This window comes from Neobacillus sp., from assembly GCF_031988165.1.
Classification (GTDB): Bacteria; Bacillota; Bacilli; order Bacillales; family Cytobacillaceae; genus Neobacillus; species Neobacillus rhizosphaerae.
The window spans coordinates 1-57,671 of sequence record NZ_DALZYO010000026.1 but is presented as its reverse complement, the minus strand read 5'-3'; the positions used below and the strand labels follow the sequence as shown (position 1 = coordinate 57,671).

Sequence of the window (57,671 nt, the reverse complement as noted above, 5' to 3'; positions counted from 1 at the left end):
CTTCTCCATATTTATAATATGTTCCGTTCGTACCAACAGTTAAGACGTCATCACCTAAAAATCGTTTAAAGTAGCTGGCAATATTAAAAGGTCTACCTGTTACTAAGGCAATTTTAACGCCCTTTTCCATAGCTTCCTTCAATGCCCTGATATTCTCATCTGGTATGGTGAATTTATTATTTAAAAGTGTACCATCCATATCAATGCAGATTAATTTATACTTCATAAATACCTCCAGAGAATAGTTAATAGGATGCTCTCATAATTTCTTGAAGCTTTTCTTTTGAACCAAATGGTAAAACTCCTAATATAGGATTGTTAATGATTTGCTCAAACTGATCATCTGAGATGTTGAAATCCTTCAGTTTCTTAGACAATCCAACCATGGATAAGAACTTAGTTATTTCATCGTATAAAGCAGTGGCTGCTTCCTTTTCGCTTACACTTTCTAATTCAACATTGAAAGTTCTAGCCACTATGGCAAACTTTTCTATATAGTCATCATTGAAAAATTTTATAAAACCTGGATATACAACTGCCAATGCTTCTCCATGTGGTATATGTGTAACTCCGCCAATAATCTCTGACAATGGATGTGGTGCAGCAGCACCTGCGTTTGCTAAACTAATGCCTCCAAAGGTATCGGCAACTGCTAATTGTTCTCTATAATTAATATTTGCTCCATCTTCCATGGCTTTCGGTAAATATTTCACTACCAACTCGATGGCTTTCAATGCTTGGATTTCCGTCATAATTGACGCTTTTGGATTAATGAAGCTCTCAAAAGCATGGGTGAATGCATCAAAACCTGTAGAAGCTGTAATTCTTGGTGGTAGAGTTATCATCAACTCGGGATCCACTATACACTCATTTGAAAAGTTATCATTGTGGAAAATTGTGTTCTTTTCCGTTCCTCTCGTAATAACAGCTGCTTGTGTAACTTGGCTTCCCGTTCCAGAAGTCGTTGATACAGCTATTAAAGGCAAGTTTTTATCCGTTAATTTATCATAATCCTCAAAAGGATTTGTATAGGTTGAGAATAAATAATCCCAATCTATTTTATCCAATCCATTTGTTAATGCTATTATTTTCGCAGTATCAATACTCGAACCCCCACCAACACTTAAGACGAAGTCCACTTTCTCACTTTTCGCTAGTTCAAAGCCTTCTGTGACCATTTCTATTGTTGGATTTGGTAAGACTTTATCAAAATGAATGACTTCGATCGCTACATTACCAAGAATTTCTTTTACTCTATCATACAATTTATCTAAAGGAGCGACATTTTCCGTAGTAACAAGCAAACACTTTTTCCCATATTTACTTGCTATATTGGATAGCTCCTTTAATCTACCTTTTCCGAAATGTATCTTAGATGGTTGATAGTAATTAAACATGGATTTTCCTCCTAATTTTTCAACTATTCGAGAACGCCTAAAACATTATTATAAAATCATTATAGGTTTTGTACTCTTGACTATTCAATAGAAGATCCATAACAAAAATTAGCTTAAACTTATGGTATTTTATAAACAATTATCGTCTATCTACGAATGAATAGAAGTAATCTTTTTTCCATATCATTAAGGCAAATATTATACATATTTTCCTTTATTGGTAACCTTCAATATAGTGTATAATCAAGGGTAAAGTTTTAAATAGAGGATAAAATATTAATTTAAGGAATGATCATACCTATGCAATACTTTATTGATACGGCTAACATACAAGAAATACAAGAAGCTTTAGCATTAGGTGTAAGCGGTGTTACAGCAAACCCATCCATGTATCTTAAAGAAGGTGTTAAATTCTATGATTTCTTGAAAGAAGTAAATGCATTGTCGCCAAAAATCCTGACTGCAGAAGTCATTGAGCCAACCTTGAAAGAAATGCTTGATTCCGCAGATAAAATATTAGCTATTAATCCTACTATTGTTATCAAGGTTAATTTTTCACCGTTAGGACTTAAATTGATTAACATCTTGAGCAAAAGAGGCATCAAGATAGCCACTACGCTCATATTTAATACAAATCAAGCAACGATAGCCATAGATGCAGGAACTGATTATATTTTTCCTTTCATCGGTAGAAATGATGAAATTGGCGTGAATGGCATTCAGACCATTACGGACATTTGCAGCATTATAAAAAACAAGAACTACCATACAAAAGTTGTAGCTGCATCTATCAAAAACGTTCATCATTTAGAACAAGCTGCAATAGCTGGTGCAGACTATGCAGCAGTTTCTTATAGTATTTTTGAAAAAGCCATGTCTCATCAATTAACAATCGATGGCGCCGAAACTTTTGAACAACATTGGCTGCAACTTCTAAAATAGAATTTGGGGTGAAAGCATGGTAAGTAAACGCTTGGCTACAATTACAGAACTCTTGCTGCGATCAAACGATTATATAACTGTCGATACCATCTCAAAATCATTAGCAGTTTCGAATAAAACAATAAGAAATGATTTGTTCTTGCTTGAAGATTGGATAAAAGAATTTCAACTAGTTTTGGATAAGAAAACTGGTGTAGGAGTAGCCATACTAGGTGAAGAAAATAAAAAACTAAGAGTTTTGCAGGAGATAAAGGAAAAAACACATGTGGTGGAATCCTATTCTCCACTAGACCGGAAGTGCATTATCCTCGAGAAATTACTCACGGGTGAAAATAAGATAAGAATTCATGAACTTTCTAGCCAACTATATGTGAGTCGGGCAACTATTCATAAAGATTTACTAGAAATACATCAATGGCTGAAGGAGTACAAAATTGAACTAATTCGTAAAACAAACCATGGTTTAGAAATCATCGGGAAAGAAAAGAACTTGCGAAAAGCCATTACATCACTGATTAGGTTGCAGAAGAGTCATTTAGAACTGGTTGGCTATTTTCAATCACATAAAGAAACTGAGGAAGATACTTTCTCAGTTTCTTTAAGGAGTATTTTAGATATTGATTTACCTACGCTTAAAAGATTAGTTTTTACTAAGAACTCATTAGGTGGATTTAGGTTTTCTGACGAATCACTTTTTTCACTTTTAATACTGATAGCCATATGTATTAAAAGGATTTCTGAAAATAAGAATATCATTCTTTCCGAAGAATTTTTAGAGGAACTAAAAAACGATCCAGAATTCTTTGAAGTCGAAACTATATTTAATGCAGTTGGTGAAGAATTTAATATCACATTTAACCAACATGAAATTGCTTATTTACTTGTGCATATTAAAGGTTCTAAGACTGATACGAGCAAAGATCAAGAAGAATCACAACAGAACGAATCGTATAAAATTGCAAAACAGGTTATTCTCTGCTGGGAAAAGGCATTGTCGATACCGTTATGTAAAGATAAGGAACTTCTTTCTTCTCTTACCATGCATCTAGCTCCAGCCATTGTCAGACTTAAGCATGGGTTAACACTAAACAATCCCATTCTAGAGGATATACAAAATGTCTATCCATACACATACGACGTAGCCAAACAGTCTACCTATATAATAAAAGAATCCTTGAATTGTAACGTTGATGAATCAGAAATTGGTTATTTGACTCTTCATTTAGTAACAGCCATTGACAGAGCCAAGAAACCTTTAAAAACAATTATCGTTTGTCATAGCAGTATTGGTACTTCTCAACTCTTAGTCAATAAACTGAAAATGGAATTCAATCAACTAGAAATTGTAGCATTAAAAACATCTACTTCTATATTCGATTATGATCTTCGAGGTATTGATTTGATCATCACAACTATTCCATTGACAATTACTAATTCGACTAGGATCCTTACCATCAGTCCTCTTTTAAAAGAACTTGATATACGACTGTTAAATTCAATTATCAAAAAAATCTATTCAGATAAAAATAGTTTGTCTAATTAAAGGGAAATCTAGTAGAAAATCGTAGAAGCACATGGTCAATAATGGAAATCCACTGCTTCTACGATACAATTTATATCACTTCTTCTTTTTATTAATCCAACCCTAACTGATCTTTTACTTTGCTTGCCAAGATAATGACATGTGCACCATATATTACTTGTATAGATTTAGTTTTTCTAACAACACCAATTGCTCCAAGTTCGTTTAACCAAACATTATCACTAACGGTTTTTTCGCTATCCTTTAATTCTACTCGAAGTCGGGTCGCACAGTTTGTAACGTTTTCAATATTTTCAGCACCGCCTAACCCCGCTATTATACCAGTGATTTGAGCCTCTTGATCCGTTTGTGCAACTGCAGCTGCAACTTCACTTTTTGCAACCTCACCTTTTTTCTCCTTGTAATCTTTTTTAGAGAAGAACTTTACCTCTTCATCATCCCCACGTCCTGGTGTCATAATGTTGAATTTTTTAATCAAGAACCTAAAGACAAAGAAAAATAGTGCAAAGTATAAAGGGATAAGGAATAGTAAAGGTAATGCACTCACTTTATCTGGTTGTAAAAAGTTTGGAAACATGTTTCTAAATGATTCTCCCATAATCGATACATGGAATGCTTCCGTTAATACATATGCAAGACCATTCATTGGAACATATACAAAGAAATATAATAACGGTGCTACGAATAAAAATGTATACTCGATTGGCTCTGTAACACCAACCAACATTGCTGTAAGTATGGCTGGAATTAAGATTGACAATACTCTTTTCCTATTCTCAGGCTTAGCGCAAACATAAATGGCCAATCCAATGCCAGGTAACGCTCCAAAGTGATTAAGAATACGACCTGTTGAGAAATTACGTGTGATATATTCAGTTGTATTCGGATCTCCCATTTGTGCTAATTTTATATTATTTACACCTTCAAATATCTTACCACCTATTTCCTTAACGCCCCCTATGCTTGTATATTCGATCGGGAATGCAATTAAGTGATGGATTCCAATTGGTAATAAAGCCTTGTCCAGTGCTCCGAAAGTAAATGTTCCAATTAGACCACTGCTTCCAATGAAACCGCCAACTGCGGCAAGACCATTTCCAATGTATGGCCATATAAAATACATAAGTAACCCTAGTGGAATTGAAAAGACAAACATCATCATCATCGAAAAACGTGGACCTGAAAAGAATGAGAGTGCATTTGGCAACTCTTGGTTGCAAAATTTATTATGAACGGTACTTGCTACAGCACCTGAAATGATTGAACCAAAAATACTAAAGTTATATGTAAAAATCCCTAAAAATGTTGTATATAGTGAACTTTTATTTAATGCATCCTGATCAGAGAATCCTGCTTTCATGAAAGCTTCTGCTGTTGTAGATTCTGCAGTCAATCCATTGATATTCAGTATAGTGCTGATAACAGTATTCAAAGCAATATACATGACTAAACCGCCAAAAGCTCCCCAACCTTTTTCTTTCTTGGATAGACCAAAAGCTATCCCTACCGCAAAGAATATTGGGAGGAATCTCATAACCATAAATCCTAAGTCATTTATGACCCTAAAGAATGAATGTAGAAATCCACCTTCCTTAATAATTCCAGCTAAACCGAGGGCCGCAACATTTTCCATATTAACAAATGCTGAACCTATTCCAATAAATACCCCCGCAACAACTAATAAAATAATAGGTATCATCATAGCGCCTGAAATAACCTGTATCTTATTCTTCAACATTATTCCCCCATTCTATTTACAGGCCAATAAATATATAGCCTCACAATAAATTTCAATTGCTTTAAATAAGGTTTGCAGTTTAATATTTTCATTTGCTTTATGTGTATTTGGCGTGTCACCAATGAACGTGGGTCCAAAGACTACACCTTCTTTTAATGTTCTCGCATATGAGGCACCGCCTTTAGAAAATAGTTCTGCATCTTCACCAGTTACATTTTTATAAGCCATTTGTAAGTTTTTGATCAGTACGCTTTCTGGGCTTACATAATGAACATCTAGTTCCTTCGTAATGGTTAGTTGTATTTGATTGTCCTCGGCTATTTTTTCAAAAGTATGTTTAATGTGATTTTTATTTGATGACTTTGGATATCTAAAATCGAAATGAATAACAATTTCTTCGTTTCTAAAGTTCACATTTTTTAAACAAAGGGTGGTAAAACCCATTACTTCATCTTCATCATAAAGGTTTACCTTTTCCCCTTTTACATCATCCAAAAAATATTGATTTAAAAGCCGTCTTAAATATTGACCTTTTGCATTTAATTCTATTAAATGGTTTAAGTCTTTACCTAGTTTAAAAAGTGCATTTATCCCTCTATGAGGGTTTCTAGAAAGCGCTCTCAAACCAGTGTAAATAACAATGACTTTCTCTTCATCAATAACAATTGATTCTGCCTCTTTTAGTAACTCTTTTAATTTATCAATATTAGAGGATTTAAAGGTAACTTTTGCATAATCACATACAAAGCCATCTTCATCTTTAGTCTCAATTTCAATAAGATTATGCATACTATCAACATCTGTAATCGCACTGTACGTATAAGTATAATTTATGATTCCTTTTTCTCCATTAACAATTGGAAAGTCTCCATCCGGTGAAAAACTGTAAATTGGCTGAGGATTATTGGAAAAATAGTGTTCCATACATTCCCAAGTTGTTTCTTCAGCACCACCTATAATCAACCTTACCCTTCTCTTAAATTCGACATTAGCCTCTTTTAAAATTTTCAAGGCATATAGTGCAGCAATCAAAGGAGCTTTATCATCATTAACGCCCCTACCATATAAATGCCCATCTATTTCAACGAGCTTAAAGGGATCTGTATTCCATTGATCGTCTTCGAATATCGGTACTATATCTAGATGTCCTAATATTCCGATAATTTCATCACCTTTACCGTATTCAGCATGTAGTGCAAAGCCTTCGAAATCTTCACATAGTAGCCCTTCTCTTGTTGCAATCTTTATGAACATATCAAATGCATCTCGTATATCTTTACCAAATGGTGCATTTTCATATTTATTCTCTACATGTCTTATGGAAGGTATTTCCACAAGAGAGGCAATGTCTCTTATGAGATTATCTTTCTCGTTTTTTATTTGCTCTTGTATATATGATCTGTCTAATATAGTCATTACCTCCATTGTAAATGAGATTTATAGAGAAGTTGATATTCTAATTCAGTTCACAAATAAATTATATGCGCCATGGTATGTAGTGACAAGGGTTCCAATATTGATAATAATTACCTTAATATTATGGCAATTAGTTGTGATTTTCATTTGAAGAAATGTTAAAAGCTTTCTCTGTGTGTGAGAGTAAACAGTCACAGAAAGAAAAGCTGTCTAAACAAATAAGAAGACTATTAAAATCTAAGTTTTAATAGTCTTCTTATTTTAAATCTAGAATATCTTGGTCTGATTTGGGTTATTTTAGTGCTGAACATTTGGAAACGTCCTTAGTTGTTTTTGAACATCCTCCATAAGGTATTTAAACTTTATATGAGATAGCGATTCCTTCGCCAGATTTGACAGATTGATTTAAATGAGGAGTAATCGATTTAGTTTTGTCGATATTCGTTATTAATAATGGCGTGTGTAAACAATAGTTTTTCTCCAAAAGAAACTCTCGATCAATTTTTATGATAGGCGTGCCTGCTTTAACATTTTGACCTGGTTCTATAAGTCGAGTAAATCCTTCCCCGCCTAATTCTACCGTGTCAACACCAATATGGACTAATACTTCCATTCCGCTGTCCATTCTCATTCCATATGCATGATTTGTTTCGAGAATAAGGGTAATTTCTCCATCAGCAGGAGCCACAAATATATCTCCCGATGTATTTATAGCCACCCCATCCCCTGCCATCTTTTGAGCAAATACTGGATCTGGCATAAGTGACAAATCAAATGTTTCTCCATCAACAGGTGATACCAATTGAAATTCCTTGTTAAAAAATTTTAACATTTTTTATCTTCCCTTCAGTTAAACTAACTAAATTATATTCACAACATTTTATTAATACAATAAAGCGATAGTGTATAATCATTTCCACAAAGAAACAGAAAAAAACAAACAATTGCTTTTTGAACAATTATAAAATTAAGTGAGAAAAACCTATACCACTATAATAAGGAACCCCCTACATTTTGGAAGAGACCATCGTGTAGGTCGACTGGTGCCACCTTCCTCGAAAAGTCCTTGCAATTAAAGGAAATATACTATTCATTACTTACAAGAGGCAACTGTGGTAAAACCTAGATGTATAATTCTTACCACTATTTAAAGGTAATTTTAAGAGTAGCTCACTCTATTGACGGTAAATAATAAAGAAATGTAAGATGAAATCATAGAGAAGCAAAATTCATCTCACAAAGGATTTTTACCTAGTTGACTACAATCAAACAATATTCTAAAGGAAGTTTGCTAGGTGAATTATTCAGTTCAACAAATGAAATAGATGTAACCAATATGGTGAAGCGAAAGAGGGATTGACTTATGAAACATATTAAAATAGCAGCAGGGTTAGCACATGTAAATTATGGTCACATTGCAGCAGTTGTAGAGGAAGCTTCCAATGCAGGGGTAGACTATATTCATAGTGATGCTGCAGACATGCACGACTTGAAGAACATGCAATTAATGGGTGGTCACCAAATTATCGAAGCTATCAGACCGATAACCGATAAACACATCGAATGCCATATATATACTAAAGATATGGACCGCTTGTTTATTGAAAAAATTGCAGCAGCAGGTTGTAATATGCTAATCATTCCTGCAGAAAACTTCTTGGGGGCTCCATTGGCATACATTATCAATTACTGTAGAGAGTTTGGTATGAAGGTTGGTTTAACAGTTGGATGTTACACGCCTTTATGCTTTGTGGATGAAGCAATTTATGATATTGATCGCTTGCAAATTGTCGTTCATGGTGTCGATGAAACCGATGGAAAAGACAATTGGGGTTGGAGAAAGAGCTCCCTAGATATGATTAGAAGGGCAAGAAAGATGATTGACGAAAAGAATCCAAAGTGTGAATTAGCTATCGACGGAGGATTACGCTTCGATAATATGGACCCTCTAATTGAGTGTAACCCTGATATTGTCATTCTTTCTTCAGCTATTTTTAAAGATAAAGAAGGAATTACAGCAGGAGTTAAGAAATGTAGAGCAGCTATTGATGCAGCATCAGAAAAATTCGGGTTAGAATAAATAAAAAAATCTCTCATTATGAAAATGAGAGGTTTTTTTTAAAAGCTAAGGAGTACATGATGAAAAAGGAAGTATTGATTAAAGATTATTTACTTATTACAATATCTGCTTTATTAATAGCATTAGCTGTTAATCTGTTTTTTAAGGAGCATACAATGGCACCCGGCGGTATAACTGGCATGTCTATTATCTTCAGCTCTTTTACAGGAATTCCCGTTGAATACATGTCCCCGCTGATTTCCATTCCATTATTGATATTGGGAGTCATTTTTCTCGGTAAGAGTTTCGGAGTGAAAACGTTATATATAACATTAATCGGACCTGTTTTTCTAAAATTAATACCGGATACCCACGTAACGGATAATTTATTAGTAGCAGGGATTGTTGGTGGATTATTGGTTGGAACAGCTATTGGTATTGCCATCGTTAGACAATGCGCGACTGGAGGAACAGATCTTGCCGCCTTGCTCATCAATAAAGTGTTTAAATCTTTAAAAATACCAAAGATTCTATTAGTTCTAGACGGTCTCGTTGTTATTAGTTCAGGCGTGATTAGTAAAAACTATAGCATATCAATCTATTCTTTTCTATCACTATTAGTAATAATCTATTCCATTAAATTTATTGTTGGAAAATTCTCATCTAGTGCTCTTGTATAGGTGCGGAAATTTAGGATTGACACGATGTTTATTAAAATACCAATTTGTAACTTATGAAGGAGTTTGATAGTAATGGTTGAAAAACAATTCAAGGTAATAGCTGTGGGAGGTCTACACGCTCGCCCAGTAACTTTGTTAGTACATGCTGCAAGTAAGTTTGATTCTGGTATTAATATCGAATACAAAGAGAAAAAAGCTAACTTAAAATCAATTATTGGTGTTATGTCACTAGGAATTGGACAAGGTGCTGAAATTAAAATCAGTGCAGAGGGTAAAGATGAGCAAGAGGCATTAACCTCTTTGCAAGATACTTTAAATAAGGAAGGGTTAGCAGAATAATGAGTTTTTTTTAAGGTATTGCTGCTTCTAGTGGCATTGCCATTGCTAAAGCTTACCGTTTAGTTGAGCCAAATCTCTCATTTAAAAAGAAAACAGTTAGGACTCATTGAATATCTCTATTAGAGTAGGATGACTTACTTCTAGAAAATCGAAACAGAAACAGCCTAAATTTTTGATTTAGGCTGTTTCTGTTGTGTATTAATGATAGTATTTCTCTTTTTAAGGTAACGGTTATTGAGAGAAGACATAAATCATATGGAAGCTTTAACATGTTTCCTACCATAATCGAAACAAAATCTCCCTTATGGTTTCCGCGAAACAGTAAGGGAGATTATATGGGCATGGTTCGTTACCCCGTCTTTAAGAATTTAGCAGGTATACTTGGAATCTATACCTTTTAAAAAAAGTTGGCGTCAATAAATTGTGAATTCTTTATTTCTCCTCCAACGATAACTAAAGAGTGAGTTAGCATTGCACCAGTTGCATTTTTTTGCACACCCCTCAATAACATTCCATCTGTGATCCCAGTTGCGACAAAGAAACAATCATCTGTTTTCACAATTTCATCGATTTTCAAAGCCTTTTCAGGATGTGTGATACCCATCGAGATACAACGTTTCATTTCCTCTTCATTTTGAGGAAGAAGTCTAGCTTGAAAGTCCCCACCTAAACACTTTAATGCAGTCGCTGCAATGACACCTTCTGGAGCGCCGCCTGTCCCTACTAGCATATCAACGTTTAAGTCATCAATCGCAGTTGCTATTGCACCAGTGATATCAACATCAGAAAAAAGTCTCACTTTAGCTCCAGATTTAATAACCTCATTAATTAATTCCTCATGACGAGGTCGATCCTGAATCATAATAGTTAATTCCTTAATATCTTTTTCAAGTGCATTAGCCACAGATTTAATATTTTCCGTTAGTGGTAAGTCAATATTGATACAGCCTTTAGCTTTTGGTCCAACGGCGATTTTTTTCATGTACATATCTGGAGCATGTAATAAACTTCCGCTTGTAGCGACAGCCAGAACAGATAGCGAGTTTTCCTGACCTTTTGCCATTAAGGTCGTTCCCTCAACAGGGTCAACTGCAATATCAACTAATGGGCCCTTTCCAGTGCCAAGTTTCTCATTAATGTATAGCATTGGAGCTTCATCCATTTCTCCTTCACCAATGACAACTACGCCACACATATCGATAAGGTTCATCCGTTTGCGCATCGCTCCCGTACCGGCCTCATCTGCTTCCATTTTATTCCCTCTACCTATCCAGGGATATGAGGCAACAGCTGCTTGTTGAGAAACGGCCAGGAAATCCATAACCAGAGTGTCCATGATTCTGTTTTTCATTTGCATGTAATTTCCCCCTCAAATAATGCAAAGACTGTAAAACCATTAATAATAGTTATACAGTCTTTAAATGAACTAATTAGCTTTCACGATAGAGTCAGAGATGATGGCTTTTGCCTGATTGACTACATTTTCAACTGTAAATCCATAGTGCTCCATTAACTGATCCCCAGGTGCAGAGGCGCCAAAGCTATCAATGCCAATGATTGCACCTTCACGGCCAACATATTTTTGCCAACCAAAGGTTGATCCCATTTCACAAGCCAATCTTCGTTGATTATTTGTTGGTAATACCGATTCTTTATACTCTTCATTTTGTTTTTCGAATAACTCCCAGCTTGGTATGCTGACAACAGAGGAATCGATACCTTGTTCAGCAAGTACTTTATGAGCGTTTAAGAGCAGTGATACTTCTGAACCTGTACCCATTAAAATGATAGCTGCTTGTTTTTCTTTAGATTCTATAAGGACATAGGCACCTTTTTCAATTCCCTCTTTAGCTTTATGGTAGCTACCTGGTAGAATCGGCAAGTTTTGACGACTAAGGACAAGCATGACTGGATTTTCCTTTTGCGCAAATGCATAGCGATAGGCTTCCACCGTTTCGTTCGCATCTGCCGGCCGAATTACGGTAAGTCCAGGCATTGCGCGGAAGGAGGCGAGCTGTTCAATTGGCTCATGTGTTGGTCCGTCTTCACCAACAGCAATCGAATCGTGTGTCATAACATAGGTAACTGGAATCCCCATTAATGCCGACGAACGTACTGCTGACCGTAAATAATCGGAGAATACAAAGAATGTCCCACCAAAAGGTTGAATCCCGTCATGTAGTGCCATGCCATTCAAAATGCCTCCCATGGCAAATTCTCGAACACCGAACCAAATATTTTTGCCTTCATAATTTGAAGGTTCAAAATCACCAAAGTTATTTAGCATCGTTTTATTCGAAGAAGATAAATCTGCTGATCCCCCCATAATGGTAGGTAATTTCTCAGAGATTTGATTGAGTGCTACTCCTGAAGCATCTCTAGTAGCAATGTCTTTACTGTCTTCTAAGTAAAGCTTTAATGCTTCATCCCAGTTTTCCGGTAGGCGACCATCTATCATGGCTTGAACTTCTGTTGCCAGTTCTGGATATTTCTGAAAATAGCTATTCAACTTTTGAAGCCATTCTTCTTCTAATTGAGTGCCCTTTTTTTGATAATATTCTTTTAATGCTTCGACTTCTTCCGGCAACGTAAAAGCAGGTAACTCCCAGTTATAATGTTTCTTTGTTAATTCAGCTTCTTCAGTTCCAAGTGGGGAACCATGTGCAGCTGATTTCCCACCTTTATTTGGGCTGCCATAACCAATAACAGTTTTTACTTCAATGATGGTTGGTTTATTTTTCTCAGTCTTAGCTAACTTAATAGCATGATTGATTGCCTGTAAGTCATTACCGTCTTCCACTACGAGTGTTTGCCAGCCGCATGAGCGAAATCTAGAATCAATATCATCTGTAAACGATTTATCTAAGTCTCCATCTAGTGAAATATTATTGGAGTCATATAATAAAATAAGTTTTCCGAGTTGTAAGTGGCCGGCAAGAGAAGCCGCCTCGTAGGAAATTCCCTCCATTAAACAACCATCACCACATAATAGGTAGGTATAGTGATCGACGATGGAATGATTAGGGCGATTATACATGGCTGCTAGATGGGCTTCCGTCATCGCCATCCCGACTCCCATGGCAATGCCTTGCCCAAGAGGTCCCGTTGTTCCGTCAACACCGACTGTATGTTTATATTCAGGATGACCAGGAGTTAAGCTTCCCATTTGTCTAAATTGCTGTAATTCAGACATTGGCAAATCATAGCCAAACACATGGAGTAAGCTGTAAAGAAGGGCAGATCCATGGCCAGCAGAAAGGATAAATCGATCACGGTCAAACCAGTTAGGATGATTTGGGTTGAATTTAAAATGATTTCTCCATAAGGCCGTTACAGCTGGTGCTGCTCCCATTGGTAAACCAGGGTGACCTGACTTAGATTTTTCAATCATATCAATAGAAAGTACGCGGAGAGATTGGACAATTTGATTATCTAACAGTTGCATATTATTCACCTGTCTCCATGAGTGATTTATTATAGGAATCCCAATCTTTCAAGAAACCTTCAATTCCCTTATCTGTTAATGGATGTCCCCATAGTTTAGGGAAAAGTGATCCTGGAATCGTGGCAATATGGGAACCAGCCTCTGCTGCTGCTTCCATATGACCAATATGACGAATACTTGCGGAAATAATCTCTGATTTTAATCCATAATTTTCAAGAACAACTTTTAATCGTTTGATAAGACCTAATCCATCTACACCAATATCATCGAGTCTTCCAAGGAATGGGCTGATGAAAGTAGCTCCTGCTTTTGCCGCCATCAGGCCTTGTGCAACAGAAAAAATCAACGTTACATTTGTTTTGATATTTTCTTTTGATAGAACATTGACTGCTTTCAATCCTTCTTCAGTCATTGGAAGTTTCACAACGACATTTGGTGCCCATTGTGCGATTACCCGTGCTTCTTTAATCATTTCCTCAGCCTGAAGACCAATGACCTCTGCACTAACAGGTCCATCTACAATACTACAAATCTCTTTAATTACTTCTTCGAACGGGCGACCCTCTTTAGCAATAATTGATGGGTTAGTTGTCACGCCGTCAACAAGTCCCAATGCACTAATTCTTTTTATTTCTTCCACATTTGCTGTATCTAAGAAAAATTTCATTTTGACCACTCCATTTCTTTTAGTAAGAAAGAAAATATGAATACCATTGAAATAAAAAAACTACTGTTTGATTGTAGTAAACAAGGTGAAAATCCTTTTGTGGGACTGAATTTAGCCTCTCTATAATTTCATCTTACATTTCTTTATTATTGACTTCAATAGAGTGAGCTACTCTTAAAATTACCTTTAAATAGTGGCAAGAATTATACATCTAGGTTTTACCACAGTTACTTCTTGTAAGTTATCAATACTTCTTTTTCACATTAAATAATAGAGTAAAGTAATCCCTCTTGTATCACCTTGCTTGGCACGGATCTTTTTGATTTGGTTCATCATAAACTGAATGGGCCGCCCATTCGCGCGGTTAGGGAAACAGGGAGATTCGTTCAGAAATTTGGTCATACAGCGTTAACAGGCATGCTTCTGTCATCATTTTAAAAAAGAAAATAAACAGGAAGAACCCAATTTAGATTCTTCCTGTTAGTCTATTAATCCAATGAAATTCCAACCACTTTATCGTAAAATGAGGTGACTTTATAGCCTTCAATTTCTATCCCCGCTGGTACATTATTCCCCCCTGAAAACTCGATATGGTGCTCAGTAGAGAACATTCGTAGATGATCAAGCTCATTTTGACGAAGCAAATAGTCACTTAGTTTATATTTGTCCCCCTTTTTATCGATGTAATATCCATTGAAACTAGCCCTCTCTCCGCCATGACCATCTTTATCATAAAAATGATAATCGAGCATTTCGTAGGCCCGCTTCGGGTTCAGCTCTTCCGTCATGACGATCTTCGTCGGAGTACCGATTTCCATTTGTTCAATCGTGAGTTTATTCCCTAAATACTCAACAGATATATAAAAGTTATGTATAGAATCTTGTATATAATCTGCAGTAAGTATTCTTCGAAAAAATCGGAAAGAAAAAATTCAGGACAAACTTTTGAAAACAGAATGAACCATTAAAAAAGCCTGCTTTAGTATATGAAAAGCAGGCTTACTTTTGCTTTGTAGCTCAAAATTGATAACTATTAAATACGCTCGAGTATACAACTTTTTTTCTGGTATACGACTCTATAACCCTTGACCTCTAAATATGTTGTAATTTATCTGGGTTCCGTACAAAGTAAAGGTTACCGATTGCATTGTTCACAACATGTATAAATAATACGGTCTCGATCACGCCATCCGTCCGAACGACCAACCCTGTTTGGCCGTTTAGAGGTGTCAGCTCGATTTGAACGTTTTCTCCGAGATTGGATGCCTTCTTGAACAACCCAAGTAGGAAACTGGCCACACGTTCGGGCGTTTCGATTGGATGAGTTGCAGCGGACCTTTTACCACCGCCGTCCGAAATCAGGACAACGTCTTCAGCAAGCAAAGCCAATACCGAATGAATGTTATTTTGTTCGAGGGCCGCCATAAACCGCTGTACCCATTCCTCTCCCGCCAATTCGCTACTCATTGACTCCTCTTCGGAAATCCCCATTTTTCCTCTGGCACGGCTCATCAGCTTACGGCAATTCGCCTCACTTTTGTCGACAAATTCGGAAATGGTAGGGTAGTCAAAACAAAGCGCTTCGCGAAGGACAAATATCGTTCGCTCTACTGGAGATAACCGCTCAAGCAGGACGAGCATAGCATACGATAACAAATCACTGCGGACGACCGATTCAAACGAATCGTCATCCGGAGTCGGTACCGGCTCCGGAAGCCACGGACCAAAATACTGTTCTCGCCTCCAACTGGCCGATTTAAGCAGATCGTAGCAGTGGTTGGTCATCATTTTGCACAAATATGCTTTCGGCTCTTTGAGATGATCAAGATTCAACTGGTAAAACTTCACAAATACATCTTGAACCGCATCTTCTGCATCGGCAGCCGAACCGGTCAACTGATAGGCAAGCGTAAACAACAGTTTTTTATATTTCTCGTAAAGTTCTGTCATTTCCATCATTTAATTCTCTCCTGTACTATCGTTCTTACCTTCTATTTTACTAGACTTGCAGAATCCCAAGTGAATTTTCGGATTTTCCAACCCAGTTTTCCTGTGAACAGGAAATCTAGTCCCCATTGATGAATCCATACCATTCCTCGTTCTGGCCCCAAGCTGATGCAGAAGAGATCCATATACGCCTGATGTGTTGGGGCAGGGCGATTGTTTATATCCGCTGCGATAACTTTTGCCAGCCGGACTGCTTGAGGAATAGCTTCCTTACATGTCATTCTGTCCCTTCGCCCACTTACCGGATCGGCAATATGTGCACAATCCCCGATACTGTAGACGCCCGGTGCCCCTTTGACACGATAACTGGCATCCACAATGACCTGGCCATCGGGCGTGAGTGGCAATCCCAAGCTACGGAGTGCCCGGCTCGGCATTAGACCAAGTGTCCAAACACATAAGCCGACAGGTATCGGCTTGCTACCGGTCATTCTCAGCAGACCGTCCTTCTCCTGTACTGCTTTGCTCCGATGAAGAACGGTTACTCCATTCTCTTTAAGGGCTCGTTCTAGTTTTCTTCCCACCTTAGCAGGCCCTTCTGGAAAAAGTCGATCCCGTGCATTAATGAGGAATATTCTGATCTCCGCAGGATCAATTCCTAAAGCCTCGGCTTCCTTCCGCAAAATATAAGCTAGTTCTGCGGAAGTTTCAATGCCACTAATACCCGCGCCTGCAACCGCGACGGTCAGCAATCTTTGGCGTTCAGACGTGTTTGTCTCCTCGGTGGCCTTCAGCAAATTAGCCTTCCAATGCTGGTGAATGGTAGCAGCAGCATTCAAGTCTGTTAAAGCAATTCCGCCTTGATCAGGGGCTGGCTTTCGGATATCACTACCGACTGCAACGACCAGAATATCGTAGTTTATATCATGAAAATTCCCTTTTGGATCTTCAAATTGTAGTCGTTTTTCCTCGCTTTTAATCCCCGTAACCATACCTTGAAGGAAAGAGATATCTTCAGTAAATATTTCTGACCAAGGAATAGTAATACTTGCACCTTCCGCAGCTGGTTTAAATAGCAGCACCTTTCTGAGATGATGAGGCTGTTTATCAATCAGAATAATCCGCAATGGGATCCCATTCATGTTTTTTTTAATGGCTTTTATAGCATTAATTCCGGCGTATCCGCCACCAATTATGATGCATATTCGTTCTTTCATACAAATCCACTCCTCCTAGCTGATTTGCACATATAACGAATTAAAAACTCATTTTGTGACAGGAACGAGAAACTTCAACTAAACTTTGCTTTCAATTGTGACATAGATGTGAACACTCAATTCAACCTTGCTTCCAACCCATTCCTTTCATTATTTTCTTAAAGGGAGTCCTGCCAACATCTTGACGTAATGCCCACACTAAGACAATATCTGGAACTAAAAAACCGATTTTTCCTACATTAAGAAAAATCGGTTTCACATTTTACTGAATAGCATTCAATTTTAATTGTTTGAAAGCTATATCATTATTTAACTATATCAATCTTTTCTAAATTTCTAATCACTAAATTTGAGAGACTTAAGCCAAGTACAGAGAATAGATTATCTACTAAGCTCTTATTATTCGATTAGATCCACCTTCTCGATATTTTTAATTGCCAAATAGGCAATTAACACACCAATGATGGCTAGGGTTATAGGGATGATAATAATATTATTTAATGACATTCCACCATTGTTAGAGCAAATGATGAAAACAATTATTATCGAGGAGATGATGGTTGTTGGAACTGAATATTTGCGCATACCAAAAAATAGAGGTATCAAGCTCATTCCGGTTGCAGCTAGAGCATTCATTAGAACCTTCAATACATGTTTTTTTACAACAATAAGTGAAAGCGTATCTGGGATGTATTGCATCTTTTCATTAAAAAAATAAAACAAAGTAGTGATAATCGTATTTGCAAAGATAATCGCCGTAAATGTAAAGATGACTATAAGTATTAGCTTTGCGATAATGATTTTCTTTCTATTGATCGGGTACATAAATAATATCGTTATCGTCTTATTTTTATATTCGTCAATAATAAGTTTAGCAATTAAAGTAGAAGCGAAGATAATAAAAACAGCTCTTACTAAAGTATCAATCGCACTAAAGGCAACTTCGTAATTTTCGAAAGCAAGTTCATGATCCAGTTTTGAGCCATATAGACCTAAAAGAATAACACCAAAAATAATACCAGTTGCAACCAGCGCCCCTTTAATAGAACTGCCGATTTTATATTTTTTCATTTCTAATCTAATAAGATTAAGCATGGATCCTACCCCCATTAATTAACTTTTAAAAAGTAGTCTTCTAAAGAATTCATTTTCTTACTTATCGATTCCACAGCAAATCATTTAGGACAAAGGCTTTGGAAATATCCATTTGAGTTATGCTGGAATCATATATTCGTATATTCAATAATGGATTCCATCCTTTTTAACACTTCATATTTTACTCCAAAAATTTTAATCTCTCCGCTTGTCGGTTTAATTAAATTGGCCATCATCTTCATTATAGTCGTTTTCCCCGCACCATTTGGACCAAGAACCTCTTAGATTTCTCTTTTTTTTACATTCATATTCACCTGAGAAATCACTTCTTTACCATGAAACACTTTTGTAAGAATGTTTGTTGTTAATAGATAAGACATGCTATATTCTCTCCTCAACAATTGATTACTCTTATTGTAAGATATGGAAATCTCTTTTTTCTTACTCATTTCTTACAAAAATCTTAAGTTCTTAAGAAATGCGCAAGCGACCGTTTAGCGGCGTATGAACTGGAGTGCTTCGACTGAGACAAAGGAAACTTACCGATTTACCCGTCATTTTGAATGATTTACCCGTCTAAAATTAGATTTTACCCGTCAATTTTTCTAGTCTACCCGTCACTTTCTCCATTTTACCCACTAACACCTTCAGTCCCCCTCCAAAAACAGCAAAAAGCCAGGCGTCATGCGCCTGGCTCAGGTAACTTTTCCTAGTGTGCTGATACAAATTCTAAATTTCAACCAGCATTGTAGGATAAATCCTTTAGTTTTCTTCTATTTCTTTACGGTTTTTCTTGAATAACCTAGACAATATTTCATAAACGATTGGTACAACAATTAGCGTTAATAACGTTGAACTTGTTAAACCACCGATTACGGTAATACCAAGACCTTTCGAGATTAAACCACCACCGCCTGAACCAAGGGCTAATGGGATTAACGCACCGATCGTAGCGATTGCTGTCATCAGGATTGGACGAAGACGCGTTGCCCCAGCTTCTAGTATCGCTTCACGCATACCCATTCCATCCCGTTCCATATGAATAATCCGGTCGACAAGGACGATCGCGTTCGTGACAACAATACCGATTAACATTAATAGACCCATCATGACAGAGACAGAGATGGTTTCACCGCCGATTAATAAACCAACAAATGAACCAATGACCGCAAATGGTAACGAGAAGAGGATCGCAAATGGTGCGACACCTTCACGGAATGTGACAACAAGGATGAAGTACACGATAGCAATTGCCGCAGCCATTGCTAAACCAAGTTTTGTAAATGTGTCATTCATGTCTGCCGTTACACCAGCAACATCAACTGTAACACCTTTAGGTAAATCTAATTTTTTTATATCTTTATCTACTTTAGATGTTACTTTTGAAATATCCGCACCTTTAATTTTCCCTGAAACGGTTGCGTAGTATTCACCTTTACTACGCGCAAGCGTATTTAAGGTTGTTCCTTTCTTCACAGTGACAAGTTCAGAAAGCGGCATTGTCGTACCAAGTGCTGTCGGTACTGGTGTTGCCAACATATCATCGATTGATTTTGGTTGGGCAGCTTGTTCTTGCTGAACGATGACATCCAATGTTTCACCATTTTTTTCAACCGTTGTTAACACATTTTGTGTTTTTGCTGGGCTTAACATCATGACGAGTTGCCCCGTTGTTAAACCATACTTCAGTAATTCATTTTGTTCTACTTTGAATGTATACTCAACGTAGGCATCCTCTGCACTTGAAGTAACATCTTTTAAGCCGTTATTTTTCTTCAAAACGCCTTCTACCATTTTTACAGATTTATTTAGTTTATCTAAATTTTCACTGTAGAATGAATAGCTGACTTCATTTGTAGACCCCGACATCGAACCGAAGTTCTGACTCTTCCATTTGCCTGTTTGACCAATGTTAGTCACATACTTTTCAATTTTATCACGGACTTCTGGGAAGTTATCCATTTTCGGGTCAAAAATAAGGTACATTAATGCACCGCCTGATCCGCCACCACCCATCATCGCTGCCGAGGTATCACCAGCTTTGGTTACGGATACTTGAACGATATTAATATCATCACGTTTGAGCATCTTCTCTTCGACTACTTTAATGTTTGCCTGTGTATCTTCCGGCAGCTCGCCTGCTTTTGGTGTGTACGATAAGTACATCACTTTATCTTCTTCACTACCCATGAAGCTAAAGCCGATTAAAGGCGTTAATGCCAAACTGCCTGCTAATAAAACAACAGCAAGGATTGAAGCAATTACTTTATGGTTAAGAACCTTTTCCAGGAACCATTTATACCATTTTGCTAATTCCCCAGCCTCTTTATGACTTTTCTTAGTCTTTTCACCATATAACTTTTTCTTAAATAAGAAGTGCGAAAGGGCCGGAACGATGGTAATCGCCACAAGTAACGAAGCCCCAAGCGCAAACGCCATCGTTAAGGCGAACGGCATGAACAGTTCACCGACCATTCCACCAACGAAGATCAGTGGTGCGAATACCGCAACCGTTACTAAGGTTGAGGACATGATTGGTTTGAACATTTCAATTGTCGCTTCACGTACAAGGGCGCGACCTGTTAATTTCTCTTCTTTTAAATGGAGTCGCCGATAAATATTTTCAACTACGACGATCGAGTCATCGATGACACGACCAATGGCAACCGTGATCGCACCAAGCGTCATAATATTCAGCGTAATATTCATCCAGTTTAGCAGCAGTAACGCCATGAAAATCGAAACGGGAATCGATACAATCGAAATAATCGTTGATTTGAAATCACGTAAGAATAGAAGGATAATTAATACGGCAATTAAACCACCAAATAACGCTTTTTCAATCATCGTTGATACGGAATCTTCAATTGGTTTCCCTTGATCAAGGGTTACATCAATGACAAGACCATCAACTTTTGCCTTTTCTTCTTTAACTAACTTCTTCACTTTGTTTACAACATCAACCGTGTTGGCTTGTTGACCTTTGACAATTTGAATCGCAATAGCGTCTTTACCGTTTGTACGGGAAATCGATTGTACTTTACCTACTACGTCAATTGTCGCAATATCGCTAAGCTTCACAAATGGTGACGGATTTGCGGCTGAAGGTGTGACAGGAATAAGCATATTCTTTAATTCATCAGCGGTCATGAACTTGCCGTCTATGGCTACAGCTTGTTCACCTTCTTTAAACTGGTAGAGTCCTAATGAAACAGCTAGGTTACTTGCTTGAATCATTTGTTTGACTTTATCTTCTGTTAAGCCAAATTGAGCCATTTTTGCTTTATTATACGTCAGGTCTACTTCTTCAATATGCTGACCTGTAATCGTTGCAGACGCAACACCATTGATTTTCTCGATTTTTGGTAATAAACTTTCCTGTACTGTTGACGTTAATCCAACAATATCCTCTTTTGAACTACTTACACTTAAGGCAACAACCGGCATCATGTTCATGCTAATGGCTGTAGTTGTAGGCTTTTGGGCTCCTTCTGGTAATTTCACTGCATCTAACGCAGATTGTAAGGCACGTTTCGCCTCATCCATATCTATACCATATTCGTATTCTACTTGAATACTGGACATGTTAGAATATGAATTTGAATAAACGGATTTCACATGGTCAAGGCCTTCTAACGCTTTTTCAATAGGCTTAGACACATCTTCCATTACTTTTTCAGGAGTGGCTCCAGGATATACGTCCATTACCATTAAGTAAGGAATCGAGATATTCGGAATCGTCTCCATATTCATCCTTGTACCTGAATAAATACCAGATACTGTAATGATGATGGTAAGCAGCCATACTGCTAGTTTATTTTTTAGGACAAAATTGACTAAACCCTTCACTATTACACCTACCCTAAATTGACTTATCAAGCTCATTTCCTTATAATAATGACTAATGAGTCATTTGTCAACGAATTGAGAGAAGCGCAAGCGCCTTGGTCGAGGGTGATATAGGGCGATTTAGCACTGGTAAGTGCTTAGTCGCCCTTAATGCGTACATAAAGCGTTAGCTTTTTGTAGCCAAGCACAAGACGAGCCTGCCGAAAGGTTGTTCTTTAACCTTTTGGACGGATTGGCTTGTGACCTCGAGCCCCTAAGCGCTGAAGCTGGACATCTTTGACCATAGGAGCGATCAAGTAATATGATAAAAAAACAACTAATTATGGAAAAAGCATTAGAACTTTTTGCAAAACAAGGTTTTGAAGCCACCTCAGTTCAGCAAATAACAGAGCATTGTGGTATTTCTAAAGGTGCTTTTTACTTATCTTTCAAGTCAAAGGACGAATTGATTTTAGCATTAATTGATCATTTTATGATGCAATTCATCTCTGAGATTGACTATATAGTCAGAAACACAAATGATGATAAAGAACTATTATATAAATTTTATTACGCAACGTTTGATTCTTTTCATAAGCAATCTGATTTCGCCAAAATTCTCATGAAAGAGCAAGGGCAAACAATTAATAAAGAATTAATTTTAAAAATGCATTACTACGACAGATTATTCGAGACAGTTATCTTATCAATGATTGAACGTTTATATGGCGAAGAGGTCAAACAAACAAAATATGATTTAATTTATTGTATTAAAGGCTTTATGAATACTTACTCTACGTTATTTTTATTCTATAATGCGCCGTTGGACGTGAACAAACTGTCTCAGTCGCTTGTGGAAAAAACAAATTTACTTGCGAGACATACAACTGTTCCCTTTATCTCACAAGAGCTTTTTCAAATGTTTAACCATCCAATGAATGAAGAAGGAACAAAGAAGGAACAGATCCTCGAAATCATGGAACAAAAAATAAAAGAAATGGTAGAACCGATTGAAAAAGAATCGTTAATCCTGCTAAAAGAGCAGTTACTTGAACCAACTTTAAGTCCTGCGATTGTAAAAGGGTTACTAGAAAACATTCGAAATCATCCTCATTGCAAATGGATCTCTTATTTACTTCGTGGTTATTTTGAGTTTTAAAAATTAAGAAAGACAGAACGCTTTTGCTTTTTAGCCTTCTGCCTTTCTTTTTAATATCTTTAGGACAAAACGTGACCATTTTCCCTTTCAATCAAACACTAATTTTAACAGTGGTATCTCACGGCGTTCTTATGTTATGGAAGAGTTGCTTATCTTTCGGGCAGATTTCTTCCTTAGTTCTCTTTTTAAAAGTTACCTGTTTGGGTGAATTATCCCCTTCCCCGTCTAAAAATAGAATTTACCCTTCTATTTTTTTATTTTCCCGTTGGTTTTTAACTAGAAGTTGCAATGCTAGAAGGTTAAGTAAGAAGATTCCCTGCTTACAGGGAACTGTTTACAAAACCTGCTCTTGCCCTTCGAAGTCCCTGCATCGGAAGCTGATTTAACGATGAAATTGGTGCTGGACGTACCTAGCTCCCCAATTAATCAATTGTTAGTAATTTATAAATATTTTTACTTTTAGACAAAATACTATTACTTTAAAATTTATTCCGATGCGCTAAAAACCTCCTCCAAAATAGAAATCGCTTAGTATCAAGGATTAAATAGAGATGGTTTATTATCCATTGATATATCAATATCATTTACCATTTTTTGCAATATTTGTTCTTTTCAAATCCGCGTTCACATAAAAATCCGACTGTGCTACTATCAATATCGGTTATGGAATTACATTCAAAGGCTCCTTCTTTAATAGGAACATATAAGTTCCTATCATCATGCTTTCCAAAATCATAGTTAAAAAAATTAATAATTCGAGGTGTATGATGAAGGCAAAGGAATATGTTGAAAAGGAAAATATAAAACTCTTAATGGAAATATTTCATCTTAAAAGTAATTTACATGAATTATATATTCAAAAAGGGTCTGCGAGCTCCGAATATATTTCACTATCAATTAAGCTAGATTTACTTATAAAAGAATACTTTGAAGAGAAAATAGTAAAACTCGTTAACATGCCAACATCTGAACTTATCGAGATTTGGAAACAAAATGAGTTTAATTATCTTGATACCATTAGAACAGTCCAAAAACTTGATGAAATAATATTTCAATAGCAAAGGCTGAGTAATGGTAGATAAAATTAGAACTACTTAAAAGTCGCTGATAAAAGTAGTAAAGTCGCTGATATATCATAAATGTCGCTGATAAAAGGAACATACTCGCTGATAAACCATTTTAATTCCAAGATAAACTGAATATAGCAAGACCTTTGAGCGAAAAATTGGTGGGATTAGCATTTAAAATCATGAAGTGAATAAAAATTTCCATCCTAATCAAAGGAATTAGGCAATTTTAGTAAGAAAAGCAACTGTATTTGCGAAAATCGCCAAATTTTTACAAAAAAATAAACCCCCTTAAAGGAGGTTTAACCATTTATATACCTATCCTGCCTCACTTGGCAGGTGTCATCTCAAAGATATGGTTTGCTCTTATTATGCTACCTGTATATTGATTTCAGTAATTATCAACGAAATCCATTCGTAACCTATTGTATGAAAATTAAAAAGCAGATTTTGCACCGAGATATCTAGTCTTCCAATACGATGATGTCATATCAGAGATGGTGACACCAGATGATGCAGCACTAATGAACTTGTTGTTTCCTAAGTAGATTCCAACATGTGATGGTCCTACTTTGTATGTTTCAAAAAAGACAAGATCCCCGACACTTGGCGAATTTACAGGTGTGGTTGCATCCCATTGTGACGCAGCTGTTCGTGGTAATGAAACGCCATGTTTATCAAATACATATTTGGTAAAACCACTACAATCAAATCCTGCAGGAGTATTTCCCCCCCAGCGATATGGTGAACCAATATATTTCTTAGCCTCATCAATAATTGTCTGTACTGTTGAAGTAGCAGTTGCCGGTGATTTTGCAACGGCTGCTGAATTGGACGGTGCCGCTGGTTTTTCAACCGCTGTTGAATCAGACGGTGCCGCTGGCTTTTCAACTGCTGTTGAGTCGGACGGTGTTGCTGGTTTTTCAACTGCTGTTGAATCAGACGGTGTTGCTGGTTTTTCAACTGCTGTTGAATCAGACGGTGTTGCTGGTTTTTCAACTGCTGCTGAATCAGACGGTGTTGCTGGTTTTTCAACTGCTGTTGAATCAGACTTCGCAATAGGTTTTTCGGTAGTCATAACTGCATTTGACCCCGCACTTCTCACAATTAGCTTTTGTCCTGCATAGATAGTATCAGTTGTTAATTGGTTCATTGATTTAAGTCGGGAAACCGATTGATTAAATCGAGCCCCTATCACAGAAAGGGAATCACCTTTCTGGACAATATATGACGTATTGTTAGAAGTTGTAGTAGATGTCAAAGCCGGAGTACTTGATATTTTCAATTGCTGACCGATCCGAATGAAATCAGATGTTAATCCATTTAAGTTCTTAAGGTCACTTACACTTGTACCATACGATTTTGCAATTACCCAAAGACTATCACCTGATTTAACTGTGTAGGTAAGTGATAGCTTTTGATTTACATAGATTGTATCACTTGAAAGATGATTCCAATCCTTTAATTGATTAATAGAAACATGGTTTACATTAGAGATTTTCCAAAGGCTATCTCCTGGATGAACTGTATATGTAGGTTCTTGTGCACTTGCAGAGGCTCCAAAAGCAGTAACTATAAGCCCAGCAGTTGCAGCTGCTGTTACTAGATTCTTTTTCAATTGTTGCACTTCCTTAAATGTCATTTATGTAATCTATAAATATAATAAATAAACTTAATACGAAAAACATCCACCAAATCTGGTTATTTATCAGTAATTTATAAATTAAATAACATAAATGGAAGTATATACGCTTAACATTACAAACAATAGAAGTACCACCGAATGCTAACCTATAAGGTGTTTAAACCCGATTTTCTCACCTTATTTAAAAGCTCTATGTAACCAATTTGTAATCTTTTTTTAATCTTTAATGAGATCATCTTCAACTATACTATTTAACTTATAATTAGGTTTTAACCCTACCCACTCATTATTCTACGATTCTCTAAAATATCATAATCTGTAATAAAAAACAGAATATTAAAAAAATACATTATAACCTTGAAAGAAAAGAGTATACATTGGTGTTTGACTTCATTATGTGATAGGTAAATTATTTTGTCTAATTCCTCGAAAAACGTTGACATATTTTATATAAAATTCTAAATTTATCATAGGGTGGTAAAAATACCCTATGATAATTTACATAATACCTATATTGGAAAGGAGTGAATGATATGAGTAATGAACAAACTCACACAATTATAGTGCAAAAGGCAGATGGAAATGGATTAGCCGTTGCCGGATTAGTATTGGGTATTATTGGCGTTGTTTTAAATATTATTCCATTTTTGCCTTATATCTTAGGAGTATTAGCAATCATTTTTGGTGCTGTTGGATTGAAAAAGACAGTAAAAAGAGGCATGTCTATAACTTCTATTATTTTAGGTGCTGTTACAATTTTAATGAAACTTTTATTCTGGATTGGCATAGCTTCATTGAGTTCTCTATAAGTAAGTTTTTTGCAATTATATTATTCTTTTTTAGGCGACTGGAATTCAGTCGCCTTTATTTATATCTGTTCATTTGAATAAAAACCATCTTAAAAGTCTTACTGCCAATTTGAATTTCCAATTTATCTACAAAAGAAAATATTATTTTCAGCATTAAAAAATGGTAGTAACCAATATGCATGGAAGGCTAAATTCGAGTAGCATCTGGTAGAATAATGATTGATACTAATATGGAGGAGTTCACATGACACCAGAACAAATTGTTAGAACATTTTTTGAGGAAGTACGCTCAGGTCATAATCCTGATTACGCAATAAACTTAATGGCAGAACAAGTAATAGCTCACCAAATGATTTCCGAAGAAGACGTTACCGTAATAAGAACCCCACATGATTATGCTGATCATGTCAGAGAGATGATCGAAGCCTACGGTACCTTTTCTGTAGACATTCAAGAAATGCTAGCTCATGGAAATAAGGTATATGTACGTTGGAAGCAAGTAGGCACACATGTAGGAGAAGTTGATGGGTATTCACCCACAGGACTCCCAGTTATTGAAATCGCCAGTGCAGTATATAGAATAGAAGAAGAAAAAATTAAAGAATATTGGATTCAAATTGATCGGTCTGGAATTCAAAAGCAATTAGAGCGCAATAAACTCAGGTAATATATTATTTTTCAAAAAAGCATTATCATCATCAAAGCAGCCGAATCATCGGCTTCTTTTGATGATTTATTTGACCTTACAATTCCTTTGAATTAAGGAAGTCCTTATCAGCGACTTTTCATGGTTTATCAGCGAGTCTGTCACTTTTATCAGCGACTTTTCATAGTTTATCAGCGAGTCTGTCACTTTTATCAGCGACTTTTCATGGTTTATCAGCGAGTCTGTCACTTTTATCAGCGACTCTAAAAAATGAGCGTAAACTCATTCCATGATCGAGAAATTCACTTCACTTTATCAACAATTGAAGCAATAAATTCGGAATTTGTTGGCTTTGGTATTGGCACGCTGCTTGTATATCCCAACAAAGAAGAAATGGCATCCATATTTCCGCGACGCCAACCCACTTCTATTGCATGACGACTGGCACGTTCAACACGGCTTGCAGTTGTGTTATATTTTTTAGCAATATACGGATATATGTTTTTAGTAATTGAATCAAGTAGAGTAGAATCATTACAAACCATACATATCGCTTCTCTTATATACAAATAGCCCTTTATATGTGCTGGAATACCCACTTGGTGTATGATGCTTGTTATGTCTTTTTCTCGGTTTCTTTCTAGTATTGCGTTATATTCCTTCTTTTCCTTTGATTTCGTTGCTGTATCTACGTCATCTCGTTCAATGATCTTTTGTTCTAATTGGATTATTTTCATCTGTTGTTCATGTAAAATCGTTTTTAACTCGTAAATTTCCCTTTGCATATTTTTAACATCACTTAATAATTCAATCAATATATCAGTAGTTTCTTTCATTTTACAATACCTTTCCTTTAACTAAACAAGTTTTACAAATATTATAACATTATCATTTGGTAATTATTATTTAAAAATATTTATCCTTTTCCTAGCCATTTGTGTTCAACGTTATCGGGATGGTGCCTGACACCGAGAGTTTTTTATAATGTACCTTTTTGAAAAAAACACCTCAATGATCGTTTAATTATCCAACCTATTCAATCGTTTATTAAATAGGTAATAAACCCTGTGATTGAGAGCTTTGGTTCATCTCGCAAGAAAAGATTTTGTCGAACAGCCGTTACGATTTCACAGAAAAAAGAACAATATTCCCCAGAAAATGATTCCATTCTAATGAACCTACAAGACTCAACGTATATCCCCATATTCCAACAACAATCATACCTTTGATTAAATCTATCCTTTTATCAGCGAATTTTATGATTTATCAGCGAAAATCAAGGTTTTATCAGCGAATCTCATCCTACCGTTTATTGTTACTTACCACTAATACAATTTTTACATCAACCACCATGATAGATTGAAATTACTAGGATGGCGCCTAGCACCAGATTTTGTTCACAAAATTCATGTAGTGACAGGTACCGAAAGCCATGGTAACCTAAAATATGAGAATACTGTTTCATATATGTAAAAATGGTTATTATATCGATTTTTTGTTTCATTATTTCCATCAAGTGAGAGGTAGTTGTAGGAATGAAAAGACTTTTTCGAACGACAATAGAACAATTAATTCACCCCATAGCTAGTATGGGAGCTATTCATCCTCAAATTTATGATCACTTGAATGCTGTTATCAAATTAGACACGGACGGAAACCTCGTTTCTTATAACCACGCATTTGCTAAACAATATGGGTATATTGATCAGGATTTCACAAAACCATTTTTAGATGTCTTCATTAAATATGAAACAATTGTAGAAAAACAATTTTTTGAAAAAGCGCTCTTAGGCATGAAGCAAAAATTTAATGCCATGGGGCGCTGTAAAAACGGAAAGACCATCGATATCAACGTCACACTTATTCCTATAAAAACGAATGCTGGCATGGATATCTATGTAATCGTAAAAAATATTACTGAATATAAAGCGCTGGAAGAAGAACTGCTTCGATTCAAAAAGCACCAGGATACCTTTAATGCGCTTGAAAATATTTGCAATTTCCACTACGATGCCATCAACGATCGCCATTATTTTTCTAAACAATTTCCGGTTATTTTCGGAATAAATGGGGGAAAAAAGGATTCCCCCACACTTAACCAACTTTTACAATATGTACATTCTGACGATCGCAATCGAGTAAAACATACAATTGAAAAGGCTTTAAGTGATAGGACTGGGTATCAAATAGAGTATAGATTACTTAGAAGAGATAAAACCGTTCGTTACCTTTATGAACATGGAGAAATTCTTCTCGATAAAAAGGGAAATCTTGATGGTTTGATTGGATTTATTCAAGATATCACAAGCAGCAAAATTTATGATCATGTATCCGAAAGAGAAAAACAGTTAAATCAGCTTTATAGCAACCCTGATATAGGAATTTGGTCGACGAATGTCCAATCTGGTCAATGCCTAAACAGTTCAAAGGGTAGCGAAAAGATAAGTGGTTATTCAACAGAAGAATTTAATAATGGAATCCTCTGGACCTCTATTATTCACCCAGAAGATTTACCCAATTATTTGGAAGGTCAGCGAAAATTAGAAGCTGGAAATACCCTACATCACCAATACCGCATTATTCATAAGAATGGTGACATTAGATGGGTGCAGGAGTATGCGATTCCAACCTTAGATGCTGACGGAAAACTTATTCAATTAAATGGCCTAAGTACAGATATTACAGAGCAAAAAGTATTAAATGAAAAAGTTAAGTATTTGTCTGATTATGATTACTTAACGAAACTGCCAAATCGACAAAAGTTCTACGAAAAGCTACAACAACTAACGGATGAGTATGCTAAAAGTAATCAAAAATTTGCGATTATGATTTTCGATATGGACCGTTTCAAATACGTTAACGATACGCTCGGACACCAAATTGGCGACGAATTGTTAATACAAATCTCTGAACGTCTTTCTACACACTTAACTTCCGATGATATGCTTTCCCGCCATGGCGGTGATGAATTTATCGTATTAATAGGAAAGATGGGTTCGATTGAGTCACTGAAAGAAAAGGCTGATCAAATGATTGAAAGTTTAAAAGAGCCTTTCTATATTAAAGACTTTCAATTGTATGTGACGGCAAGTGTTGGGATTAGTACATACCCTTATAATGGAGTAAGTAGTATCGAATTATTACGAAATGCTGATCTTGCGTTATACAATTCTCAAAAAAGTGGTAAAAACAATTATAAAATAATCTCTCACTCTAGTAGTATTCAGTCATATAAAGCCTTTAGCATTGGACGAGATTTAAAAAAAGCCATAAAAAATAATGAAATGACTCTTTTTTATCAACCTCGAGTCGATGCGCATTCCAATCAAATCATTAGTGCAGAAGCTCTGATCCGATGGAATCATCCAGAATGGGGGATTATTTCTCCCCACGAATTTCTCACGATAGCTGAAGAAATTGGTTTAATTACAGAAATAGATGATTGGGTCTTAAAAGAAGTATGTAATCAAATAAAAAGATGGAAAATAGAGCAACAACAAACTGTCCCAATTTCCATTAACATCTCTGCTGTTCATTTTATGAAACCAGATTGGCCTAGTACAGTCGCAAAAGTAATTCGAGAAGCAGGCATTCATCCTGATGATTTAGAATTTGAAATTACGGAAAGTTTGTTATTAAATAATAAAAAAATGGTAAAAAACACCATTGATTCATTAAAAGAATTGGGAATAAAAATTGCATTAGATGATTTTGGAACTGGCTATTCTTCCCTTGCCTATTTAACAAAATTTCCATTTGATGTGATTAAAATTGATAAATCATTCATACGGAACATGGACCAAAGCGATCGAGACTTGTTTATCGCAAAATCGATAATTTATATGGCCAAAGGATTACAAATAAAAGTCGTCGCAGAAGGTGTGGAAACGATTCAGCAATTAGAAATTCTGCAAAAAGAGCAATGCGATGAAATTCAGGGCTATTTATTTAGCCACCCAGTTCCAACAGATGAGTTTGAACCGATTTTACAAAAAAAGACATTGCCACCAATGGACCCTAAATTAAAAGCAAAACAAAACAAACGAAAACATGACCGACTTCATTTCCCCTATCCACTTGCGGCTGATATGCGGCTTATATCCATTGCAGGTCGTAGTATGCAATTAGGAAAATCAAATGTATTAATTGAAGATATGAGCATTGGCGGTCTTCGCTATGTTTCAAACCTAAGATTACCTGTTAGAGGGGATGTCCAGTTTGAGTTTAAAACGGAAATCCTTGGTAAGCCCCTTCAATTGAATGGAAGTATTGTTTGGAAAGAAGAAATTAACGAGGATCTTATAGAATACGGCATTAAGTTTATCATGGGTGAAGACGAACAGACTTCATTGGCTAGTCTGCTTGATACTTTTAATGAATTATTAAAAAACAGCACAAGCCTCCCCCCATATAAACTAGTAAAAGAAGATAAGTATCAGTACTTCAAACAGTTAAATAGTAACCAATCTTAAATACAAGGGTATGGGCTTTTACCTAGACACATTTGAGGCAATTCCGTTAGAAGGACATTGAATAAACATTGAAATAAAATCCGCTCTGCAACTAAACACGTTCTTTAGTTGCAGAACGTTGTCATTCCATTACTTGTCACTAGGGGCGTGACAGGTACGAAATTTCTACAGCCATTCATCAGCAATTGTGCTATTATCAGCGAGTGAGTAGGCAGCATTCGTGATTGCTTGTGCTAACGTATCACCAGTTGCGCATACCTCATTAAAGCAGACCTCGGAAACCCCTTTTGTTGTATAAGTAAATCCTAAATCTTCTAGCCTTTTAACAATTAGCATCGCATGATCAAGGTTTTGCTCGGGTTGAAACCCTTGAATGAAAATACCATTTTCGTAATCATACCATTTATCCCAAGTATTTAATTTCCAACCTAGTATTCGACGTGCTATTATTTCGATTTTGTTCATATCCTCGTGGCCCACCTTTTTCTCTAGTTTTTTATTATTTTACCATTTTCATGGTTCCTATCCCATATAATTGAACCTCTCACGACTAAAGTCGCAGGATTCTAGGGTCCTTTGGACGTTAAAACCCTTTTTAGACCTAAATCTAGCCAATAGGATTCCTGCTTCATTGAGAACTGTACTTCATTATGAAGCGTCCTTACACTCCCTCCATTGTCCAAAAGCACGACAAACAGCATCTTAGATGCTGACAGGCACACTCCGCAGTTCCTGCGGTAAAAAATTCATAGGTTGAGACATTATTAATAATCTTATTCCCTCTTCTTTAATGTTAGTTGCCGCGTTGGTATCACGATCGTGTTCTTTTCTACAATGGGGGCAGATCCAAATACAATCAGAAATAGACAAAGATATTGCTGTTGACTCAGCACAAGCCGGAATATATTGGTGTACGGCAGAGACGAAATGATTACATATGAAGTGCAAAATGTTTATGATATAGAAATGGATGAAGAGTGGACTTAAGTATTATGTAGCTTGCTGTGATAAGGTGGCATCAGATGATCAAGGTGGAGTACTAGCTGGAGGCGCAGTATCAATGTCAGGGCCCGGAGACGGTTTCTATCCAGTATCTATCCAATATAACGAAAAAGATGAAATTGTAGCCTTTTTAATAGATTTTTTCGGTGAAGATGAAGAAGAATAATTACGTGAATGTTACTATTAATAACTTTCATTAACTATAAGCAATTTTCAAGTATCGGGCGCTATTCTTAAAAAAGAACGCGCCTTTTCACATCTGGCCCCTACTATGGCTTTGTAATAAACTCATAAGGGGACTTACTTGTTTGAGACTGATGTCCCATAATCTTTGATGGTTAATTTTACGTTGTATTTGATCGGGATCTTACTAAAGGTTTGATCCCAATCTTTTTTGACCTTTTCCCAAACTTTTGGATACTCAATTCTCAATCGGTTTCCAAACCCTAGTACATCTACATGGTATTCCTGTTGTGTTTTGTCTAATACATTCTTCACCAATTGCTCCACTTCTTTTTTACTCACTTTTTCTGCTCTTTTCAGAAATTCATTTTCAGAAAGTTCCCCCGAAACTACCCAATTTTCAGCAATTCTTCCTTCAGAACTGATCTTTACTTCAAAAGAGATGTTGTTCCCATCAACATGTGGTCGAATTTTACTTTTCATTGACTCTATCTCGTAGATAATTGGCTGACCTGTCTTTTCATCCCTAGTTTTCACTAGACCGCCTTTACCCTCTCCAGTTACCCATGTTATACCTTCTAAATCCTTCTCATTAAAAAAACCACGTAGTTTTTTTGCCTTTCCATCAATCAAGGAAGCTCCTGCAAATTTTACTTCCCCATCCTTCATGCTCACATTTTGCAAAAGAAAACTGGATTCTGAATGTAATTTCCCATTTAATTTAGCAAGTGGCATAGTAGGCAAAATCTTTGTGGTTCTTTCTTGACCTTTTGAAATTTGAATGAGATGGAGTGCTGGAATAACAGATGGTTCTTTCGACTCGAGTGTTTTACTCGCACGGTTTTTAGCGATTAAAATGATACTGCTTGGCCTGATCTCCTGCTCCCTAAGAAAAAAATCTAAAATTTGTTGCAAATTCACTGTACGTGCAAGATCCTCCCCAATGACAATCACTTTTGAATGCTGAGCAAAGGCACGTTTGTCGCTTCTCAATATCATATCACGTAAAACAGGAAGGATGGCATCGCCTGATTCAGAAACATTATTGTAAGCTTTTTGCTGTGGCTTCCCTTCCTTTTTTCCCGCACCAGTTGTCTGGGAGGTGACAAGTTGATTGGTAATCGTCATCAAAGCTTTGTCAGGATATCTGTTTTCATTCCTCTCTAACGCTTCCTCAAGACTCTTATCTTTCTCTAAATCCAATGCAATACCCACGACTAACCCTAAGTCTTCAATTTCTCTACTACTCCAGCAGCCGGTAAGAGTCAAGAGTAAAAGAAATGACAGGAAACGAAAGAGGAGCCGAACATCTTTATGTCTCTGTTTCATGTTTTCCCTCCTTTAATTTCGAGACAATTAGAAGAAGCAGTGGTATTACACCAAATAAAAGCAACGCGGCATTGCCAATCATATCCCCAAGTTTAAAAAGGTCATTAATACTTTTCGGGGTCATGGCAATAATGTAAATAATCGGAATCAATCCATACATAAATGGCTGAATCTTCCTTTTGAATAGTTGAGCAAACCCCAAAGCAGCTGCATAATAGGTGATGGTAAAGGTTGCAAATATTTGCATAATCCATATCACAAGTAACAAAGACTCAAACCGTTCAAAGAGTAAACCGGGAATTTCAAAACTTCGCATTAGGTCAATTGTCGGCCATGTTCTCGTGACCACTCCATCAACAGATAATGCTCCGATGACCATCACAACGGTAATGACATAAAAGATCATGGGGATGGAAACCCCAACTAGAATGACTTTTACTGCTTTGTCTGGCTGTTGCATAAACGCTACAAGGAGCAACATAATTTCAGGACCTAAAAACATGAGTCCGGTTGCCTTTAGCCCTGCTAACATTGGCTTGATTCCCAATCCTAAAACCGGACGGAGATTATCTAACTCAAATATTCCTGAGCTCATAAAGACCACCAGCAAAAAAATAACGACCGTAATTGGGAATATTATCAAAAACAGACGGGCCATCGGGTTGATGCCGCTGATAATCAGATAAAGTCCAATCCACATAAACGGCATGATGATGGCCCAGGAGGGGGTGCCTTCCAATAAAAAAAAACCTGTTACTTCTGACAGCGTTCTAACTTCAAATGCGGAAAGTGTAAAAAAGTAACCTACGATCAGTAGACAAATTAATCCGCCTACCCATTTTCCCATCAGTTCCTGGCTGTATTGGTAAAAGGTTTTTTTAGGATACTGTTGGCTTAATTTGACTATGATGATTCCTGCCATTATCGCAATCAGTCCGCCTAGAATAATTGTTATCCAAACATCTGGTGTTTTAACCTTCTCAACAGATGTTCGGGGCAGGGTGAGGATACCTGCTGCAAGAATATAATTGACGAGGATAACAGCTGCTTGCGAAGTGGTAATTCGGTCTTTTTGATTGACTATCATCGCTCGTTCATTTCCTTTCATATTGAGCTATCCTTTACGGATGGAATCTTTCGTTTGCATCAACTTTGGACGGCGTTTCATCATCATGAGCGGCATACGTATCATAAAATCTTTCCAATCACTTACTCGATAAGGTGCTGCTGGGCTGATAAAAGGTACTCCAAAACTCTTCAGCTTCACCAAATGACTGCAAAGTAAGAGGAAAAATAGAATGATCCCATACAATCCCAACATGGCAGCGCAGAACATAGCTGCAAAGCGAAGGATTCGTAACGTAATCCCTACGCTATACTGTGGGATGGCAAAGGAGGATATGGCGGTTAACGACACGATAATTACCATAACGGGACTGATAATCCCAGCTTGAACAGCAGCTTCACCAATGATTAGTCCACCGACTATCCCCATTGCGGGGCCAATCGGCTTGGGCAATCGCAGTCCGGCTTCCCGTAAAATTTCGATGGATATTTCCATAATTAGTGCTTCGATAAGTGCAGGAAAAGGAACACCTTCTCGTGCTCCTATTATGGACATAGCCAATTTAGTAGGGATCATTCCTGGATGGAACGAGATAAAGGCAATATACAAGGAAGGTGCAAAAAGAGATATAAAAACGGTAAAATAGCGCAATAAGCGGATAAGTGAACCAGGCAACCACCGCTCATAGTAGTCTTCGGGTGATTGCAGCAGCATGCTTAATGTAACCGGAACGATCAAAGCGAAAGGTGTACCATCTAATAGGATCGCCACCCTTCCTTCCATTAAGGCGCCGATAACGCGGTCGGGGCGCTCTGTATTTTGTACTTGTGGAAAAGGACTAAGGTAATTGTCTTCGATCAATTGCTCTACATAGCCTGATTCTGGTAAATCATCAATATTAATTTTCTTGATTCTATGTTTGACCTCTTCCACTAAATCTTGGTTAACAATCTCATTCATATAGGCGATGACTAGTTTTTTTTTAGCACGCATTCCTACTTGAAAAGGAATGATGGTTAAACTGCGATTATCACCATGCTGTCGCAAAAGGGCAGTATTATCGCTTAGGGTTTCTGTGAAGCCTACCCGTGGACCTCTAACTAATGGTTCCGAAACTGGTTCTTCAATATTGCGTGATTTCCCTTTGGTTGTTCCAAGAATTAGCACTTCAGGCACTCCAGCAACTAACAGTGCAGTCGAACCTGTCAATACTTTGGAAACCAAATCATATAAATCATGTACCTCTGTTAATTCACTAACAGAAAGGACTTGATTTTTAATAAATTCTTTTGAAACTGTTCGATTCAAAATAGATGGATCCTGTTTATATTCTTCGGAAAAATCTATCATCAATGATTTCATTATGTATTTATCGATGAGTTCTTTATCTGAAAGTCCATCAACAAAAATGATTGCCGCCCGAATACCCGTGCTCCCGATATGAAACTCCCTAAAGTGAACATCTGAGTTGTGACCGATTTCTTGCCTGACGCGTTCGAGATCTATCGTAAACTCCCCGGTGAAATGACCTATTGAATCTTGAGAAGGCTTAAATCTCTGCGTTTTCTCACTTTGATTGCCGTGCTTTTTGAGTTGTCTGTTCTTTATAATCTTTCGTCTCATTTTCATCAATCCTCCTTTGATGGGAAATCCACTCAAAAAACCTCGAGATCACATAAGGAATGGATAATGCAATAAAAGCTTGCAAAAAAACTTTCCAGTCAGGAAGATAAGAAACCACCAATTTCCACATTTTCACTCATCCTTTAAATGCTCTATACCAATAGCAGAAACTACCATAAAACATTGTTGTTTAGAAAAAGTAATATATTGGATAGTATTATGAGTATTCTTGTTTTTTATGTGTGAACTAAAACTAATCTGCATTTTTGTAGGAGGAGTAGATTCAAGTCGTAATTGGCGAGCCCCTAAAGACAAAGACAGAGGCGTAGTTTCACTTATGCGTTAGGAAATTGAAAAATTTCTTCCTATTACCTAACAAAAAGCCAGGCATCATTAGCCTGGCTCATGAGTGAGGATCCGCCCCCTTGGGGTATCGATAATTCTTAAAATCCATAAGTCTATCAAATTTCCTACCAATTTCGAATCGTGACGGGAGCCAAATCTTTACGCTGATACCTGTTGCTGCTGAAGTTTTTTTGTTTTACTCCTCTTTACACTCAACCATTCATACATAATGGGTATGATGAAGAGGCAAATAAGGGTAGAACTGATCATACCGCCTACAACGACAACCCCGAGGGTTTGCGATACAAGTGTGTTTCCGTTACTTGAGGCAGCTAAAGGAAACAGGGTCAGAGTCGTCGTCCCCGCTGTCATGAACACCGGCCTCACCCTGGTAGCCGTTCCGAAGAGGATTGCCTGTCTCACTTCCATTCCTGCAGCAAGATTCCGTTCAATTTTATCGACGAGGACAATGCCGTTGGTAACCGCAATGCCAGCAAGCATCAACATTCCGATCAAAGCAGCAAGATTCCATTCCATGTCGAGAAGGGCCATGCCCCAAACCGACCCAATCAAGGCCATCGGAATACAGATCAATACGGCGGCCGGAGCATGCCAGCCGCGAAATACCGCACTTACAATCATCAGGACGAGTGCAAGTGACAGTATGAGCGCGAGGCTCATCTCCATTACCATTTGCGTGACTTGCTGAGAGATTCCTCCAAGCGAATAATCAATACCTGAAGGAAGGTTCAACCCTTTCATTGTCTCTTTTACTTGACTCGTTACCTTCCCAATATCCCTTGTGACAATATTACCGGTCACGGCAACAAATGGACGGCCATCCCGTTCACTGATAACGGTTTGGCTGCTCGTCTCGAGTGTGGTAATTTCCGCCAACGACACTTGTGAACCATCCTTGGCGATAAACATTTCGTGTCCAATTTTTGAGAGAATCGTTTTTTCCGGATTCGGGTCACCAGCCAATACGAGGTGATCTTGAGTAGTGTCCATATGGAGCTCAATGGGAATATTTACGTCTCCAGCGGCAACGTTCATTCTTACGTCCTGAGGTAAATAGCTATTCATTCGATTAGTAACTTCATCGACATTAAGACCTAAGCTTTGGATTTTCTTCTGATTAAGTACAAGGAAATGTTTCATCGACTCATCGGCATCATTCGCCGTTCCTTCCACACTTAATCCGGGGACCATCTGCAGTTTACTTCTTACCAGGATTGCAGCTGAATCCAGTTCGCGCTGGTCTGCCCCCGTTAAGATCACCTTTAAGCGGGAATCATCGCCGGAAATATTTTGATTAGCAACAGTATAGACTGCAGATGTTGATAAAGCTCCAAGATGGCTCTGCAATTTTTTCACGAATAAGTCAGTGTCTGTTTGTTTTTTGATGCCAACTGAAATAGTAGCGATATTTTGCTTTTGAATCCAGCCGCCGCCTTCATCAAAAACATCGTCAAACATCGGCGTAAAGTTGGATCCTAGAGTAGAAGTGAATGTTTCGACCTCAGGTCTGTCTTTTAAGATGGTTTCAATATTTTTTACCTCAGCATCAATATCAGAAAGCTGGGCTTTCTCAGGAAGTTCCACCTGAATGGTAACACCATTGACATTTTCTCTTGGAAAAAAGTTAACTGGCAGGAAAGCAGCTATGGCAACTGTAATACAAAATAAAACCAACGTTAGGACCACAATTACTTTTTTCTTTAAAAATACCCACTTAAGTACGTTTCGAGCTTTTATCTCGATGTCGACTGACTTTGTAATCGGCTGTTTTTTCCAACATAAATAGGCTAAAGCAGGTACGACAATAATCGAAACAGCCAGTGATGTTACGATGGCAATAACAACAGACCACGCAAATCCGGAAAAAGCAGAACTAATCATCCCGCCGATAATCGAAATAGGCAGAAACACGGCGACGGTAGTCGCAGTGGAGGAAACAATCGCGGGTAGCATTTCCACGACCCCGCTCGCCATTTGCCGCGCTGTTACTTGGTTGTTCGATTTTTCCATTTGTTTTCTGTACATATTATCGATCACGACAATCGAATCGTCGACCACTCTCCCCATCGCGACGATTAATCCTGAAATGGTTAAGATATTCAAACTGACATCCATCGCTTTCAGGAGAGTGGTTGCGGCAAGTAGACAGATCGGCAATGACAGGGCAATAATCAAGGTTGAACGAATATTCCTAAAAAAGACAAAAACACAGATGATAGAGAACAAAATACCTAATAATCCTTCTTTTATTAGTCCTTTTAAAGCATTGTTTATTTCTTTTCCTTGGTCTAGTAAGATAGTGAGATCAACCACTTTTGACTTGATTTCAGGTATGGCTTGGATTCGTTCGTTGATCTGTTCTGTGACATCCGTTACGTTTGACGAAGGCGTTTTTAATACATCAAGAAGAACACTAGGTTTTCCTGTTGTTCGCGATATAGTTTGTAAGTCTACTATGCTGCTCTTAATAGTGGCAATGTCCTGTAAAACGACTGTTCCTCCTTTTGGAGTAGGAATTTCAATGTTCTTTAGGTCGGTGCTATTAATCTCCCAACCTGTTACGCGGATCGGCATCGATATTTGTCCATCCGGTCCACCGTTTTCTTTAATTGTTCCTTGCGGCCAAATCGGATGCATCGAAGAAAGAGCATTTTGGATATCTTTCATGTTTAAACGATATTTTTCGACGGCATCTGCTTGCAGCGTCAACACGTAACCGGATTTGCCTGCACCGGTTTCACGTACTTCGCTTACTCCGGGAACACGCTTGATTTCATTCGCAACTTTAGCTTCAATCGATGTACGCAATTGATTTTCATCCATTTTTTCGCTGGTCAAACTTAATCGCAGAACAGGAAACGAGTTCGTGCTGACCCGTGAAATCAATGGTGTGTTCACACGATCTGGCAATTTAATTTTTCCAAGGGCCGTATGTACTTCCTTCTCCGCCCTTTCCATATCGGTATGAGCAGGAAAATAGAGGCTTGCCATATAACCGCCATCAAACGAGTTAGTTTCTATGTAACTAAGTTGATCAACAGAGTGGACCACTTCCTCCACTTTTGCCGCAATCGTTTGTTTGACCTGATCTGCTTGATAAGAGTCCGCTTGAATCGTCACCATAAGGGCCGTGTTGTTAATAGGCGGCAGATAATCTCGCTGCATCTGAAAAGCAGACATTGCCCCCCAAATTATTATTAAGGCGACACCTGTTAGGATTAAAACCGACCGTTTCATTGCTGCTTCAATAAATCGAATCATGGCAAAATAAACCACCTTCTACAAATAGTAAATGCATAGAGAATTCCTTGGGGCTGGACAATTCTCAAAGATAAAAATTTTTACAGGTATCTTTTTAAAAAAAGGGTGACCCAGAGGATTGAGTCCGCACTCGCATCATCATGTATTTACAAGGATAGATGTTTGTGGGGCCACTATTTTCCCTTTGCGCCCCCCTATTCATCATGATTTAATTAGACTTCTTCTCTCCAGGATATGGTTTATCTCCTTTTGTCGCTTTCCAAAGAATCTTGTTTAATTTTTCAGAGTCTGCATGATCAACTCCAGTAAAGTCTAGTTTTTCCGATTCCTTTGCCATTGGTGCATTAACCCCATTTTTACGATCAAGCGGATAGGTTGGTTCGATCACCTTAAAGGATGTAAAGTCTGGTTTATGTGTGAACGAATTGACCATTGGAACAGCCGAGGCATCAAATTGGGTCATCGGCTTCATCCCCAAGATCATTTCCATCGTACGAAGCATGGAAGTTGTATCGTAAAGGGTACTGTCCACTTTCCCTATTTGCGTGTAAGGGCTGATAACGAGTGACGTTGTACGGTGTGCATCCACCGAATCCCACCCATTCTGGGCATCATCCTCTGTAACAAAAATAGCTGTTTCTTTCCAATAAGGGGAATGGCTGACCATATCGACAAGCTTTCCAAGTGCATAATCGTTTTGTGCAACCATAGCTTGCGGCGTTAGTTCTCCCACCTTCGTTCCAAGTGTATGATCGTTAGGCAAACGAACAATTTGCAGCTGAGGCAGATTCCCGTTTTTCACATATTGCTGAAATTCTTCTGCCCACGCCTCATATCGGGTAAGATCGGAAATTTTAAGATCATAGGAAGGAAAATCCGGGTCAAAATTATTGCCGATGCTAGGTTCATTCGCAACATATTTTCCTGTTTTTTTGTCATAATTGACGAATTCCCCATAGTTTCTGAATGATACACCTGAGCGAGCTGCATTTGTCCAGAAGAATCCTGCTTTTGGATAGGCCGCATCGTTATCCCCTTCAAAGTCATAACCGCGGTTACGACCAGAATAGTTGGCCAGCCAGTTTTTCTCAACATAATCATTGGACTGGGCAGCAGTAGACCAGTTATGGCCTTGGGCGCTGATTTCAGCATTCGCATAAAAGTTGTCTAATAACCCGAATTGATCAGCAAGCTGATGGATATTTGGTGTAATCTCTTTGCCAAAGATGGTTAAGCTAGGATCGCCATTTCCTTTTTCCATATCGCCAAATACTTGGTCATACGTACGGTTTTCCTTAATCACATAAATAACATGTTTAATCGGTGATTCTTGACCTTCGAAGCGCGGGATTGGGAATTTTTCACTGGCACTGAATCCAGTTGGCTTATAAATCTCATTATTCTTTTCTACTTGCTTCGTATATTTTTTCAACTGCTTTTCATTCGGAGTATCGATAAACGACATCGTCCCTTGGATCATGCTCCCGATATACTGTCCTTCTCGATTCGACCCGGCTCCAAGGCCCTTCGCATTCAGTACCATGAGTTTATCATCATTTAAGTAAATACCGCTCGGATACCACCCAGTAGGAATTAGCCCTGTCACTTCTCCTGCTCTTAGGTCAACAACGGCTATATCGTTATTTCCTCCGTTCGAAACGTAAAGAGTTTTTCCATCCTTACTTAAGGCAAGCGCATTTGGCTGGCTTCCTGCGGGAGCATTTTTATACGGGCTTAGTGAAATCGTTTTGATTTCTCTTTGTTGGTTAGGGTCAATAACGGAAATGGAATCGCTGTCGGAATTCGCTACATAGAGTTTGCCTTCCGCCGTGTTTTCAATAATCGCATTCGGATGCAGTCCGACAGGAATGGTGCTTTTAATGGTTAACGTTTCTGGATCCACGACACTGATGCTGCTTTCACCCCAGTTGCTGACATAAAGGGATTTCCCATCATGGCTTAATTCGGCTGTGTAAGGATTTTTGCCAACAGAAGTGGTTTTTACAATTTGATTGGTCGTAAGATCCACTTTTGAAACCGAATGATGTAAATTATTAGCAACTAATAGAAACTTCCCATCCTTTGAAACAGATAATCCTGCCGGATAGAAGTTTGTTTTGTTTTTATCTGTAAGCATAATCGGAGAACGGGCCGCTAATGTTCCGTTTTCAAATCCATAGACGCGGATTTTGTTATTACCGCCTGCGGATGCATAGACGGTTTTTCCGTCCGGACTAAAGGCGACCCCTAAATAAAGGGCTTCAGGAGATTTGTAAGGAATGGTCTGAACGACTTGCTGGGTGTTCACATCCACCACTTGAAGGGATTGCTCACCTTGACCATCATTGGAAACGATGAGATAGCGATGATCAGGACTTAATGCACCACCCATTGGAAAATCACCAAGGGTCACTTGTGAACCTGGAGGAGTTACCATCCACCCGTGAGGGGTAACAGCTGTTCCGTCTTCTTTCGGACCGACCAATTTCGTGTAGGCCGCATAGGTTGACGTGGAACCAAGAAGCAAGGCAACAAGCGATGTTACTAGTAACTTTTTGTGTTTCATTTTAACATCTCCTTTTTGATTGGGTTTGTTTACAAAACCAATCTTACTCCGCTTTTGTAAATTGGAAGTTAAGGAAAATTAAAGAAATATAAAGAAAATTAGGATAATTTATCGATTGATATTTATCTTTAGGAGGTATTTCCCATTATCCAAAGAATATAACTCCGACAATTTTAGTATTATTTAAGATTCATAGGTTGTAGAAATGGAATTTTTCCATTAAGTGAAGATCGCAATTGAGGCAAAAACAAAATCAATATTGTGTTATCGTCTTGCTAATCAAAATGGGGGAAAACTAACTGAAAATGATAAAAATCAACTGTGAAATCATCAAACGCTAGAAATTTTGAAACAAAAGACGAAATAAACACTATCTCACGGAGTTCTTATGGTATGTAAGAAGTTGCTTTTCTTCATTTAAATGTACTATTAGAGCCCTTAAATAGTTACCTTTTTAGGGGAATCTTCTCTTATCCGTCACTTTGAATGATTTACCCGTCAAAAGTGGTAATTACCCGTCATTTTTCCCATTTTACCCGTCAAGCCCCTTCTAAAAGGTTCGAAAAGCTAGGCATAATGTCCGGATCGGGTCACTTTACAGGTTGCAGATTAGTTCATGCATAAAATGTGAAATGTATAGCCAAAACTCGGTTACAATGTTATATTTAGTGTAATATTACACTAAATAGTTCGAAGTGAAACATTATAGTTACTTTACTAAAAGGTACATTACTAGGAGGAATTCAATTGAAGAAAAAAACGAAGTACACCATACTAAATGTATTATTAATCGGAACATTGTTGCTAAATTTGCTTGTTTTTACGTCACGAATGAGCTATTTCCCATGGTTTATTGAAGATGCTTTTGGGTATGTTGGTGTATTTGTTACGACTCCAATATTGTTAGTCATATACTTCTTTTTTCACCGTCTTCAAAAAAATGATAAAGTGACTAACTTAAATAAATTTATACCACTTATTGGAGCCATAACTTCTCTTATCATTGTTTTGGTGCATGTCACAGATTTTGCTAATCTCTTAGCTCTATCTGTTAATACAATTATGTTTATCATCGCTTGTGTCATACTCATTCAACATGTAGGTAGGAATCAATCAGGTTCTTATTAAAACGAACTACCGACAAAACGTGGTCATAAAAATAAAGTTGAATAATAATCGAAGTTTGTAAAGAAATGTTTTCAGAAAGAAAAAAATGTAAGCTGTCATTTTTAAAAGAGAAAAGATTTTGAAGTCCAATTGGTTAGATACAAAAAGGGATAGATTAAGCAGAAATTATTCTGTCTTATCTATCCCTTAATCATTTCATTATATTGATATTCAGGTAAAACTTACTTTTTGCGACCTTAAAAAAACTCTTTGAATCCGGCCCTTTTTTCAAAAAAGAAGCAAGAGAACCGTCCCCTTGCTTCTACCTCGAAACATCAAATTCCACTGCCCTGTTTGGGTTCTTTTTTTTCATAATAAAATAAGCAAAGGCGACCCTTCCTGCTTTTTTTCTCGTTTTCGGTCATCAAATGATCTGATAAAATCAATCAAATCTCGGGGTGTGTCAATGTACCCGAATCCATAAATGAATTAATATTATTGTCCCTGATTCCGAAACAATCCTTTAATAACCATTCATTTTCTGGTTGCTCTTCTAGTTCTTTGATGATTTCAGAAGCTCTCATTTCGAGTCCTTTTCCAAGAGCTATGATGGTATCTAGGCCTGGCTTCTTAATATCCCTTTCTAGCATGCTGATATAGGACCGATCTAGATTGGAGCCGTGCGCTAGTTGCTCTTGTGAAAGCGACCGAGCTTCCCTCAATTTTTTCAATACCTTTCCAAAGTGAACAGACGAATAATCATCCAAAGACATTCTCCTTTTGAACACTGACGTCGTACCAGCTTGAATCCATTATTTTTGCTCCTCTTCTAATGCCTCAAAATTGTATTTGCCTGTTTCCTCCTTGGTTAGTTGGTGTTCTTTCCTCGGTTCAAGATAGAAGATAATTGGATTAGGATGATTGCCTCTTTTCATCGAAATTCGTATTAATCGATTGGCTGTATCAATTTTGTCATTAAAGGAAGATAACTTTGAATCGACCATAATGGTATAACCATTGCTCAATTCTACCTTTGTCTTGATACCCACTGCTGTGGTTTTCACGATATGTTCGGGATTAAACCAAATACAATCCACCTTATGAGGTGATTTATTCGGAAAAAGGCAAATACCCAAATAAGGATTCACGATAATTGGACACTTTACTTTCTTATCAAGTACCGATTTCGCACCCATCATTGCCCCTTTCAAATCAAAGCCTATGTAAGTCAACGTATCATCTAATAGTTGTAAAGGTGTCCTGTTCACTAGAAAAGCCGATTTACCTGCCATGACCCGTGCACACAGTTTTCCATATCGATTATATTCCCCCATCATCAAGATTGTTTTCTTTTCGATAAAGTAATTTTTTTGAATAATAATGGTCATCCTCTCCTTTAAATCTAATTGATTTGAAAAAAGGCTCGCCTGCTACTATTTCTGATATGAACTGCCTAATGGACAACATGATTACGCTTTCATTAATGTGTATGAACGCCCCTCACCACCTTTGGACCCCGCCAACAGATTTCTTCCTTTTAAGGTAAAATGGATTAAAACTGTCAGTGTATTGGGAAATGTTTTAAAAAAAGGTAATATTAACCTTCCGTATCTATTTAATAATAATCGGGACTTTATTACCACTGACTAAAGTATGCAGGATTCGCCATTTTAAGCGTTAATTCGTGACAAATAAATGACAATTTTTATTTGAGGATCCCTGGACGCCCTAAAGTTTGTCGAATAGTGGCGAATTAATAGATAATTCAAAACCCCTCTATAGTAATCTAAAACTAGCAAGTTTCCCTCTCTAAACAGACAAATATCGACCATATTTCAAATACGCTATACCATTCAATCGTTTGATTAATAACTACATAAACACTGCTATATTGGGAATTTACTAATCTGGCAAGAAAAATTTTTGTCTAATAAGCGGTAGAATTTCATCAGATCAAGTATTCCGGTGCCAGGCACCTAAATGATCTTGGTCAGCTACCACTAACACATCCATGTGGCGTACCTCCCATAACAATCGTTGTGTAACCGAACCCTTTATGATCTCTTCCCAACGGGTACGAGCGGATTGTCCAATAATAACTTGTGTGGCTTTTTTTTCATTCATCTGACTAACTAACTTTCTAAAGACATTTCTACGACCAGTTGTCTCATACGTTTCAAAAATACCACCAAGCCGTTCAGTCAATTGTTGAATTTTAGTTAAAGTTTGTTGCTCTTCCGCTGTTAGTGGATGGTCCTTTACATATGAAACATACCATGAAGCTTTCAAACGATAAGCAATACGAAATCCGCGGCGAACAAGCCTTTCGCTGTCAGGCCTCAAATTGGTACAAACAAAAATGACTTCCTGCTGCCTCCAAGGACCTCTTAATGTTCTTTTTCTCTCCCACGCCTCTAACCGTTCATCTACATCATCAGCTACTTCTCTGAGGGCTAGCTCACGAAGTGCTATGAGATTACCAGTTTTAAAGAAATGATTCAGCGCCTGATTTACTTTTTCCACAGCATAAATCCGACCTTCCTTCATCCTGTCGCGTAATGCTTTGGGGGAGATATCAATCAATTCAATTTCATCCGCTCTTCGAAGAATGTGATCAGGCACGGTTTCTCGTACTCTCACCCCTGTTATTTGTTCTACGCTGTCATTTAGACTTTCTAAATGTTGAACATTCATAGTAGAAATCACCGAGATGCCTGCTGCTAATATATCTTCCACATCCTCAAATCGTTTATGATACTTGCTACCAGGAACATTTGTATGTGCTAATTCATCGACTAACACGACTTCAGGATTACGCTTAATAATCACTTCGGTATCCATTTCTTCTAATGTAGTTCCCTTATAGGATATTTTTTTGCGAGGAATGATTTCCAATGAGCCTATTTGGTCAAACGTCTCTTTCCTTCCATGTGTTTCTAATAACCCAATCGTAATATCAATTCCCTTTTTCTTTAGTTCATTCGCTTCTCGTAACATCGTAAAGGTTTTGCCTACTCCGGGTGCAGCACCCATATATACTTTTAACGTCCCCCGGCGAATGTTATCCATTTCGTTTTCTAGTTCTTGAATCGTAAGACGACGATAAGGATTTGTTGCTATCTCTTTCTTTCTTTGCTTTGTTGGAATAACACGTTCCCCATCTTTTTCGGCTCGGTCCGCGACAATAAATACATCTATATTTCTCGTTTTCCGGAGGATTTTATTGATAATCGAACCATAAGCCATTTCTTCCCAACGAGTCCGCTTCGATTGCCCCATTACAATCCTTGTTACATTGTGCTCTGTGGCATAGTTTACAATTTGGTCGGCAACCGAATCGTGTTCCATTGGTAATTCCTCAAAATCCCCTCCCACTTTCTCGACTAGCTTTATAATCGAACGTTTGAAAGTTTGTTCATGCTTAGATAAATTTTTATTTACAAAACAAACAACCTGCAATTCGCCTCCTAATCTCTTGGCAATTTGCTGCCCACGCCTGATCAGTATCGATCCATTCCAATGGTATTGCACGGTTACTAATATTTTTTCAGATGCTCCAGAGGGGCCAATCATTCCATGCTTTTCTCGATACTCGTCGAGAGCATCATTTACTTCTCCTGCTAAAAAGCGAAGGGCAAGTTCACGAAGAACAGCTAGATTGTTCCGATGAAAGAGGTTTTCTTTCCCTCGCTTTTCCTCCAGACTAAGCTCGATATCTCCTTCTTGGAGCCTGCTTAGTATCACTTCAGGTGTTACATCCAACAGCTTTACTTCATCTGCTAATGCCAGCGTATCTTCTGGGATACTACAATTGACTCTAACTCTTCCGTCTGTTAATTTATCAGCTATCCCTCGAACACCTTCAAGCTCATAGATGTTAACCGTTGTGATTACACTAATGTTCCTATTTAATAGATAGCTAATATCATCCAAACGAGTGGACCTGGGGGCTTCCGGCCGATTTCGATGTGATAAGTCATCGACTAAAACCACTTCAGGATTACGGGCAATGATCGCCTCAACATCAAGATCGAATTTTGCTTCACCCATGTTTATCCATTCAATAGAAGGAATGATTTCTAAGCAACCAATTTGTTCCATTGTTTTTGGACGGTTTGATGGACTGACGATTCCGATGACAACGTCTAGCCCTCGTTTTTTTAAAACATTCCCCTCCTGCAGCATATGATAGGTTTTGCCGGTACCACTTACAGCACCTAGAATAATTTTGAGGTGGCCTTTGCCTATTTTTTGTATCGACCTTAAGATTTCTTCTGGTGTTTTTCGGCGAAACTCCCCTTCACTCATGCATGCCCCTCCTTTTTGAAAAAGGAGAGAAAGACTCTCCCCTCTTTATTTTAATTGTTGTAATGCCATGTTTAGTTCTAGAACATTCACACGTGGTTCACCAAAAACCCCAAATGAACGTCCTTTAGTATGTTCATTGATTAGTCCTTGTAATCGATTTTCCGAAACACTCAATGCTTTTGCAATTCTTGGTACCTGTGCCTTAGCTGCTTCCGGAGATAAATCCGGATCAAAACCGGAACCGGAAGTCGTAACTAAATCTGAAGGGATTGTATGACCAATATTTCCATTTCCCTTTTTTAATTGATTCACATTGTCTTTAACGGTTTTCACGTATTCATTGGATGCAACAGCTGCATTCGTTGCAGCCGAAGCGGTTGGATCATATTTTGCCGCGGAAGCTCGTGGATGAAACCACTCCGGCCCTTTAAACCCTTGAGCCAAAAGCTCTGAACCCTGAACTTTCTCGTTCTGAATAACAAGACTACCTTCTGCTTGTTTGTGGAATAGTGCCTGAGCAACTGCTGTTGTTGCCAAAGGATAGAGTAAACCACATAGGATCATTAAGAACAACGAGGTTCGCAGTGCAACCATAAATGACCTCATCAATAATCTCCTCCACATTTTATTATTTAAGCTAGATGAAAAGCAGCTACAATCATATCTATTATTTTAATACCGATAAAGGGAACAACCACTCCACCAAAACCATAAATGAAGAGGTTACGGGAAAGGAGTTTATTCGCACTCATCGCCTTATATTTTGCCCCTTTCATCGCAATCGGGATGAGGAGAGGAATAATAATGGCATTAAAAATCAAAGCGGAAAGAATCGCTGATTTTGGTGATGCCAGCCCCATAATATTAAGAGATTGTAATGGCGGTATGAATGTAATAAATAGCGCCGGTATAATCGCAAAATATTTGGCAATGTCATTAGAAATCGAGAAGGTTGTTAATGCCCCCCGGGTAATCAATAATTGCTTGCCGATTGCAATAACAGATAATAGTTTAGTAGGATCTGAGTCCAAATCGATCATGTTAGCAGCTTCTTTTGCTGCCATTGTCCCTGAATTCATCGCTAATCCAACATCTGCCTGTGCAAGAGCAGGGGCATCATTCGTACCGTCACCTGTCATCGCAACAAGTTTACCTTCTTCTTGTTCCTTCTTAATAGCGGCAATCTTATCTTCAGGTTTTGCTTCTGCGATAAATTCATCCACACCTGCTTCCTTAGCGATGGTAGCTGCCGTTAAGGGATTATCACCTGTACACATAACCGTTTTGATTCCCATTGCTCTTAGTTCAGCAAACCGCTCTTTTAGTCCAGGCTTAACAGTATCTTTTAGATAAATAAGCCCGTATATCTTATGATCAATCGCAACCGCTAAGGGAGTTCCTCCTGCCTTTGCGATTGTCTCGGCTTTCTCGTCAAGGTCTGCAGGAACGCTTCCACTTTTATTCGTAACATATTTTTTAATCGCATCAACAGCACCTTTTCTTATCTCGATACCATTTTTTAAAGTTAGACCAGACATTCTAGTTTCTGCCGTAAATTCAATAATCTCTGCCCCGTCGTATTCCTTTTCATCCCAATGGACGCCTTGTTTACGGGCTAACTCGACTACAGAACGCCCTTCAGGTGTTTCATCTTTTACCGAAGCTTGTAAAGCCGCGAATGTAACCTCCTGTTCAGAAACATTGGCTACTGGTACAAACGCACTTGCCATTCTGTTTCCAAAGGTAATAGTTCCTGTTTTATCAAGTATCATCGTATCAATGTCACCAGCAGCTTCTACTGCTTTACCCGACATCGCTAGCACATTAAATTGCGTTACTCGGTTCATCCCAGCTATCCCAATGGCCGAAAGCAATCCCCCTATCGTAGTTGGAATTAAACAAACAAGAAGCGCAATGAGAGTGGCCACATCTAAATGAACTTTTAAATAGTCAGCAATAGGCACCAATGTCATAATGACAAATAAGAAAATAAGTGTTAAAACAGCCAAAAGAGTGGTTAACGCCATTTCATTCGGCGTTTTTTGTCGAGAAGCACCTTCCACTAATGAAATCATCCGATCAAGGAACGATTCACCTGGATCTGTTACGATTTTAACGATGATAAAATCCGATACAACTCTTGTTCCTCCTGTAACGGATGAGAAGTCCCCTCCTGCCTCTTTAATGACTGGGGCTGATTCACCCGTAATCGCTGATTCATCAATCGAAGCCAAACCTTCGATAATTTCTCCATCAGAAGGAATCATTTCACCTGTATCCACACGAACAATATCGCCTTTGCGTAATGAAGTAGATGGAAGCTCTTTGTACGATCCATCTTTTTGTCTAACCTTCGCCATCGTTTCCGATTTCGTTTTTCGTAATGTATCTGCCTGTGCCTTACCCCGCCCCTCCGCTAGAGCTTCGGCAAAATTCGCGAACAGCACCGTAAAGAGAAGGATAAAAAATACGGCTACATTATACCCTCGTCCTCCTGTACTAACCCCAAAAATATCTGGTTTTATCGAAAGAATCAGTGTTATGAGTGTTCCGACTTCGACAACAAACATAACCGGATTCTTAATCATCACGAACGGGTTTAACTTTTTAAATGAATCTGTGATGGCTTGAAAGATAAGATCTTTTGAGATTGCTTTATTTTGAATGGCCATAAGTCATCCTCCTTCATAATTCCCCTTACTACTAGTGAAACATCCCAAGATGTTCGGCAATTGGCCCTAAAGCAAGTGCCGGGAAAAACGTTAATGCACCGATTACCACAATAATCACGACTAAGATCCCAGTGAATAGTGGTGTATCGGTGCGAAACGTTCCCGAAGTTGCAGCTGCCACTTTCTTAGTAGCAAAGGATCCCGCTATCGCTAACATCGCTATGATGGAAATATATCGACCTAACAGCATGACTAAACCAATTGCGATATTATAAAAGGTGGTATTTGCTGCGAGTCCAGCGAAAGCCGAACCATTGTTTGCTGCTCCTGATGTAAAAGCATACAAGACTTCCGTTAATCCATGTGACCCCGGATTTGCTATCGACGAAATAGCACTAGGTGTGACGAAAGCAATCGCTGTTGAAACTAGAATTAACACCGGATGAACCAGCAAAGCAATCGATGCTAATTTGACCTCTTTAGATTCAATTTTCTTTCCTAAAAATTCAGGTGTTCGCCCAACCATCAAGCCGCAAATAAATACGGTTAAGATGACATACAATAATCCGTTTAACAACCCGACTCCTTTTCCGCCAAACACGTTATTTAACATCATTTCCCCAAGTGGAACAAGACCGCCAATCGGAGTTAATGAATCGTGCATATTGTTAACAGATCCCGTTGTAGCAGCTGTCGTCACAGCCGTAAATAAGGCTGATCCTGAGGTCCCAAAGCGAACTTCTTTCCCTTCCATATTCCCATGAACACCAAGTGCATGTAATGCCGGTGTCCCGTTATATTCAGCAATAAAAACAATGGAAAGAAACACTAAGAACATGATTCCCATCGCTGCGAAAATGGACCAGCCTTGGCGTTTATTCTTAATCATCACTCCAAATGCATACACCAATGCTGTTGGTAGCAGCAGCATACAAAGAATCTCCATTAGGTTCGATAGTGGAGTTGGATTTTCAAATGGATGGGCGGAATTGGTGCCAAAGTATCCGCCGCCATTTGTTCCAAGATGCTTAATCGATTCTAACGATGCAACAGGACCTCTTGTAATCATTTGTTTAGCACCTTCTAGTGTTGTGGCATCCGCCGCACCATGGAGTGTTTGAGGTACTCCTTGAAATACCAGAAATAAAGCTACTATAAAAGATAGTGGCAAGAATACACGCGTGATGGAACGAATCAAGTCAACATAGAAGTTTCCAAGGTTATTCTGACGTGCTACTAGACCGCGAATAAAGGCAATCGCCACGGCAAATCCTGTTGCAGCCGAAGTAAACATCGGGAATGTAATAGCAATCATCTGGGATAAGTACGACAGTGAATTTTCTCCGCTATATGCCTGCCAGTTTGTATTCGTAATAAACGAAGCTGCCGTATTAAAGGCCAAGGCAGGAGGCATATTATCGATCATATCTGGATTTAATGGTAAAAACTTTTGTATTCTAAAAATGACATACATGAACATCATCATGATAAAATTAGTGAGCAGCATGGCGAAAACATACTTTTTCCAGCCCATCGACTCTTTTTCTCTAACTCCAATTAATCGGTAGATGAACCGCTCTACTGGTCCAAAAAACCGGTCCAACCCTGTTGTTTCATAATCGAAAACTTTCACAAGGTAGGTACCAACCGGTTTTACTAATAAACCAGCAATTAGTAAGGTAACTACTACCTGTATTAAACCCATAGTCATTTGGATCTTCCCCCCATTAGTACATGATTAAAACTTTTCTGGTTTCATTAAGACGTAAAATAAATAAATAATCAGAGCAACTCCAATCATTCCTGGTATGAGCATTCTCGATATCCCCCTATGCTTTCTTTAGTAATGAAAAAAAATAGACCAATGCATACTCATTCCCCAGTTAACCAATGACAACGATAGCTAAATAGAAATATCCATAAAAAGGTATTCTAAAAAGGAATTTCGCTGTATTGATTAAGTAATGGAGAAAAAGTACTCATTGGTCTACCTAACGCCTAGCAAGCTTAATCACTCTCTTTGCGTTCTGTCTTCCATATTCCTTTTTCTTATTAATAGGCATAATAAAAAGACCTACTATTCATCCTCAAGCTGCCCTTTTGCTGAACAAACAAAAAAGCCCCCTGAATTAGGCGGTCTCTAGACCTCCTTCGCTTTAGCCGACGAAGTTAGCTGACGGGTAGGATGGCGAAAGAGCATCTCATCCTTTCTACAACGTGTAGAATTAACCCCTAATAATTGGTTCCTCCGTTCCTGAGTTCCCTCAGGATTAAGCCGAATTATTAAATTACTTATTACGATGTAATTGTAAGCTTGAGCAACTATCTTGTAAATGGCTATATTTGGTTAAAAATAGCCTTGATTTAGGATTATCCCTTAAAAATACGATCTTTTCGCCTGTTTTCTAATCCATTCTCATTATTTTATATACCTCTACCTGATTGACATCCCTCTAATGACGAAAGTAATATTATGTTCATATTGTCAAAGGATCAGTTTTATTAACTGGGGGTCATAAGATGGCTTATTCTAAAAAGAAACTTGAGGCTGAGATTAGTTCAGCATTTATAACATTCCAAAGGGAATTACTTGGGCGGGGGCCACAAGAAGCAAAAACATATATTGTTCAAGATATGGTCATCACTCGGTTCAAAGGAGTGTTGACCACTGAGGAAAAGCACCTTGTTAACCATGATAAGGGAAGAACATTGGTAAAGAAAATGAGACAGGTCCTACGTGAAATGTACAGTCAAGAATATGAAAAAATTGTAGAAAATCTTACGCATTGTAAAGTTCTATCCAGTCACAGTGATATCAGCACGAAGATGGGCGAAAGAATAGAGGTATTTATTGTCGACAAAGATTTAGAAAAATTATTAGATGAATAGCCAAAACCATCCATGTCGGTGAAATAACTTATCTTGTCAAATCCTCCCCTTTTTTTGATCATACAATGAGGATGTATTAGCTGGATCTCTTGAGAGACCAAAAGGACCGAGCATAATTTTTTATTAAAGGTCGCAAAATTAAGTTTTACCCGATTATCATAGGACTTTTATAGAATGTCTGACAAAATAATGAAATGATTAAGGGATAGATAAGACAGAATAATTTCTGCTTAATCTATCCCTTTTTTACAACATATGACCTCATTTACAACAACAAAACCGTACGTATTTACTGCTACAAACTATGAAATTGTTATTAAGCAAAAGCGTCCGCTTAGTAAGGTTATTTATTCTTAATAGTGGGAAAAATAATCACCTCTGTTAGCATTTCCACATTCTTTTAACCTCGACCAATTCCTGACCATCGAATTCCATTCTGTATATATCTGGTTTTGATGTATGTAGCAAAAAATTCAAATCGTACTGACTGTCATAATACCCCATCATCAAAGTCATAACAGCTCCATGAGTGCCTAATACTACTTTCTGTCCTCGATAAATCTTTAATAATTCTTTTAAAACTTTTATAGCTCGGTTCTGACAAACTGCATTAGACTCCCCTCCCGTTAAAGCAAAGTTTGGATCAGAAAACGAATTCTTTAACAAAGGGAATAATTCCTTATCAGATATTCGCTTGTCTTCATCAGAAAAAATTCTCTCTTTAAGATCTTCAAATACTAAAACTTCTTGTCCTAAATGTCTAGCTAACTCCTGAATAGTTAGGATTGATCGGTTGTATGGACTTGAAACCAAAACCTCAATACCTTCCCCCAGTAATATATCAGTTATTCGATAAGCATCTAATTTCCCTGTTTCAGTTAACCCTCTTGTTCTTTCATTTCCTTCTGTTTTTGGTGATTCACCATGTCTCACCATGTAAATGAAAGTTTTCATAATACCCCTCCATAATTCTTAGAATCTTGTAATTCCAAATAAATCCCTGTTTTAACTCTTGCGGTAAATCTACAATCCAAGACGAATACTAAACTGGAGGAAAAAATCCCCGATATTATAAATATAACAATAATTAATATATAAAAAGAAAGGGAGAATACAATCTATGCAAAATACAGGAAGTTTCACAATGAAAGTAAATCAAGCAGAAAAAACCATTGATATGACAGTGAGCGGTACATTCACTCCTGAAAAAGCACAAGAGTTTATTAAGGATTATCAACAAAAATTGTCTACGATTAAACCAGAAGAATTTGTTCTACAATTTGACTGCAGGGATTTAGCTGTTGTTTCTCAAGATATGGTTCCAAACCTTGAAGCTTGTTTGGCCATGTACAGGGATTCAGAATTCAAAAAGGTAGTGGTTGGGATTCAAAAGAAACCAATCATTAAGTTACAATTAAATCGTTTGGCAGGTAATGTAGGGCTTACCAACTTTGAAGTTGTAGAAATTTATTAAAGGATATGTAATTAAAGGAGTAAGGTTTTATTGAAGCCTTGCTTCTTTTATTTAAATTGAGTAATGACTCCATCTCAATCCTAATAAAATCAAATTTTTATATGATTGGATATATATAGTAATTTATTTGTGAATTTTTATTTATAGGAGGCGTGCTTTAACAACTATGACAAATATTAAAATTAAAGCAATAGATGTGTATCATGCACAAAAAACAGTTCCAAATGAATTTTATTATGACCATTTCGAAAAACAAGGACAAAATATTGTTCATTTTTTAGAAATTATGGGAAGAGAGAACAGATTTGTGATTGATAATGAAGAAGAAAATTCAATCACAATGGCAGTTGAAGCCTCAAAACAAGTATTAAAGAAAGCTGGTTTAACAGGTAACGATATTGATATGTTGGTGTTTTCCACGCAAGTACCTGAACAAACTTGTCCAACAAATGCGATATTCCTTCACCATGCTATTCAAGGAAAAAAAGATATGGTGATTTATGATATGAACGCCAATTGTGCAGGAATGACGATTGCAGTAGAACAAGCATCACGTTATATGTTATCTAATCCTCATGTTAAAACAGCATTAGTGGTAGGTTCTGATTATCTTTCTTTATTAGCCAATCCAGATGATGTCATGACCTATGCGAATTTTGGAGACGCTTCTTCAGCAATTATTCTAGAAAAGACTGATGAACAGTCTGGATTTATTGATGCAATGTTTGAAGTGGATTCGGGTAATAGGGGCAATATTTTGTTTCCAGAGAAAGGATTATCAAATACATTAAAAGGCAAAGATAAAGGAGACTCGATGCGGTGGCTTCCATTTGACGGTGCAATGTCCTTACCGTACGTCTATGAAATGTTTGAAAAAATTCTAAAAAGAAACAACATGACAATTCAAGATATTGATCATTTCTGTTTATCTCAATTTGCTCATGTTAATATTAAAAAAATTCAAGAACGATTTGATATTCCAGATGAAAAAATTATTTATGTGGGAGACCGATATGGATATACTGGTACAAGCAGTCCTTTTGTGGCTCTTTATGAGGGGATAGAAGCTGGAAAAATCAACCGTGGAGACAATTTATTGTTCTGGACTATAGGAGGAGGTCATGAGTTCGTAACCATGTTGTTTAAATACTAACATGATAAAAGAGTGTACTTAAAAAGACTTCTACACGGATGTCCAGTTGTTAAGTAAAATTATTCCGGCGCAAATTCAAGTGGCAAATGATTTTTACGATGCGATGTCTGCAAAGTATAGGAAGATTACCAATGTGTGCGGGAATTCCCTTGGTGGTGCAACCACGAATGCGGTTGGGATTAAAAGTTGCCGAAAAATTTGATGAAAAAATTATAAATTTTAAAGACGATGTGTGACTGGCGAGACACGGATCACCGTGAGGGAGCACACCGTATCGTATAGCCGTTCGTCTGGGCAGAGGTAAGGGACATTACTCCCTTGCCTCTTTATGCTTTTAAGGAGGCGATTAGAAAGCAAATTTTTATACTGAATAACAAAGTAAAAAGCGCTATGATGGTTATGGGTCACACTATAACAGGAGTAGCTTCTGGAGAGGATGCGGTCTGGCCGCAGCGCCGAAGGGTTCAATATCTCAGGCAAAAGGACAGAAGATAACAGAGACACGACTTGACTTCTCCCCATGGATAAATCCAGGGGATTCTTTTTTAAACCTTCATCAAA

At 37.6% G+C, this 57,671-nt stretch carries 44 protein-coding genes, 3 pseudogenes and 3 riboswitches (1 of these 50 running past the window's edge); of the genes and pseudogenes, 16 read left to right on the top strand and 31 right to left on the bottom strand.

The features are described 5' to 3' along the window. Together RTR43_RS16275 and RTR43_RS16270 are read right to left on the bottom strand one after the other, a co-directional pair. Positions 1-226: the 5' end (the start) of a Cof-type HAD-IIB family hydrolase gene (locus tag RTR43_RS16275; RefSeq protein ID WP_312473277.1), read on the bottom strand. 587 nt of this gene lie to the left of the window's left edge; the window shows 226 of its 813 coding nt (coding positions 1-226); the start codon lies at positions 224-226; the stop codon falls past the left edge of the window. A gap of 19 nt (positions 227-245) precedes the next feature. Further along, positions 246-1,397: an iron-containing alcohol dehydrogenase gene (locus tag RTR43_RS16270; protein ID WP_312473276.1), complete on the bottom strand. Its 1,152-nt coding sequence runs from the start codon at positions 1,395-1,397 to the stop codon at positions 246-248. Between the two features lie 300 nt (positions 1,398-1,697). Here RTR43_RS16270 and RTR43_RS16265 point away from each other — a divergent pair, with 300 nt between their 5' ends. Beyond that, positions 1,698-2,339, top strand: a complete 642-nt coding sequence (locus RTR43_RS16265; protein ID WP_312473275.1) for a transaldolase family protein — start codon at positions 1,698-1,700, stop codon at positions 2,337-2,339. A gap of 16 nt (positions 2,340-2,355) precedes the next feature. Beyond that, on the top strand, positions 2,356-3,882 hold the full coding sequence (locus RTR43_RS16260) for a BglG family transcription antiterminator (RefSeq protein WP_312473274.1): 1,527 nt from the start codon (positions 2,356-2,358) through the stop codon (positions 3,880-3,882). Positions 3,883-3,973: 91 nt separating this feature from the next. On the opposite strand, the gene RTR43_RS16255 is transcribed toward RTR43_RS16260, so the two are convergent. From RTR43_RS16255 to RTR43_RS16245, 3 genes are all read right to left on the bottom strand, one after another. Then, positions 3,974-5,620, bottom strand: coding sequence for a PTS transporter subunit EIIC (locus RTR43_RS16255; RefSeq protein WP_312473273.1), 1,647 nt, complete (start codon positions 5,618-5,620; stop codon positions 3,974-3,976). Between the two features lie 12 nt (positions 5,621-5,632). After that, a complete protein-coding gene (locus tag RTR43_RS16250) occupies positions 5,633-7,036 on the bottom strand; it encodes a Sapep family Mn(2+)-dependent dipeptidase (RefSeq protein ID WP_312473272.1) in 1,404 nt (467 codons plus the stop codon). A gap of 355 nt (positions 7,037-7,391) precedes the next feature. Next, positions 7,392-7,868 (bottom strand): PTS sugar transporter subunit IIA, encoded by a 477-nt coding sequence (locus RTR43_RS16245; RefSeq protein WP_312473271.1) that lies wholly within the window; start codon positions 7,866-7,868, stop codon positions 7,392-7,394. A gap of 531 nt (positions 7,869-8,399) precedes the next feature. Between RTR43_RS16245 and RTR43_RS16240 the strand changes: the two genes are divergently transcribed. The 3 genes from RTR43_RS16240 (at position 8,400) to RTR43_RS16230 (ending at position 10,114) form a co-directional block, all read left to right on the top strand. Further along, a complete protein-coding gene (locus RTR43_RS16240) occupies positions 8,400-9,116 on the top strand; it encodes a ribulose-phosphate 3-epimerase (protein ID WP_312473270.1) in 717 nt (238 codons plus the stop codon). 56 nt (positions 9,117-9,172) lie between these two features. Next, on the top strand, positions 9,173-9,775 hold the full coding sequence (locus tag RTR43_RS16235; protein WP_312473269.1) for a YitT family protein: 603 nt from the start codon (positions 9,173-9,175) through the stop codon (positions 9,773-9,775). A 72-nt stretch (positions 9,776-9,847) separates the two neighbouring features. Then, a complete protein-coding gene (locus RTR43_RS16230; RefSeq protein ID WP_312473268.1) occupies positions 9,848-10,114 on the top strand; it encodes a phosphocarrier protein HPr in 267 nt (88 codons plus the stop codon). A 397-nt stretch (positions 10,115-10,511) separates the two neighbouring features. Here the strand turns inward: RTR43_RS16230 and glpX are convergent, their stop codons facing one another. The 9 genes and pseudogenes from glpX to RTR43_RS16185 all read right to left on the bottom strand — a co-directional run bounded on the left by glpX (position 10,512) and on the right by RTR43_RS16185 (position 22,334). Continuing rightward, on the bottom strand, positions 10,512-11,471 hold the full coding sequence (gene glpX / locus RTR43_RS16225) for a class II fructose-bisphosphatase (RefSeq protein WP_312473267.1): 960 nt from the start codon (positions 11,469-11,471) through the stop codon (positions 10,512-10,514). 69 nt (positions 11,472-11,540) lie between these two features. Then, positions 11,541-13,559 (bottom strand): transketolase, encoded by a 2,019-nt coding sequence (gene tkt / locus RTR43_RS16220; RefSeq protein ID WP_312473266.1) that lies wholly within the window; start codon positions 13,557-13,559, stop codon positions 11,541-11,543. 1 nt (position 13,560) lies between these two features. Then, entirely contained in the window at positions 13,561-14,226 is a 666-nt protein-coding gene (fsa, locus tag RTR43_RS16215) for a fructose-6-phosphate aldolase (protein WP_312473265.1), read from the bottom strand. 488 nt (positions 14,227-14,714) lie between these two features. Next, entirely contained in the window at positions 14,715-15,044 is a 330-nt protein-coding gene (locus RTR43_RS16210) for a hypothetical protein (protein ID WP_312473264.1), read from the bottom strand. Positions 15,045-15,318: 274 nt separating this feature from the next. Continuing rightward, positions 15,319-16,176 carry an RNA polymerase sigma factor SigJ gene (gene sigJ / locus RTR43_RS16205; protein WP_312473294.1) on the bottom strand — a complete coding sequence of 286 codons (858 nt, stop codon included), beginning with the start codon at positions 16,174-16,176 and terminating at the stop codon, positions 15,319-15,321. 41 nt (positions 16,177-16,217) lie between these two features. Beyond that, complete coding sequence (locus RTR43_RS16200; protein WP_312473263.1) at positions 16,218-17,390, bottom strand: NAD(P)/FAD-dependent oxidoreductase; 1,173 nt, start codon at positions 17,388-17,390, stop codon at positions 16,218-16,220. Positions 17,391-17,789: 399 nt separating this feature from the next. Further along, on the bottom strand, positions 17,790-18,485 hold the full coding sequence (locus tag RTR43_RS16195; RefSeq protein ID WP_312473262.1) for an ABC transporter permease: 696 nt from the start codon (positions 18,483-18,485) through the stop codon (positions 17,790-17,792). A gap of 140 nt (positions 18,486-18,625) precedes the next feature. Next, positions 18,626-18,865 (bottom strand): annotated as a pseudogene (locus RTR43_RS16190) (ATP-binding cassette domain-containing protein); the annotation flags it as partial. 382 nt (positions 18,866-19,247) lie between these two features. Continuing rightward, positions 19,248-22,334, bottom strand: coding sequence for an efflux RND transporter permease subunit (locus tag RTR43_RS16185; protein ID WP_312473261.1), 3,087 nt, complete (start codon positions 22,332-22,334; stop codon positions 19,248-19,250). A gap of 301 nt (positions 22,335-22,635) precedes the next feature. Here RTR43_RS16185 and RTR43_RS16180 point away from each other — a divergent pair, with 301 nt between their 5' ends. Together RTR43_RS16180 and RTR43_RS16175 are read left to right on the top strand one after the other, a co-directional pair. After that, positions 22,636-23,472 (top strand): TetR/AcrR family transcriptional regulator, encoded by an 837-nt coding sequence (locus RTR43_RS16180; RefSeq protein ID WP_312473260.1) that lies wholly within the window; start codon positions 22,636-22,638, stop codon positions 23,470-23,472. A gap of 764 nt (positions 23,473-24,236) precedes the next feature. Next, a complete protein-coding gene (locus RTR43_RS16175; protein WP_312473259.1) occupies positions 24,237-24,530 on the top strand; it encodes a Spo0E family sporulation regulatory protein-aspartic acid phosphatase in 294 nt (97 codons plus the stop codon). Positions 24,531-24,975: 445 nt separating this feature from the next. Here RTR43_RS16175 and RTR43_RS25745 read toward each other — a convergent pair. Further along, positions 24,976-25,314 (bottom strand): annotated as a pseudogene (locus RTR43_RS25745) (C40 family peptidase); the annotation flags it as partial. A 1,403-nt stretch (positions 25,315-26,717) separates the two neighbouring features. Between RTR43_RS25745 and RTR43_RS16165 the strand changes: the two are divergent. Next, positions 26,718-26,993: a DUF4190 domain-containing protein gene (locus tag RTR43_RS16165; protein ID WP_312473257.1), complete on the top strand. Its 276-nt coding sequence runs from the start codon at positions 26,718-26,720 to the stop codon at positions 26,991-26,993. 244 nt (positions 26,994-27,237) lie between these two features. Beyond that, entirely contained in the window at positions 27,238-27,660 is a 423-nt protein-coding gene (locus RTR43_RS16160) for an ester cyclase (protein WP_312473256.1), read from the top strand. 281 nt (positions 27,661-27,941) lie between these two features. Here RTR43_RS16160 and RTR43_RS16155 read toward each other — a convergent pair. Next, positions 27,942-28,268, bottom strand: a pseudogene (locus RTR43_RS16155) (sporulation initiation factor Spo0A C-terminal domain-containing protein); the annotation flags it as partial. A 906-nt stretch (positions 28,269-29,174) separates the two neighbouring features. On the opposite strand from RTR43_RS16155, the gene RTR43_RS16150 reads away from it, so the two are divergent. Continuing rightward, positions 29,175-32,111 (top strand): EAL domain-containing protein, encoded by a 2,937-nt coding sequence (locus RTR43_RS16150; protein WP_312473255.1) that lies wholly within the window; start codon positions 29,175-29,177, stop codon positions 32,109-32,111. 165 nt (positions 32,112-32,276) lie between these two features. Here the strand turns inward: RTR43_RS16150 and RTR43_RS16145 are convergent, their stop codons facing one another. Together RTR43_RS16145 and RTR43_RS16140 are read right to left on the bottom strand one after the other, a co-directional pair. Next, positions 32,277-32,576 (bottom strand): BC1872 family protein, encoded by a 300-nt coding sequence (locus RTR43_RS16145; RefSeq protein ID WP_312473254.1) that lies wholly within the window; start codon positions 32,574-32,576, stop codon positions 32,277-32,279. Between the two features lie 237 nt (positions 32,577-32,813). Further along, positions 32,814-32,981, bottom strand: a complete 168-nt coding sequence (locus RTR43_RS16140) for a zinc ribbon domain-containing protein (protein WP_312473253.1) — start codon at positions 32,979-32,981, stop codon at positions 32,814-32,816. Between the two features lie 100 nt (positions 32,982-33,081). Here RTR43_RS16140 and RTR43_RS16135 point away from each other — a divergent pair, with 100 nt between their 5' ends. Next, entirely contained in the window at positions 33,082-33,279 is a 198-nt protein-coding gene (locus tag RTR43_RS16135; RefSeq protein WP_312473252.1) for a hypothetical protein, read from the top strand. Positions 33,280-33,413: 134 nt separating this feature from the next. Here the strand turns inward: RTR43_RS16135 and RTR43_RS16130 are convergent, their stop codons facing one another. From RTR43_RS16130 to RTR43_RS16110, 5 genes are all read right to left on the bottom strand, one after another. Beyond that, positions 33,414-34,625: a Ger(x)C family spore germination protein gene (locus RTR43_RS16130; protein ID WP_312473251.1), complete on the bottom strand. Its 1,212-nt coding sequence runs from the start codon at positions 34,623-34,625 to the stop codon at positions 33,414-33,416. Further along, entirely contained in the window at positions 34,609-35,712 is a 1,104-nt protein-coding gene (locus RTR43_RS16125) for a spore germination protein (protein ID WP_312473293.1), read from the bottom strand. The genes RTR43_RS16130 and RTR43_RS16125 overlap by 17 nt, the downstream gene beginning before the upstream one ends. Positions 35,713-35,739: 27 nt before the next feature. Beyond that, positions 35,740-37,314 (bottom strand): spore germination protein, encoded by a 1,575-nt coding sequence (locus tag RTR43_RS16120; RefSeq protein WP_312473250.1) that lies wholly within the window; start codon positions 37,312-37,314, stop codon positions 35,740-35,742. Between the two features lie 504 nt (positions 37,315-37,818). Then, entirely contained in the window at positions 37,819-40,941 is a 3,123-nt protein-coding gene (locus RTR43_RS16115; RefSeq protein ID WP_312473249.1) for an efflux RND transporter permease subunit, read from the bottom strand. A 208-nt stretch (positions 40,942-41,149) separates the two neighbouring features. Continuing rightward, entirely contained in the window at positions 41,150-43,507 is a 2,358-nt protein-coding gene (locus RTR43_RS16110; protein ID WP_312473248.1) for a bifunctional YncE family protein/alkaline phosphatase family protein, read from the bottom strand. A gap of 747 nt (positions 43,508-44,254) precedes the next feature. Here RTR43_RS16110 and RTR43_RS16105 point away from each other — a divergent pair. Further along, on the top strand, positions 44,255-44,635 hold the full coding sequence (locus RTR43_RS16105) for a hypothetical protein (protein ID WP_312473247.1): 381 nt from the start codon (positions 44,255-44,257) through the stop codon (positions 44,633-44,635). Between the two features lie 425 nt (positions 44,636-45,060). Here the strand turns inward: RTR43_RS16105 and RTR43_RS16100 are convergent, their stop codons facing one another. The 7 genes from RTR43_RS16100 to kdpF form a co-directional block, all read right to left on the bottom strand. Further along, positions 45,061-45,381 carry a helix-turn-helix domain-containing protein gene (locus RTR43_RS16100; RefSeq protein WP_312473246.1) on the bottom strand — a complete coding sequence of 107 codons (321 nt, stop codon included), beginning with the start codon at positions 45,379-45,381 and terminating at the stop codon, positions 45,061-45,063. A gap of 45 nt (positions 45,382-45,426) precedes the next feature. Beyond that, positions 45,427-46,002 carry a competence protein ComK gene (locus tag RTR43_RS16095; RefSeq protein ID WP_312473245.1) on the bottom strand — a complete coding sequence of 192 codons (576 nt, stop codon included), beginning with the start codon at positions 46,000-46,002 and terminating at the stop codon, positions 45,427-45,429. Positions 46,003-46,567: 565 nt separating this feature from the next. Next, positions 46,568-48,922, bottom strand: a complete 2,355-nt coding sequence (locus tag RTR43_RS16090) for a universal stress protein (RefSeq protein ID WP_312473244.1) — start codon at positions 48,920-48,922, stop codon at positions 46,568-46,570. A 45-nt stretch (positions 48,923-48,967) separates the two neighbouring features. Then, on the bottom strand, positions 48,968-49,528 hold the full coding sequence (gene kdpC / locus RTR43_RS16085; RefSeq protein WP_312473243.1) for a potassium-transporting ATPase subunit KdpC: 561 nt from the start codon (positions 49,526-49,528) through the stop codon (positions 48,968-48,970). A 26-nt stretch (positions 49,529-49,554) separates the two neighbouring features. Then, positions 49,555-51,594 carry a potassium-transporting ATPase subunit KdpB gene (gene kdpB, locus RTR43_RS16080; protein ID WP_312473242.1) on the bottom strand — a complete coding sequence of 680 codons (2,040 nt, stop codon included), beginning with the start codon at positions 51,592-51,594 and terminating at the stop codon, positions 49,555-49,557. 31 nt (positions 51,595-51,625) lie between these two features. Next, positions 51,626-53,299, bottom strand: coding sequence for a potassium-transporting ATPase subunit KdpA (gene kdpA, locus RTR43_RS16075; protein ID WP_312473292.1), 1,674 nt, complete (start codon positions 53,297-53,299; stop codon positions 51,626-51,628). 33 nt (positions 53,300-53,332) lie between these two features. Beyond that, a complete protein-coding gene (kdpF, locus tag RTR43_RS25655) occupies positions 53,333-53,395 on the bottom strand; it encodes a K(+)-transporting ATPase subunit F (RefSeq protein ID WP_396954592.1) in 63 nt (20 codons plus the stop codon). Between the two features lie 342 nt (positions 53,396-53,737). Continuing rightward, positions 53,738-53,881: riboswitch (cyclic di-AMP (ydaO/yuaA leader) on the bottom strand. A gap of 233 nt (positions 53,882-54,114) precedes the next feature. Here kdpF and RTR43_RS16070 point away from each other — a divergent pair. Continuing rightward, positions 54,115-54,483, top strand: coding sequence for a Na-translocating system protein MpsC family protein (locus RTR43_RS16070; RefSeq protein ID WP_312473241.1), 369 nt, complete (start codon positions 54,115-54,117; stop codon positions 54,481-54,483). A gap of 381 nt (positions 54,484-54,864) precedes the next feature. Here the strand turns inward: RTR43_RS16070 and RTR43_RS16065 are convergent, their stop codons facing one another. Then, positions 54,865-55,437: a histidine phosphatase family protein gene (locus tag RTR43_RS16065; protein WP_312473240.1), complete on the bottom strand. Its 573-nt coding sequence runs from the start codon at positions 55,435-55,437 to the stop codon at positions 54,865-54,867. Positions 55,438-55,627: 190 nt separating this feature from the next. Here RTR43_RS16065 and RTR43_RS16060 point away from each other — a divergent pair, with 190 nt between their 5' ends. The 3 genes from RTR43_RS16060 to RTR43_RS16050 all read left to right on the top strand — a co-directional run bounded on the left by RTR43_RS16060 (position 55,628) and on the right by RTR43_RS16050 (position 57,312). After that, complete coding sequence (locus tag RTR43_RS16060; RefSeq protein ID WP_312473239.1) at positions 55,628-55,957, top strand: hypothetical protein; 330 nt, start codon at positions 55,628-55,630, stop codon at positions 55,955-55,957. A gap of 166 nt (positions 55,958-56,123) precedes the next feature. Next, positions 56,124-57,110 carry a ketoacyl-ACP synthase III gene (locus tag RTR43_RS16055; RefSeq protein WP_312473238.1) on the top strand — a complete coding sequence of 329 codons (987 nt, stop codon included), beginning with the start codon at positions 56,124-56,126 and terminating at the stop codon, positions 57,108-57,110. 46 nt (positions 57,111-57,156) lie between these two features. Further along, positions 57,157-57,312 carry a hypothetical protein gene (locus RTR43_RS16050; protein ID WP_312473237.1) on the top strand — a complete coding sequence of 52 codons (156 nt, stop codon included), beginning with the start codon at positions 57,157-57,159 and terminating at the stop codon, positions 57,310-57,312. A gap of 20 nt (positions 57,313-57,332) precedes the next feature. Further along, positions 57,333-57,413: riboswitch (ZMP/ZTP riboswitch) on the top strand. Positions 57,414-57,527: 114 nt separating this feature from the next. Continuing rightward, positions 57,528-57,608, top strand: a riboswitch (glycine riboswitch). Positions 57,609-57,671 lie beyond the last annotated feature (63 nt).

What these genes read in the sequence shown, in the direction of transcription:
- RTR43_RS16270 (WP_312473276.1), bottom strand. Translation starts at nt 1,397, where the DNA reads ATGTTTAATTACTATCAACCATCTAAGATACATTTCGGAAAAGGTAGA.
- RTR43_RS16265 (WP_312473275.1), top strand. Translation starts at nt 1,698, where the DNA reads ATGCAATACTTTATTGATACGGCTAACATACAAGAAATACAAGAAGCT.
- RTR43_RS16260 (WP_312473274.1), top strand. Translation starts at nt 2,356, where the DNA reads ATGGTAAGTAAACGCTTGGCTACAATTACAGAACTCTTGCTGCGATCA.
- RTR43_RS16255 (WP_312473273.1), bottom strand. Translation starts at nt 5,620, where the DNA reads ATGTTGAAGAATAAGATACAGGTTATTTCAGGCGCTATGATGATACCT.
- RTR43_RS16250 (WP_312473272.1), bottom strand. Translation starts at nt 7,036, where the DNA reads ATGACTATATTAGACAGATCATATATACAAGAGCAAATAAAAAACGAG.
- RTR43_RS16245 (WP_312473271.1), bottom strand. Translation starts at nt 7,868, where the DNA reads ATGTTAAAATTTTTTAACAAGGAATTTCAATTGGTATCACCTGTTGAT.
- RTR43_RS16240 (WP_312473270.1), top strand. Translation starts at nt 8,400, where the DNA reads ATGAAACATATTAAAATAGCAGCAGGGTTAGCACATGTAAATTATGGT.
- RTR43_RS16235 (WP_312473269.1), top strand. Translation starts at nt 9,173, where the DNA reads ATGATGAAAAAGGAAGTATTGATTAAAGATTATTTACTTATTACAATA.
- RTR43_RS16230 (WP_312473268.1), top strand. Translation starts at nt 9,848, where the DNA reads ATGGTTGAAAAACAATTCAAGGTAATAGCTGTGGGAGGTCTACACGCT.
- glpX (WP_312473267.1), bottom strand. Translation starts at nt 11,471, where the DNA reads ATGCAAATGAAAAACAGAATCATGGACACTCTGGTTATGGATTTCCTG.
- tkt (WP_312473266.1), bottom strand. Translation starts at nt 13,559, where the DNA reads ATGCAACTGTTAGATAATCAAATTGTCCAATCTCTCCGCGTACTTTCT.
- fsa (WP_312473265.1), bottom strand. Translation starts at nt 14,226, where the DNA reads ATGAAATTTTTCTTAGATACAGCAAATGTGGAAGAAATAAAAAGAATT.
- RTR43_RS16210 (WP_312473264.1), bottom strand. Translation starts at nt 15,044, where the DNA reads ATGGAAATCGGTACTCCGACGAAGATCGTCATGACGGAAGAGCTGAAC.
- sigJ (WP_312473294.1), bottom strand. Translation starts at nt 16,176, where the DNA reads ATGACAGAACTTTACGAGAAATATAAAAAACTGTTGTTTACGCTTGCC.
- RTR43_RS16200 (WP_312473263.1), bottom strand. Translation starts at nt 17,390, where the DNA reads ATGAAAGAACGAATATGCATCATAATTGGTGGCGGATACGCCGGAATT.
- RTR43_RS16195 (WP_312473262.1), bottom strand. Translation starts at nt 18,485, where the DNA reads ATGCTTAATCTTATTAGATTAGAAATGAAAAAATATAAAATCGGCAGT.
- RTR43_RS16180 (WP_312473260.1), top strand. Translation starts at nt 22,636, where the DNA reads ATGATAAAAAAACAACTAATTATGGAAAAAGCATTAGAACTTTTTGCA.
- RTR43_RS16175 (WP_312473259.1), top strand. Translation starts at nt 24,237, where the DNA reads ATGATGAAGGCAAAGGAATATGTTGAAAAGGAAAATATAAAACTCTTA.
- RTR43_RS16165 (WP_312473257.1), top strand. Translation starts at nt 26,718, where the DNA reads ATGAGTAATGAACAAACTCACACAATTATAGTGCAAAAGGCAGATGGA.
- RTR43_RS16160 (WP_312473256.1), top strand. Translation starts at nt 27,238, where the DNA reads ATGACACCAGAACAAATTGTTAGAACATTTTTTGAGGAAGTACGCTCA.
- RTR43_RS16150 (WP_312473255.1), top strand. Translation starts at nt 29,175, where the DNA reads ATGAAAAGACTTTTTCGAACGACAATAGAACAATTAATTCACCCCATA.
- RTR43_RS16145 (WP_312473254.1), bottom strand. Translation starts at nt 32,576, where the DNA reads ATGAACAAAATCGAAATAATAGCACGTCGAATACTAGGTTGGAAATTA.
- RTR43_RS16135 (WP_312473252.1), top strand. Translation starts at nt 33,082, where the DNA reads ATGAAGAGTGGACTTAAGTATTATGTAGCTTGCTGTGATAAGGTGGCA.
- RTR43_RS16130 (WP_312473251.1), bottom strand. Translation starts at nt 34,625, where the DNA reads ATGAAACAGAGACATAAAGATGTTCGGCTCCTCTTTCGTTTCCTGTCA.
- RTR43_RS16125 (WP_312473293.1), bottom strand. Translation starts at nt 35,712, where the DNA reads ATGATAGTCAATCAAAAAGACCGAATTACCACTTCGCAAGCAGCTGTT.
- RTR43_RS16120 (WP_312473250.1), bottom strand. Translation starts at nt 37,314, where the DNA reads ATGAGACGAAAGATTATAAAGAACAGACAACTCAAAAAGCACGGCAAT.
- RTR43_RS16115 (WP_312473249.1), bottom strand. Translation starts at nt 40,941, where the DNA reads ATGATTCGATTTATTGAAGCAGCAATGAAACGGTCGGTTTTAATCCTA.
- RTR43_RS16110 (WP_312473248.1), bottom strand. Translation starts at nt 43,507, where the DNA reads ATGAAACACAAAAAGTTACTAGTAACATCGCTTGTTGCCTTGCTTCTT.
- RTR43_RS16095 (WP_312473245.1), bottom strand. Translation starts at nt 46,002, where the DNA reads ATGACCATTATTATTCAAAAAAATTACTTTATCGAAAAGAAAACAATC.
- RTR43_RS16090 (WP_312473244.1), bottom strand. Translation starts at nt 48,922, where the DNA reads ATGAGTGAAGGGGAGTTTCGCCGAAAAACACCAGAAGAAATCTTAAGG.
- kdpC (WP_312473243.1), bottom strand. Translation starts at nt 49,528, where the DNA reads ATGAGGTCATTTATGGTTGCACTGCGAACCTCGTTGTTCTTAATGATC.
- kdpB (WP_312473242.1), bottom strand. Translation starts at nt 51,594, where the DNA reads ATGGCCATTCAAAATAAAGCAATCTCAAAAGATCTTATCTTTCAAGCC.
- kdpA (WP_312473292.1), bottom strand. Translation starts at nt 53,299, where the DNA reads ATGGGTTTAATACAGGTAGTAGTTACCTTACTAATTGCTGGTTTATTA.
- RTR43_RS16070 (WP_312473241.1), top strand. Translation starts at nt 54,115, where the DNA reads ATGGCTTATTCTAAAAAGAAACTTGAGGCTGAGATTAGTTCAGCATTT.
- RTR43_RS16065 (WP_312473240.1), bottom strand. Translation starts at nt 55,437, where the DNA reads ATGAAAACTTTCATTTACATGGTGAGACATGGTGAATCACCAAAAACA.
- RTR43_RS16060 (WP_312473239.1), top strand. Translation starts at nt 55,628, where the DNA reads ATGAAAGTAAATCAAGCAGAAAAAACCATTGATATGACAGTGAGCGGT.
- RTR43_RS16055 (WP_312473238.1), top strand. Translation starts at nt 56,124, where the DNA reads ATGACAAATATTAAAATTAAAGCAATAGATGTGTATCATGCACAAAAA.